Source organism: Lactiplantibacillus sp. B652 (genome assembly GCF_023806745.1).
In the GTDB taxonomy this organism is placed as follows: domain Bacteria; phylum Bacillota; class Bacilli; order Lactobacillales; family Lactobacillaceae; genus Lactiplantibacillus; species Lactiplantibacillus pentosus.
The window spans coordinates 519045-576715 of the sequence record NZ_JAMSKY010000001.1 but is presented as its reverse complement, the minus strand read 5'-3'; the positions used below and the strand labels follow the sequence as shown (position 1 = coordinate 576715).

Annotated in this window: 43 protein-coding genes, 1 tRNA gene and 1 pseudogene (1 of these 45 only partly in view); 29 read left to right on the top strand and 16 right to left on the bottom strand. The window is 48.4% G+C overall.

What is annotated here, in order from left to right; genetic code table 11:
- Window positions 1–94: 94 nt before the first annotated feature.
- Window positions 95–562, bottom strand: coding sequence for a GNAT family N-acetyltransferase (locus MZO40_RS02465; protein WP_050338070.1), 468 nt, complete (start codon window positions 560–562; stop codon window positions 95–97).
- A 147-nt stretch (window positions 563–709) separates the two neighbouring features.
- On the opposite strand from MZO40_RS02465, the gene MZO40_RS02460 reads away from it, so the two are divergent.
- On the top strand, window positions 710–1582 hold the full coding sequence (locus MZO40_RS02460; RefSeq protein WP_050338069.1) for a DegV family protein: 873 nt from the start codon (window positions 710–712) through the stop codon (window positions 1580–1582).
- A 374-nt stretch (window positions 1583–1956) separates the two neighbouring features.
- Here the strand turns inward: MZO40_RS02460 and MZO40_RS02455 are convergent, their stop codons facing one another.
- From MZO40_RS02455 to rpmH, 11 genes are all read right to left on the bottom strand, one after another.
- Window positions 1957–2391: a helix-turn-helix domain-containing protein gene (locus MZO40_RS02455; protein ID WP_050338068.1), complete on the bottom strand. Its 435-nt coding sequence runs from the start codon at window positions 2389–2391 to the stop codon at window positions 1957–1959.
- A gap of 12 nt (window positions 2392–2403) precedes the next feature.
- Window positions 2404–3720, bottom strand: coding sequence for a C1 family peptidase (locus tag MZO40_RS02450; RefSeq protein WP_252133076.1), 1317 nt, complete (start codon window positions 3718–3720; stop codon window positions 2404–2406).
- 239 nt (window positions 3721–3959) lie between these two features.
- Window positions 3960–4547 (bottom strand): signal peptidase I, encoded by a 588-nt coding sequence (lepB, locus tag MZO40_RS02445; protein WP_003640217.1) that lies wholly within the window; start codon window positions 4545–4547, stop codon window positions 3960–3962.
- Between the two features lie 514 nt (window positions 4548–5061).
- Window positions 5062–6975: a tRNA uridine-5-carboxymethylaminomethyl(34) synthesis enzyme MnmG gene (mnmG, locus tag MZO40_RS02440; RefSeq protein WP_003640218.1), complete on the bottom strand. Its 1914-nt coding sequence runs from the start codon at window positions 6973–6975 to the stop codon at window positions 5062–5064.
- A gap of 18 nt (window positions 6976–6993) precedes the next feature.
- Window positions 6994–8385, bottom strand: coding sequence for a tRNA uridine-5-carboxymethylaminomethyl(34) synthesis GTPase MnmE (mnmE, locus tag MZO40_RS02435; protein ID WP_003640219.1), 1392 nt, complete (start codon window positions 8383–8385; stop codon window positions 6994–6996).
- A gap of 231 nt (window positions 8386–8616) precedes the next feature.
- Complete coding sequence (gene jag / locus MZO40_RS02430) at window positions 8617–9732, bottom strand: RNA-binding cell elongation regulator Jag/EloR (RefSeq protein ID WP_105961091.1); 1116 nt, start codon at window positions 9730–9732, stop codon at window positions 8617–8619.
- A 544-nt stretch (window positions 9733–10276) separates the two neighbouring features.
- Window positions 10277–11530: an amidohydrolase family protein gene (locus MZO40_RS02425; RefSeq protein WP_252133075.1), complete on the bottom strand. Its 1254-nt coding sequence runs from the start codon at window positions 11528–11530 to the stop codon at window positions 10277–10279.
- Between the two features lie 132 nt (window positions 11531–11662).
- On the bottom strand, window positions 11663–13300 hold the full coding sequence (locus MZO40_RS02420) for a peptide ABC transporter substrate-binding protein (protein WP_252133074.1): 1638 nt from the start codon (window positions 13298–13300) through the stop codon (window positions 11663–11665).
- Window positions 13301–14135: 835 nt separating this feature from the next.
- A complete protein-coding gene (gene yidC / locus MZO40_RS02415) occupies window positions 14136–14969 on the bottom strand; it encodes a membrane protein insertase YidC (RefSeq protein ID WP_088770334.1) in 834 nt (277 codons plus the stop codon).
- Between the two features lie 15 nt (window positions 14970–14984).
- Window positions 14985–15329 (bottom strand): ribonuclease P protein component, encoded by a 345-nt coding sequence (gene rnpA / locus MZO40_RS02410; RefSeq protein ID WP_003640224.1) that lies wholly within the window; start codon window positions 15327–15329, stop codon window positions 14985–14987.
- A 112-nt stretch (window positions 15330–15441) separates the two neighbouring features.
- Window positions 15442–15576 carry a 50S ribosomal protein L34 gene (rpmH, locus tag MZO40_RS02405; RefSeq protein ID WP_003640225.1) on the bottom strand — a complete coding sequence of 45 codons (135 nt, stop codon included), beginning with the start codon at window positions 15574–15576 and terminating at the stop codon, window positions 15442–15444.
- Window positions 15577–16083: 507 nt separating this feature from the next.
- On the opposite strand from rpmH, the gene dnaA reads away from it, so the two are divergent.
- The 24 genes and pseudogenes from dnaA (at window position 16084) to MZO40_RS02290 (ending at window position 49271) form a co-directional block, all read left to right on the top strand.
- Window positions 16084–17451, top strand: coding sequence for a chromosomal replication initiator protein DnaA (gene dnaA / locus MZO40_RS02400; RefSeq protein WP_303635065.1), 1368 nt, complete (start codon window positions 16084–16086; stop codon window positions 17449–17451).
- A gap of 175 nt (window positions 17452–17626) precedes the next feature.
- On the top strand, window positions 17627–18766 hold the full coding sequence (gene dnaN, locus MZO40_RS02395) for a DNA polymerase III subunit beta (RefSeq protein ID WP_003637266.1): 1140 nt from the start codon (window positions 17627–17629) through the stop codon (window positions 18764–18766).
- A 523-nt stretch (window positions 18767–19289) separates the two neighbouring features.
- Window positions 19290–19523, top strand: coding sequence for a S4 domain-containing protein YaaA (yaaA, locus tag MZO40_RS02390; protein ID WP_003637267.1), 234 nt, complete (start codon window positions 19290–19292; stop codon window positions 19521–19523).
- On the top strand, window positions 19524–20648 hold the full coding sequence (recF, locus tag MZO40_RS02385) for a DNA replication/repair protein RecF (protein WP_050338060.1): 1125 nt from the start codon (window positions 19524–19526) through the stop codon (window positions 20646–20648).
- Window positions 20645–22591, top strand: coding sequence for a DNA topoisomerase (ATP-hydrolyzing) subunit B (gyrB, locus tag MZO40_RS02380; protein WP_003637269.1), 1947 nt, complete (start codon window positions 20645–20647; stop codon window positions 22589–22591). The genes recF and gyrB overlap by 4 nt, the downstream gene beginning before the upstream one ends.
- Window positions 22592–22820: 229 nt before the next feature.
- On the top strand, window positions 22821–25373 hold the full coding sequence (gyrA, locus tag MZO40_RS02375) for a DNA gyrase subunit A (RefSeq protein ID WP_245117462.1): 2553 nt from the start codon (window positions 22821–22823) through the stop codon (window positions 25371–25373).
- Window positions 25374–26011: 638 nt separating this feature from the next.
- On the top strand, window positions 26012–26311 hold the full coding sequence (gene rpsF / locus MZO40_RS02370; RefSeq protein ID WP_003637271.1) for a 30S ribosomal protein S6: 300 nt from the start codon (window positions 26012–26014) through the stop codon (window positions 26309–26311).
- A gap of 36 nt (window positions 26312–26347) precedes the next feature.
- Complete coding sequence (gene ssb, locus MZO40_RS02365) at window positions 26348–26941, top strand: single-stranded DNA-binding protein (RefSeq protein ID WP_050338058.1); 594 nt, start codon at window positions 26348–26350, stop codon at window positions 26939–26941.
- 38 nt (window positions 26942–26979) lie between these two features.
- Window positions 26980–27216 carry a 30S ribosomal protein S18 gene (rpsR, locus tag MZO40_RS02360; protein ID WP_003637273.1) on the top strand — a complete coding sequence of 79 codons (237 nt, stop codon included), beginning with the start codon at window positions 26980–26982 and terminating at the stop codon, window positions 27214–27216.
- A gap of 176 nt (window positions 27217–27392) precedes the next feature.
- Entirely contained in the window at window positions 27393–29405 is a 2013-nt protein-coding gene (locus MZO40_RS02355; RefSeq protein ID WP_050338057.1) for a DHH family phosphoesterase, read from the top strand.
- Between the two features lie 13 nt (window positions 29406–29418).
- Window positions 29419–29871, top strand: coding sequence for a 50S ribosomal protein L9 (gene rplI, locus MZO40_RS02350; RefSeq protein WP_050338056.1), 453 nt, complete (start codon window positions 29419–29421; stop codon window positions 29869–29871).
- Between the two features lie 15 nt (window positions 29872–29886).
- Window positions 29887–31317, top strand: a complete 1431-nt coding sequence (gene dnaB, locus MZO40_RS02345; RefSeq protein WP_088770332.1) for a replicative DNA helicase — start codon at window positions 29887–29889, stop codon at window positions 31315–31317.
- A gap of 231 nt (window positions 31318–31548) precedes the next feature.
- Window positions 31549–32772: an MFS transporter gene (locus tag MZO40_RS02340; RefSeq protein WP_050338054.1), complete on the top strand. Its 1224-nt coding sequence runs from the start codon at window positions 31549–31551 to the stop codon at window positions 32770–32772.
- 20 nt (window positions 32773–32792) lie between these two features.
- Entirely contained in the window at window positions 32793–33590 is a 798-nt protein-coding gene (gene proB, locus MZO40_RS02335) for a glutamate 5-kinase (protein WP_003637278.1), read from the top strand.
- A 23-nt stretch (window positions 33591–33613) separates the two neighbouring features.
- Complete coding sequence (locus tag MZO40_RS02330; RefSeq protein ID WP_050338053.1) at window positions 33614–34852, top strand: glutamate-5-semialdehyde dehydrogenase; 1239 nt, start codon at window positions 33614–33616, stop codon at window positions 34850–34852.
- Between the two features lie 1300 nt (window positions 34853–36152).
- Window positions 36153–36278, top strand: coding sequence for a hypothetical protein (locus MZO40_RS17360; RefSeq protein WP_260197975.1), 126 nt, complete (start codon window positions 36153–36155; stop codon window positions 36276–36278).
- A gap of 31 nt (window positions 36279–36309) precedes the next feature.
- Window positions 36310–37926 (top strand): peptide ABC transporter substrate-binding protein, encoded by a 1617-nt coding sequence (locus tag MZO40_RS02325; protein WP_105960904.1) that lies wholly within the window; start codon window positions 36310–36312, stop codon window positions 37924–37926.
- A 427-nt stretch (window positions 37927–38353) separates the two neighbouring features.
- Window positions 38354–40181 (top strand): annotated as a pseudogene (gene glgB / locus MZO40_RS02320) (1,4-alpha-glucan branching protein GlgB).
- The gene (locus tag MZO40_RS02315; protein ID WP_003637282.1) at window positions 40171–41310 is read left to right on the top strand and encodes a glucose-1-phosphate adenylyltransferase; all 1140 of its coding nucleotides are present in this window, start codon (window positions 40171–40173) and stop codon (window positions 41308–41310) included. The pseudogene glgB and the gene MZO40_RS02315 overlap by 11 nt, the downstream one beginning before the upstream one ends.
- Window positions 41307–42479: a glucose-1-phosphate adenylyltransferase subunit GlgD gene (gene glgD / locus MZO40_RS02310; RefSeq protein ID WP_105960906.1), complete on the top strand. Its 1173-nt coding sequence runs from the start codon at window positions 41307–41309 to the stop codon at window positions 42477–42479. The genes MZO40_RS02315 and glgD overlap by 4 nt, the downstream gene beginning before the upstream one ends.
- On the top strand, window positions 42472–43911 hold the full coding sequence (gene glgA / locus MZO40_RS02305; protein WP_105960907.1) for a glycogen synthase GlgA: 1440 nt from the start codon (window positions 42472–42474) through the stop codon (window positions 43909–43911). The genes glgD and glgA overlap by 8 nt, the downstream gene beginning before the upstream one ends.
- Before the next feature lie 19 nt (window positions 43912–43930).
- On the top strand, window positions 43931–46333 hold the full coding sequence (locus MZO40_RS02300) for a glycogen/starch/alpha-glucan phosphorylase (protein ID WP_105920139.1): 2403 nt from the start codon (window positions 43931–43933) through the stop codon (window positions 46331–46333).
- Between the two features lie 144 nt (window positions 46334–46477).
- Window positions 46478–48166, top strand: a complete 1689-nt coding sequence (locus MZO40_RS02295; RefSeq protein WP_252133073.1) for a glycoside hydrolase family 13 protein — start codon at window positions 46478–46480, stop codon at window positions 48164–48166.
- Window positions 48167–48503: 337 nt separating this feature from the next.
- On the top strand, window positions 48504–49271 hold the full coding sequence (locus tag MZO40_RS02290) for a Cof-type HAD-IIB family hydrolase (protein WP_105960909.1): 768 nt from the start codon (window positions 48504–48506) through the stop codon (window positions 49269–49271).
- A 1030-nt stretch (window positions 49272–50301) separates the two neighbouring features.
- On the opposite strand, the gene pgmB is transcribed toward MZO40_RS02290, so the two are convergent.
- The 3 genes from pgmB to MZO40_RS02275 form a co-directional block, all read right to left on the bottom strand.
- Window positions 50302–50979, bottom strand: a complete 678-nt coding sequence (gene pgmB, locus MZO40_RS02285; RefSeq protein ID WP_050338047.1) for a beta-phosphoglucomutase — start codon at window positions 50977–50979, stop codon at window positions 50302–50304.
- A 17-nt stretch (window positions 50980–50996) separates the two neighbouring features.
- The gene (locus MZO40_RS02280) at window positions 50997–53717 is read right to left on the bottom strand and encodes a glycoside hydrolase family 65 protein (protein ID WP_252133072.1); all 2721 of its coding nucleotides are present in this window, start codon (window positions 53715–53717) and stop codon (window positions 50997–50999) included.
- A gap of 381 nt (window positions 53718–54098) precedes the next feature.
- Entirely contained in the window at window positions 54099–54542 is a 444-nt protein-coding gene (locus tag MZO40_RS02275) for a pyridoxamine 5'-phosphate oxidase family protein (protein ID WP_003637291.1), read from the bottom strand.
- A 199-nt stretch (window positions 54543–54741) separates the two neighbouring features.
- Between MZO40_RS02275 and MZO40_RS02270 the strand changes: the two genes are divergently transcribed.
- Together MZO40_RS02270 and MZO40_RS02265 are read left to right on the top strand one after the other, a co-directional pair.
- A complete protein-coding gene (locus MZO40_RS02270; RefSeq protein ID WP_003637292.1) occupies window positions 54742–54942 on the top strand; it encodes a cold-shock protein in 201 nt (66 codons plus the stop codon).
- An 88-nt stretch (window positions 54943–55030) separates the two neighbouring features.
- Window positions 55031–55252 carry a hypothetical protein gene (locus MZO40_RS02265; RefSeq protein WP_003637293.1) on the top strand — a complete coding sequence of 74 codons (222 nt, stop codon included), beginning with the start codon at window positions 55031–55033 and terminating at the stop codon, window positions 55250–55252.
- A 150-nt stretch (window positions 55253–55402) separates the two neighbouring features.
- On the opposite strand, the gene MZO40_RS02260 is transcribed toward MZO40_RS02265, so the two are convergent.
- Window positions 55403–55475 (bottom strand) — tRNA-Lys (locus MZO40_RS02260).
- A 321-nt stretch (window positions 55476–55796) separates the two neighbouring features.
- Here MZO40_RS02260 and yycF point away from each other — a divergent pair.
- Window positions 55797–56504: a response regulator YycF gene (gene yycF, locus MZO40_RS02255; RefSeq protein ID WP_003637294.1), complete on the top strand. Its 708-nt coding sequence runs from the start codon at window positions 55797–55799 to the stop codon at window positions 56502–56504.
- A 13-nt stretch (window positions 56505–56517) separates the two neighbouring features.
- Window positions 56518–57671: the 5' portion of a cell wall metabolism sensor histidine kinase WalK gene (walK, locus tag MZO40_RS02250; RefSeq protein ID WP_050338045.1), read on the top strand. It continues 721 nt past the right edge of the window; 1154 of the gene's 1875 nt are visible here — the first part of the coding sequence; the start codon lies at window positions 56518–56520; its stop codon lies beyond the right edge, outside the window.

Genomic DNA, 57671 nt, shown 5'->3' with positions numbered 1-57671 from the left:
TAAAATCAGAATGTCAACCCCAAAATTAAAAATAAATTAGATTTCACATTGGACTAACATTCAAACGCCAATCGGCAGGTGTCACTAGCACCAGCTAGTTGTTTTCCAAATCGACCAACGCAATATATTGCTCCGTATGCGTGTCCCGTAGCGTGTAGTTTGGCGGTAACGCGTCCGCGTCTGCCTTGACGATTTGAAAGCCGACCTTGGCATAAAATCGTAGCGCATTTTCGTTAGCCATGACGCATTTCAACGTCAGTGGTTCCGTGGCGTACTGACGCATTTCGGTCAACAAACGCTCGCCGACTTTGAGATGGCGAAAATCCGGTGCGACGAACAGTAAATGAATGAAGTTAGCCAGTCGGTACAATGAGCAGAAGCCAGCGCGCTGGCCATCGACCCACGCCACCAAGACAAATTCGCCGCGACTGTCATAGTCAAAATCCTGTAACTTAGGATCTGTGACCCACGGAAACTCTTGCTGGCGGTCGACTAAGTAAATTTCAGCTAACGCCGCCCGGTCAGCGTCTGTCGCCGGTTTGATCTCAATTCGTTTCCTCATCTTGTGCCTCCCCCATTTGATTATTTTCATTATGACGGTAGTCGCTAGCAATTACAACCGTTTACTTAGCCAACAATGCTAGCTTTCCCCCACCAATAAGCGGTATAATGTTAGGCAATACTTTCACCAAATGAAAGCGGGGAAAAAATGAAAACCGCAATTGTTACGGATAGTGCCAGTTACCTATCAGCGGCCGACGTTGAAAAGTATGATATTCACGTCGTTCCAATTACTGTTATTTTTGGCCAACAGACTTATTTAGAAAACGTCGAAATCACTTCCAAAGAATTTTACGAACGCATGCGAACGGCACCAGAACTGCCAACGACCACTCAGATCACACTGGGACAAATGCAAACGATGTACGACCAACTCGCAGCAGCGGGCTACGACGCCGTCATCAGTATTCATTTATCATCTGGTATCACTAGCTTCATCACCAATCTCGAGAGTTATCTCCCGAACGTGACGAACATCAAAGTCTATCCCTTCGACTCCCTGATTACCGCCGCCGGTGAAGCCGACATGGTGCTCTTAGCTGCCAAACTGGTGGCTGCGGGTTACACACCCGAACAAGTCATCGAACAGCTTAAGAAAATTCGTGAAACGACGGATGTTTACTTCGTTGTCGATAACTTAAGCCATTTGGTTCGCACGGGTCGCCTCTCGAACGCTTCCGGGCTCGTCGGCAATTTATTGCGCATCAAACCCGTCTTGACGTTCCAAGATGGCAAAATCGTCGCCATCCAGAAAGAGCGGACGATGCGTCGTGCTTACACCGCCATTAAGGCCAAGTTAGCCGCAGCCATTGACGCTGCCGACTACCCACTGCGCGTGACGATTGAAAATGGGAACAATCCGAAGCTGCAAGCCGAATGGACGGCTGATTTAAAAGCCAGCTTCCCAGACCTCACGATCGACGAAGGTGAAATCGGTCCGGTCGTCGGCGTCCACGTTGGCGAAGGCGTCATGGGCCTCATCTGGGCACGTGATTGGGAAAAATGGCCGCTGGATAATTAAACGACATGCCGTCTAATTCGCGTTCGCTGTCACCAAGCTTGAACACGGCGGACTAGCACGTCCAGCGGAACCAGCAATGCCGTCAAAAATCGAACGGCTTGAAAATGTAGCCGCGCCAGGTGCCCGGCTCACGCCTGGTTTACAGCACTCATCCGGAGCTGTACTGGTCTTTTCAGCCAGCACCAGCAATCAACTAAATCAATTAAGTATGACAAAACGGCGCTTCAAGAATTTGATTTCTTGAAGCGTCGTTTTTAGCGTCTAGTCTCTGGTCATAAACGATCAGTCAAACGGTTAATCGCTAGTCGACCCAGCCATGCGCGGTGATCTAAAATCACCATGCCACCTGGCCGCATTCGGCTAGCGATTCCGCCTTACTTCCGCTTTTTACCCTTTTTCTTTTTCTTCTTTTTACTCGTCTTCTTCGGTGCTGGGTCTTGCGCTTTAGCCTGAGATTTGGCTAACAACTTATGTGCCTTTTTGACCAACTTGGCGCGTTGCGTCTGATCTAGCTGCTCCCACAAGGTGACTAACTCGGGGTCCACGGCGGGCGTCGGTGTCACCGCGACTGGAATTGGCGCCGCTTCTGGCGTCGGTTGCGTGGCCACATCGCTCGTCCCCAACAACCAGTCTGGCGACACGTTGAGAACACCCGCTAACGTCACGACCTTATCGTGTTTCGCGACATACTTGTTGCTCAACCACTGACTGATTGAAGAGCGCCCGATTCCCGTTTGTTTGGACAACTGGGCTGACGTCAGGTTTGCTTGTTGCATGGCTTGTTTTAATCGGTCTGCAAAAATTCCCATAATTTCGTCCTCCTAGTGCAACGGGTCCCATGCCGGCAGCCGTTGCGCGCGTTCGTTGACTAACACTTGAAATTCTGGTGCTAAGAACTGTTTGTGGACCACCACTTCATAGACGTAGGCGTCAAACCAATCTTGGCTCATCACGAAGTAGCCCTGTTTACCGACCTTTTCGCCCCAACTATTCTCGACTTTCCACTTGGTTGGCGTATCTGCCACCAAATCAACACCGATGAGCGTCATCGCATGACTGACCTCACCGTCGCCAGTCAATAGCCGTTGGGCCTTGGTCAAATGGTCGTTGACCCAGAATAACTGCCCCGTTTCAAACAAGTGGGCATCCAGATACCCGGTCTGGCGATCCATCTGCCGCAAGACATCGTTGCCGAACCAGACCGTCTCGCCGGCCTTCAATTGCTGTACCGCAACATCCGTCAGGACCCCCATATCGACGTTCAAGAATTCGATTGGTTTGCCACCGATGACGTTATCTTCGTCAGGCAGGCTGTATAAGCGATTGAACGGCTTATCAGGCGAGTTCGTCACGACAACGTAATCATCCAGGTCAGTGTCAAAATAATCTTGATAGAATTGTTGCGGCGTCAGATCCGTCAGCCGATGATACTGCTGATCATCGTCGCGATACGTCAAGTCAAAGCTAGTCGGCGGTTCACCGAAAGAATACGCCGTCATCCGGTAGACGGCCTGTAACATCGACTTTTCGAGTGATTGCAGCTCTGCCTCGTTAGCGCCGTCCATGACCAACTGCCGTAATTTCAAGCCGTCTTTGCGTAATTGCCGCGATAGCACAGCTTGAAAAGCAGCGGTATTTTCAGTGTTGAACGTTTCCGGCATCGCACTCGTTGGCACAACGCCGTACTTCTGAACTAAGCTCGCAGCCATCGCCCACTGACCACCATCTTCTCCAGGATTGTCGAACAAGAATTGGACTAAACGGTCGCTAATTGGCTGCCGCGCCGTTTGTTCAACGTTGCGATAAAACGTGTTGGCCCGTTCGATCTTATCCCAGAAAAATAAATAACTTTGTGACAATTCGAAATCCTTCACGTGATACTTCGTCGCGAATTTGTGTCGCAGGGTATTCAGTAACGAGAACTCCCAGCAGCGACCACTACTCTTTTGATTACTAACCTTACCTGTCGGAACTTCGATTGAAAACGTCCGGTCTAAGCGACTGGCCGCCTGATTATCAAAACTTGCGGCTTTGATGCCATTTTTGGTGATGGCGCGCGTTAGTACCGGCGCCATCCGATCATCTGCGTGCGTTGTCCGTAATGCGGCAAGCGCGGCGGGTGTTAATTCAGTTGCCATATTTACCAGCCTCCATTGTAGCCCTATTACCAGTTTAGCCTTCATTCTAGGCCTATTAGATAGCGATTTCAATTTAGATGCAAGTTTTTGTTTACTTTTCTGAATTTTATTAGTTATTTTATACAGGCACCATTTTTCAAATTAGTAATAATCACCAATAGACGCGTTCTGCTCGTGGTTATTACGCATGAATGCCAATAAAAAAGGCGCTGCCCACCGTGAGCAACACCTGTTGATAATTAATAGCTGATTGAATTGACGTTGTGGCGCTTCGTACTACTGGAGTCCCAAAATGGCACCTTGACCACGCCGAGCACTTTGCTAGCGGGAACGAAGCCCCAGTAGCGACTGTCGTTGGAGACCGAGCGATGATCACCGAGCACAAAGTACGTGTTTTTCGGGACCTTGGTCGTCTTTAACCGCCAACTATAGCGCGTCGACAAGGTATTCAAAGTCCAGTTGGTCGTGCCCTGTGTCCGCTCATATTGACTGATGAACTGTTGCGGGACTAGCTTACCGTTCACATATAGCTTGCCGTTCTGAGACTTGACAGTATCGCCAGGCATCCCGACCACTCGTTTGACATACTTGACCGATTTCGACCGCGCATCTGGATCGACATGGTACGCATTAAATACGATCACGCTCAAATGCCGAATCTTAGCGGTCTTAACCACGGCGACCCGTTCATTATTGTCCAGATTAGGTTCCATCGATGGGCCGTCCACCCGCACCATCGTAAATATATAATGGCGAATCACCATGGCGACTAGTAAGCCGACCACGATCGGTAACACCCAACTCATAATACTTTTAACAGTTTTCATCCAACGTTCTCCCTTACCCCACGCTTAACCTTCAATTATTATAGTCCAATCGACCCGGCTTGTCTGGAATCGATGACCCCTTTAAAAAGATTTTATAAGTTCACTAATGAGGGCCGTCAATTAATTCCGATGTATGGAAGTCGTTTGGCTGCAATCCAGCAGACCGGACGATCATCTTGATTCGACTGAAAACATGGATTGGCAATCACCACACCACGAGCTTCTGGTTGGCATCCGTAACACCTGCTGCCCCGTTTAAATGAGAAACTAGCAGGTCGGTTCAATTCTAGTGCTTCGTCCGACAAACAGCCCTTTAGGCGAACGACAAAAAAGCCGTTCCAAGAATCACGCGGCACCCACGTACCAGTCATAATTCTTGAAACGACTCATTTTAGTTTTACATTAATTCTTGGCCTTTCGCACTAACTTTTGATTTTCGCACTGATTCCTAACGCAAGCACCACTGATTCAACACGACCCAGAATTCAGGTCACCAGCGCTTATCGGCTTAAGCCTAGTCCTTAACCTTCGCAATCCGGCCCTGTTGAATGTAAACACTCAAGATTGCAATATCAGCGGGGTTAACACCGCTGATTCGAGACGCTTGTGCAATCGTGGTTGGTTGGATCTTCTTCAGCTTTTGATGAGCTTCAGTTGCGAGACCGTCAATGGCGTCATAGTCGATCCGGTCCGGAATCTTCTTAGCTTCCATCTTCTTCAAACGTTCAACGCGTTCTTCCGCTTTTTCGATGTAACCTGCGTATTTGATTTGAATTTCAACTTGTTCAATGATGTGGCGTTCCAATGGTTCTGGCGCCGCTGGGATGAATTTCATCAAATCAGCGTACCGCACTTCTGGCCGCTTTAAGAAATCGGCAGCGAGAACCCCATCTTTCAGCTCACCAGAATTGTGGGCCCGTAAGAAGGCATTGACGTCATCGTTAGGTTTGATACGGATTTTGCCCAAACGGTCAAGTTCGTCTTTGATTGCTTGCCGCTTGGCCTCAAAAGCCGCATACCGGTCGTCGTCAATCAAGCCTAATTCATGACCCTTGTCCGTCAATCGCAAGTCCGCGTTATCGTGACGCAAGATCAACCGATATTCGGCCCGACTCGTTAACAGCCGGTAAGGTTCGTTGGTCCCCTTCGTTACCAGATCATCAATCATGACCCCGATGTAGGCATCGCTACGCTTCAAGGTGAATTGACCCCGGTCGAGTGCCCGCAAACCGGCGTTGATACCGGCCATCAAGCCTTGACCAGCGGCTTCTTCATAACCAGACGTCCCGTTCGTTTGACCAGCGGTATACAAGTTCTTGATGAGCTTCGTCTCCAGCGTGGCCTTTAATTGATAAGGGGCGACGACATCGTATTCGATTGCATAACCCGGCCGCATCATTTCAGCATCTTCCAACCCCTTGATGGAGTGTAAGATTCGTTGTTGAACTTCTTCTGGCATCGACGTTGACAACCCTTGAACGTACCATTCGTCCGTATTCCGGCCTTCTGGTTCCAAGAAGAGTTGGTGGCGCTTCTTATCCGCGAACCGCACGATTTTATCTTCGATCGATGGGCAGTAACGCGGACCGACACCTTCAATGACACCCGTAAACATCGGTGCCCGGTCTAAGTTTTCCCGAATGATCTTGTGCGTCGTCTCGTTGGTATACGTTAACCAGCAAGATAACTGGTGCTTTAAATCAAGGTAGTCTTCATCCTTCGTTTCAAAACTAAAGTGATGGGGTTCTGGATCACCGGGTTGTTCTTCGGTGACACTGTAATCGATCGTATTGCCATCGACCCGTGGTGGCGTCCCGGTCTTAAACCGTTCCAGCTTGAAGCCTAAGCGTTCCAAGTCACCGGATAGCTTCATTGCCGGTTGTGAGTTGTTTGGACCAGATGAATACATTAATTCACCAATGATGATTTTCCCACGCGCAGCCGTTCCAGTCGTCAACACGACACTCTTGGCACGATAATGGGCCCCCGTATTCGTGATGACCCCTTTGCAGACGCCATCTTCGACGATCAAACCATCAACGATGCCTTGGCGTAACGTCAGGTTAGGTTCACGTTCGATCGTATGCTTCATTTCTGAGTGGTACGCATGCTTATCAGCTTGGGCCCGCAATGCACGGACAGCGGGACCCTTACCCGTATTGAGCATCCGCATCTGAACGTAAGTCTTATCGATGTTGCGGCCCATCTCGCCACCTAACGCATCGATTTCACGAACAACGATTCCCTTCGCCGGGCCACCGACGGACGGGTTACATGGCATGAATGCCACCATATCCAGGTTAATGGTCATTAAAAGTGTCCGGTTTCCCATCCGGGCAGCGGCTAGTGCAGCTTCTGAACCGGCATGACCAGCACCAACGACGATCACATCATAGTCGCGGCCCTGATACTGCTTTACTTCTGTCATTACAATTTCCTCCTACCACTACTTACCCAGACAGAACTGGCTAAATAGCTGGTCTAATAATTCATCTTCATAGCTGTCCCCGGTAATTTGACCGAGAAATTCCCAGCAACGGGTCATGTCGATTTGGACCAAGTCCACTGGCATGCCAGCGGCCAAGCCCGTCTGAACGTCTTGTAGCGCCTGTTTGGCTTGGTTAAGCAAACCAATGTGGCGGGCGTTCGTGACCATAACACTGTTTTGATTACTTTCAATGCCTTCACTGAAGAACATCTTGGCAATCCGTTGTTCCAATTGCGTCACGCCGCTCTGTTCGAGGACGGACATGCTCAACACGTCTTTGGGGTCCACGAATTTTGCAAGTTCAGCTTGGTCCAGCTGGGCGGGCAGATCCGTCTTGTTTAAAATCACGATCCGCTTCGACTGCGCTGTTTCTTGCAACAATTCCTGGTCTTCCGTGGTCAACGGCCGACTGCTGTCTAGGACTAATAGCACTAAATCGGCAGCGCCAATTGCTTTACGACTGCGTTCGACCCCAATTTTTTCGACTTTATCTTCAGTGTCGCGAATTCCGGCCGTATCGACCAGTTTGAGCGGCACCCCGCGAACATTGACGTATTCTTCGATAACATCACGTGTCGTCCCGGCAACATCCGTCACGATTGCTTTATCTTCGTGTAGCAGATGATTGAGCAGACTCGATTTTCCGACGTTTGGCCGGCCAATAATGGCGGTCGCTAGTCCTTCACGTAGGACTTTCCCTTGCTTCGCCGTCGCCAACAATTGGTCGATGCTCTGCGCAACTTCAGTGGCCTTTTCCTTCAGCATCTTGGTCGTCATCGTCTCGACCGCGTCGTATTCTGGATAATCGATATTAACTTCGACTTGAGCTAAAACGTCCAAAATATCCTGGCGTAAATGCCGGATCAGCTTCGACAAATCACCATCTAATTGGTTTAGGGCGACCTTCATGGATTTATCCGTCTTAGCGCGAATCAGATCCATAACGGCTTCCGCTTGTGACAAGTCCAACCGACCATTTAAGAAGGCCCGTTTGGTAAATTCACCGGGTTCCGCCATCCGCGCACCGTGACTCAAAATCAATTGTAAAATTTCGTTAGTCGCAACCAGGCCCCCGTGACAGTTGATTTCGACCACGTCTTCGCGGGTATAGGTCTTAGGTGCGCGCATCACAGACGCCATCACTTCATCGACTTCTTGATGCGTGTCCGGGTCAACAATGTGCCCATAGTTGATCGTATGGGATTTGACCTGACTCAGGTCCTTGCCCTTGAAAATCTGGGTGACCACGTTAAACGTCTGGTCCCCGCTAATCCGAATAATTGAAATACCACCTTCACCAGGCGGCGTTGAAATTGCCGCGATCGTATCAAATTCTGTGGTCGTTGGCATACCATCATGTCCTTTCTTGTCAGCGTTTCATCGCCTAATACCATACCAAATTTACTTACAATTAGTTAATAATATGTCCTAAAATGCAGAAAAAAAGCGCCTAGTCCACGCCACCTTAAAGCGTGGATAAAGCACTTTGACTACTTTATCTAAAAGATAAGAATGATTAACACCTACTATAATAGCTCACCCGGAGTTTGTCAAACGCCTGTTTGCGTTCACCGTTATGAACTATTTCCGAATCGCAACAACCACGGCGCGATGCGGCTCCCGTCCCTCTGAAAAAGTTGTGACGTGATGGTTATTGGCCAATTCAGCGTGGATCAATTTGCGTTCAAACGACGGCATCGGGTCTAGGAAGACTTGCTTGCCAGTCGCAATTACTTCCCGCGCCGTACTTTCAGCTAAACGCTTCAAGGTCGCCACGCGCCGATCGCGATAATCATCGACATCCAAGACGACGTTGACGTGGGAAGCGCCGTGGTGATTCATATAGACTTGCGCGAGATCTTGCAACGCATTGATGGTGCGCCCATGCTTCCCAATCAGCAAGCCCTGTTTGGCGGTGTTGAAGTTCAACGTCGCGTACCGGTTGCCAAAATCAACATCGAGGTCCGCGGCAATGCCCAGTTGCTTGACGACTTCCAATAAGTAGGCACTCAAATCCCGAATCGCCGTTTCGTTAGCAGCTTGGCGGGCGGCAATTTCTGCCGGCGTCCGTGGCGTTGGGGTGGTTGCTGCGTCATGCGCTGCTTTCGCTTTAGCCGGTTTGGCATTGGGCGCTGCCGATTTAGCCGCCTTGCCATTGGTTTGGTGGTCGGCGTCCTGCGTATTCACCGCTTTAGTGGCTGCCACTTTAGTCGTCGTTTCGGTTTCAACGCCAGCTTGAGGCTTGCCAGCAGCACTCACTTTAGTTTCAACGTCCTGCACTTCAGTAGGCTGAGCGTTGGCTGAATGCCGTGTTGCGTCTGCCGGGGCAACCGTCTCATCCGCTAACCCAGCATCACCAGGAACGACGGGACCCGTGCTGACATCCGGGGTCACAATGGACTTAGCTGGCGACGTTTCAGCGGATGCGGGTGCTGATGACGTTGCTGGACGCTGAAGCGCCGCCGACTGGTCAGTCGTTTCAGCGGTCTGTGGCTGTTTAGCTGCAGTCGTGGTTTCCGCTGCTGTGGAGGCCGGCACCGCCGTTATTTTAACTTGAGCCGGCTGTTTTCCCAGCCCTAAAAAGCCCTTCTTCGCTTCAGCAATGACTTCCACAGTCACCTGATTGCGTGTTCGGTGCAGTTGTTTTAAACCGGCCGCAATTGCGGCCGCGACGGTATTACCTTCAAATACTGTCATGACTTAAATCCTCCTCGTTAACAATCCTGTTCTCATTATAGCATTACCATTCCCCTTGCGAACAGCTGACTAGCAACACTTAATGAACCCTTACAACGATTCGGCGGGCGTAACGACCTGCATTTGTCGTGCAGCCGTGATCCACATTCACTAGATTACACCGTTATCTATGGCGACCGTGCTAGAACTAGGCGCTAGTTGGAATCCTACTAAACTAGCACCTGGGCAATAGAAATCGACGCCTAGCCTCCCAACATCGACAGTGCACTCGTTTTGGTCTGATCCAGATTCATGGCCATTAACCATTCAGTCGTTCATCCATCTCCAGCGAAAAACCGATTTTCTAGCAGTACTATCCTAGAAAATCGGTTCGTCATTAACCTAAGTATTCAGTTGATTAGCCATCATTGCGTGCCGACTGGTTGATCGGTTTCAAAGTAAACTGTCGCCTTCAAAATGGCTTTTGTTCAGACTACTGACCATCTCGTTCAGATTATTGTTCAGCACTGCCCGTTGCCCACACCCAGCAGGCATCCGACCAATCTTAGCCCACTTGCCGCACTGGTTCATTTTCTTCAACATCTGCCACCTGGGCCGCCTGATGGACTTGGATACCGTGTTGGAAGACGTCTTTGTCATGCTGAATCACGCGAATATCTTCGATTGGGTTGGCCGTCATTGCAATAAAGTCCGCGAATTTGCCGGCCGCAATCGTCCCGTATTCGGCATCCACATGCATCGCCCGCGCGCAGTTGATCGTCGCTGTATCGATGGCTTGAGCCGGTGTCATCCCCGCTTTATCGACATAGAGCTGCATTTCATAAGCGGATTCATCCTCGAACCCGTTGTACGGCGTCCCGGCATCCGTCCCCATCGCAATTGGGATTCCCGCTGCAGCGGTCTTCGTGATACTTGCGAAGTGTTTCTTGATGTTCACGATAACTTTTTCGCGCGCCCAGGCTGGCACAGTCTTTTCACCATATTTATAAATGGCATACATCGCATTCATCGTCGGCACAATGACCGTGCCGTGTTTACGCATCATTTCAATGGTTTCATCATCAATATCAAAGGCATGTTCAACCGTATCGACGCCGGCTTGAACGGCTTCTTTGACACCCGCATTACCTTGGGCATGGGCCGCAACTGTCTTGCCTTTATGATGGGCTTCTTCAACCGCTGCCTGGACCTCTTCGAAGTTAAATTGAATGTCATCCGGCGTTTCACCATTGCGAAGCACGCCGCCCGTGACCATCATCTTGATATTGTCAACGCCCATCTTGAGCGCTTGCCGAACGCCGTGAATCACCGCGTCAACACCATCAACTTCATGACCGCCATCCGCACCGTGACCACCTGTGATCGAGAAGGCTTGCCCAGACGTCATTACGCGGGGTCCGGCAATCTTACCTTCGCGTTGCATTTTTGCAATGGCGACGTCAATATCATATTGGGCCCCCACATTGCGGATGTAGGTGACGCCATGATTGATCATATCCTGCATATTGCGAATGGCGTACATCGTATTGTATTCACGAGACGCTGGATGGCGGTCTTCTTGCCCATCATGCCACCAATACGTTGGAATACTGGTGATATGCGTATGCGCGTTCATGATCCCCGGCATCACGTACTTACCTTGCATGTCGGTCGTCTGTTCAGCAATCGTATCGGGTGTCCCGGTACCAATCGCGATGATTTTACCAGTTGTATCGTCAACGGTCATAAACTGATTGTCGATAAACGTTTGCTTTTCTGAACTGTAGATTGAGGCGTTGATATAGTTGGTTTTGGTCATAATAATGACTTCCTTTCATTTTGGCAGGTCGCATCCCGTCCAATAACGGTAACGGACCATCGTTTTCATCACAACATTGTTGGTTCTTTAACTGACTGGCCACCACGCCTCACCACCTTTCAGGGTTATCTATTATTTCCAATAAGCATATTGAAGTTGACTGGCCGTTCCAGAAAACTCATCCCACTTCAATCCACCGACATCCTTGCTGACCAAGAACGCGGATGAGGCTTGATAAGTTGGAATGACCGCGGCTAGCTTCATCAACCGGCGATCAGCTTGTTTCTCATAGGCCCACCGTTGTGCGGCGGTGTATTTGGCCGTGTCGGAGACTTTCGCCATCAACGCATCATACTTGGCATCCTTCCACTGGGTGAAGTTGATGCTGTTAGAACTCTGCATGCCATCCAAGAAGTTCTGCGCATCCGGATAATCCGGGCCCCAGCCAACCGTGACTAGGTCGAAGTTCCCCGTGAAATCTCGTGAAACGTGGGTCACGTGTGGCACCGCCACGATTTTGATCGTTACACCTTTCAAATACTTCTCAGCAACGCCTTGAACGTATTCTGCCAGCTTCTTCTCGGTATCCGTGTCATCACACAAGAAGTTCAACGTGACTTTCTGCTTGCCTAGCTCTTGTTGGGCCTTTTGCCAATATTGCTTGGCCTTCTTAATATTCGTTGGCGATAGATTGCCGACTTCCTTGACGAAATCTTCACCGGTCGTTGGATCACTCGCATAGTTTTTCGGGACGATGTTCGTTGCCGCTTGCGAGCCATCCTGCAGCACATCCTTGGCCAACGTCTTCTGATTAACGACGAGGCTCAGTGCGTGCCGGAAATTCTCATTAGCCGTGACCGACTTCTTACTATTGAAGTAAATGTAATTATTCCGCCCAGTTTTGGTGACCGTCATCTCCTTATTGTTCGCATTATTCTTGACGTATTGTCCCGAAATATTAGTCACTTGCACGGTCCCAGCGTTAAATAGGTTCTGCGCGGTATTATCGTCCTTGGTCACCGTGACTTTGATGCGCTTGATTTTGACATTTTTGGCATTCCAGTAATACTTGTTCTTGACGTAATACCAACTATCATTGGATCCTTTCCAGCCCTTGATGACATAGGCCCCGTTCGCAACCGTTGTCGCAGAATTGCTACCGAGCTTGGACCCGTACTTGCTAACGGCGGCCGTATTGAGTGGGTAAAAACTCGTGAACTCGTAATTCATATACGGCACGGGTTTGCTCAATTTAATTGAAAACGTGCGCTTGTTGATCGCTGTGACACCTAGCTTATTGACCGCCATCTTCCCTTTATTGACCGCATCGAAATTCTTGATGTAACTGATTGCATCTAGATTTTGTGACTTCGTTTTCGGATTAGCCTGCCGCCGTAATGCCGTGACAAAGTCTTGTGACGTGATCTTCGTCCCATTCTGCCAGCGCGCATTCTTCCGAATCGTAAACGTGTAACGGGTCTTGTTCTCAGTCGGTTTGACCTTCTTTTCAACGACCCCCGCGACGATCTTATTATTCGCATTTTTGCGATAAATGCCTTCGCCGGTTTGTGTAATGACGGCACCACCATTGGTTTCAATCGACGTGGTTGGATCACTGGTCATTGGCTCCCCAGGAATCGTGATGCCCAACGTCTTATTCTGATTAGCCGCACTGGTCGTCTTTGAAGAATTAGAGACCGTTCCTAAGCAGCCGGTTAATAATAAGGCACTCACAACCCCAATAATGCTATATGTATACTTTGCCTGCATCCCTAATCCCTCCATATGTATGATCTTAATCAGCTTAAACTGGCGTCCGATAAACACAAAAAGACGTCCCACTAAGCTATTGCTTAAAAGGACGTCTTCACGCGGTACCACCTCATTTGCGAGTCAGGACAACTCGCCACTTACATACGGCCAAATGAATTGACGATATGTTGGTACGCTATCGGGTACAACCGGCAGCCGCTTCACACGACTGCTCACTAGCTATCGACTTTGAGTGATCAGTGCAGGTCGCTTTGCAGCTGCCGCGACTCTCTGTGACTGACTGATAACCGACTCCTCGATGGCCGTTCGTTTAATCTAATTATTTTTTAATGTGATTCACATCTTAGCGGTGATTTTTGAATTTGTCAAATCTTTTTTCGAATTTTTTAAGTGCGCGCGCAAATGTGGATAGCAGATTGCTATCGTATCAGGCCTATTCATGGATGGTTAAAAAATGCACGTTCTTAAGACAGCCAGCTTAGGCCCGTTGGAAACAGTGCAAATCGGCGTAAACCTACAGTGATAGATTCATTTTACGCCAGCTTCCAGAAATTTCTGACAATGCCGGAACGCGACACAGCTTTAAGTCGACCACCCACTTCTTAAATACTGGTCTTCCAATAGCCAAGCACACAACGCTTACTAAGTAGCATTTCATCACTGAGGATTGTCAGGGTTGAAGTATCTTGTTCCAGCACTGTCAGACAGCCTCGCAGTTCAGACTAGAATACATCCCCGGCTGACAAATACCCGGACGGCGAATTTTGACCGTTCAGTAAAAATAAACTTGGGGCACAAAAAAAGACCCACCACACGGCAGGTCCATTTGTATTTAACGTTTATGATTGCGAATCGCACGCTTTCTAGCTTTTTCCAAAGCCCGCTTGCGTTCTCGTTCTGCTTTTTGCTTGGCTTCCCGTTCGCGATTGATCTTGAATGGGTTTTGAAGGAGCAAGGTTTGTCCAACTTGGAATGCGTTAGAGATCACCCAGTACAAGGACAAGGCTGATGGCACGTTGATGGCCGTAATCAAGATAATCACGGGCATCAGGTACGTCATCGAAGTCGTCATCCCATTTTGCTCTGGTTGCGACTTCATCGCTAACCAGGAACTGGCGAACGTGAAGATCGCCGCCAGAATCGGCAAGACGTAGTACGGGTCCTTACTACCTAATTGAAGCCATAAGAACGAACCGGTCTTCAGGACTTGGGTCCGCCAGATTGCTTGGTACAATGCAATCAAGATTGGCAACTGAACTAGCAATGGCAACATGCTGGCCATTGGATGCACACCATGCTTGGCGTACAACTTCTTCATTTCCGCTTGGAGCTTTTGCTGAGTTTCCATGTCCCGTGATGAATATTGCTTTTGTAAAGCCTTCATCTGCGGTTGGACCTCTTGCATGGCTACCATGTTGCGGGTTTGGAAGATCATCAATGGTAAGATGATGACCCGGATGATCAACGTAAAGACGATGATCCCGAGACCATAACTATGACCGAACAAGTTTGATAACCAAATAATCGCCCGTGAGAAGTTCAAGATGATCAAGCCATCCCAAAATCCGGTACTCTTATCCGTGATGGGGGTATTGCTACACCCACTCAAAACTAGTACAAGTGCTAGTACGGCCAGCATTGCCAGTATTTTTCTGTACTTTTTCAAACGAATGTCCTCACTTTAATCATTGTCCAGCAGGTGCGCTAGCTTTAGCGCATGGCTTAGATAAGCTTTGGTTTCGGCTTGCGACTTACCGGCAACGGTTGGTCGGGCAATGACGAGGAAGTCCGCATCTTGCTTAAGCTGCGGCTTTAGCTCGGTGATTGATTGCCGAATCCGGCGTTTGACCCAGTTACGCGCAACGGCATTCCCAATCTTTTTACCGACTGAAATACCCACGCGGAAATGAGGTTGCCCCGGTTTTTCCAAAACGTAAATGACAAATTGACGATTGGCATACGAGTTGCGGGTCTCAAAAACTTGTTGGAACTCAGTTTCCTTTTTTACCCGATATGATTTTCGCATAATCCATCTCCATGTGTGCGCTCAAGCTCACCTGAGCGAATTGCTACACGACTTTACAGCCCTAAACACTCGGTCCAGGACTGTAAAGAAAAAGCCACTGATAATCAGTGGCCTATGCAGACAATACTTTTCTGCCTCGTTGGCGGCGACGGGCTAACACTTTGCGGCCATTACTGGTGCTCATCCGTTTGCGGAAGCCATGTACACGTTGACGATGGCGCTTCTTTGGTTGGTAAGTTCTCTTCATCATGACACCTCCTTCTCCATAATGACATGAATCAATTCGATTAAGTCGTTATTTTCAAAACGCAGTTTACATCCTAAATGCATTTCCTGACTACTATAGCATATTTTACTTTATTTGAAAACCAGTAAATTTAATTTTCGTTCACCTGATTGCTGGACTAACGACCGGTTAGTTGCGAATGACATTGTGGACGACCCAAACACAACTTTCCGTTATTCGCAGGTTGCCCACAGACTTTTCGACAAAATCACGGGGTGTTATTTAGTTATCCACAGGACGTATTTCTTGTGTGCATAACCATTTTAAAGGCTGCTAGATCAAGGCTAGTTTTAAACTCGTTTTTGTGGATAACTGTTAATTTTACTCAAAACAGTTTATTTTTCGACAGCCTGTGGATTGTCAATCACCACCCTGTGAATTCTCTTAACTTTAACTTGTCCACCTGTGGAAAACTCGATATGTTCATGCTAAAATAGAATTACGTTTTTTAAGAAAAGGGGTATCCACGTGCTGGAACGTAATGACTTATGGAATCTCATTAAGTTCTCTATGGAACAAGATCTATCCAAGATCACGTTTCAAACGTTTGTCGAACCGGCAAAACCGCTCCAACTCGATAAGGCCCAGATGACGATCGAAGTCCCAACACAACTTCATCGTGATTACTGGGAGAAAAACTTGGCCGCAAAGTTCACGGACATTGCGATGCAAGCGACTAACGAGCAGATCCGGCCGGTGATGATAACGGAAGAAGAACGTCAGCAGCTTACGCGTGATAACGACGCGCAGGCGACTACCGGTAACGTTGCGGGACAACAACCAACAACCGCAACTACCCCCACATTTATGCGGGAAACGAAACTCAACCCGAAATATACATTTGATACTTTCGTCATCGGCAAGGGGAACCAAATGGCCCATGCCGCAGCGTTAGTTGTGTCGGAAGAGCCCGGGACAATGTATAATCCGTTGTTTTTCTACGGGGGCGTTGGTCTGGGCAAAACCCACCTAATGCACGCTATCGGTAACAAATTGTTAGAAACCGATCCGACTAGTAACATCAAATACGTCACTAGCGAATCCTTCACCAATGAATTGATCAATGCCATCCAAACGAAAAAACAGGAAGCGTTTCGGGAAAAATACCGCAACGTCGACCTGTTATTAGTCGATGATATTCAATTCTTTGCCAATAAGGAAGCAACGCAAGAAGAGTTCTTCCATACATTTAATGCTTTATATGAAGATGATAAGCAAATCGTGCTCACTTCAGACCGGTTGCCAAACGAAATTCCGCAACTGCAAGATCGGTTAGTGTCGCGATTCAAATGGGGCTTATCCGTTGATATTACGCCTCCAGACCTCGAGACACGGATCGCCATTTTGCGGAATAAAGCTGATTTAGAAGGCATCGAGATTCCCGACGATACGCTCAGTTATATTGCCGGGCAAATCGATTCTAATGTCCGTGAACTAGAAGGGGCACTGGCCCGCGTTCAAGCTTATTCGCGACTCAATAATTCGCCAATTACCACTAGTTTAGTGGCCGATGCGTTGAAGAGTTTGCACCTTAGCAGTAAACTATCAGAGGTCTCAATTCCCGTCATTCAGGAAAAGGTCGCCAAGTATTTCCACGTTTCAATGGCTGACCTTAAAGGGAAGAAACGCAACAAACAAATCGTGATTCCGCGCCAAATCGCCATGTATCTCTCACGCGAACTGACAGAAAGTTCACTCCCACGGATCGGGAACGAATTTGGTGGCAAGGATCATACGACCGTCATTCACGCCCATGACAAAATAACGAAGGCCCTCAAAACCGACCCCGAGTTACAAAAAGCCGTGGGTGATCTGACTGGTCAGCTTAAATCGTAGTGTGGATAAAAAAGAATAACTAAAAAAGTTTTCCACAACTTATGCACATGTGGAAAACTCAATAGCCGTTAGCTTTTACTTAGTTTTCCACAGTACCCACTGCTCTACTATTACTACGAACTTTTATTACTAATCTATATCTAGTGCCCGTCGCTAGAAAGAGGGGATTTAACTTATGAAATTCACGATCAATCGATCAGCGTTCATCAAAGAATTAAATAATGTCCAACGCGCAATTTCTTCAAAGACGACGATTCCAATTTTGACTGGCTTAAAATTAGACGTTAGTACCGATGCCATTACCTTAACTGGTAGTGACGCCGATATTTCAATCGAAACGACGATTCCGGCCAGTGATGACAACAATACGTTAGTCGTTGAAGATGCTGGTTCCATCGTATTACCTGCACGGTTCTTCAGTGAAATCGTTAAGAAATTACCAGAAGATACCATGACCGTTAACGTTACGGATGGTTTCCAGACCCAGATCACTTCTGGTGCAGCTTCCTTTACCATCAATGGTTTGGACCCTGAAAATTATCCGCACTTACCTGAAATCGACACGACGAATACCATTACGTTAGCCGGTGACGTGCTCAAAGAATTGATCGGACAGACCGTTATTGCCGTTTCTAATCAAGAAAGTCGGCCAATCTTGACCGGGGTTCATTTTATTTTGGCCAATGGTGAATTCCTAGCCGTCGCAACCGACTCACACCGGTTAAGTCAACGCCGCATCAAGTTACCAGAAGCCAATAATGCCAACTATGACGTGATTATCCCTGGGAAGAGTCTCACGGAACTATCCCGGATGATCGGCGATGATAACCCAGATGTTCAAATGCGCTTATCTGAAAATCAAGTGCTCTTCGTGCTTGGTAACACGGCGTTTTATTCCCGGTTACTGGAAGGCAATTATCCAGACACGTCCCGCTTGATTCCTAAAGAATCCAATACGACGGTCGAAATTTCAGCACCCGCATTATCCGCAGCTATCGAACGGGCATCCTTGCTCTCACACGAAAGCCGCAATAACGTGGTTCGTTTCTCCGTTAACCCAACGGACAAAACCATCACGATTTTTGGGAACTCACCAGATGTCGGTGAAGTAACCGAACAGTTGCAACCGACCGACTTAGCTGGTGATGAACTTGAAATTTCGTTCAACCCTGATTACATGAAAGAAGCTTTACGTTCATTCGGCCAAGCGATGATCAAGATTTCATTCACGATGGCATTACGCCCATTCACGTTGGTTCCAACTGAAGAAGGCGAAAACTTCATCCAACTGATCACGCCAGTTCGGACTTTCTAATTAGCTGAATAAATATACAATTACAAGTAAAAGGCGCCCAATCGCATGCAGATTGGGCGCCTTTTTAGCTGCAGTTAAAACTGCCAGAATGCTGGTACAGCCGCTAGTTTGTTGTGGTGTAACTTTTGAAGTTCTAAATCGTGCATATTCAAAAATAAGTGGTGGTGCTCGCTGATGACCGACGTGTCGTTAAGGCCCATAGCAAGTGCTGACTGAGGAGACTGACTGATCAATTTCAGACGATTACTGACTAATCCGAGAATCAACAGTTGCGTTTTCAGCTAATTTGTGTGCGAAAAAACAAGATATTTTATGAATATCCGCCATTTTTGCGAATTTCAGCAAATTTACCCCGGGGTTAGTATCCCGATATTTAAATGGCTTAAATCGGCTTAAAATGGCTCTGAGCGCGGTTATAAATTGAATTTTCATTAAAAAACAAGTATAATATAACCTGTTAGGAGTGTGCGTCACACTTCAGACGATCGTTTAATAGCTTGTAATCAGATAGGCAGGTGACATTGTGAAACAGCCAATAGATATCAATACCCCATATATGACACTGGGGCAGCTCTTAAAAGAAACGGCCATCATCGGGTCAGGTGGTCAAGCCAAGTGGTTTTTAAAAGAAATGACCGTATTAGTGAATGGTGAACCAGATGATCGGCGGGGTCGGAAACTTTATCCAGGCGATACGATTGAAGTTGAAGACAACGGGTCATTTTTTATTCGCTCAAATCAAGAAACGACTGATTAGATGTACTTAGAAAATTTAGTCTTGCATGATTTTCGAAACTACGCGGATCTGACCATTGATTTTAGTCGGGGTGTCAATGTATTACTCGGTGAGAACGCCCAGGGCAAGACCAACCTGCTAGAGGCCATTTACGTGTTAGCGTTAACGCGTAGTCACCGAACTGCTAATGACAAAGAACTGATTCGTTGGCAGGCCACTACGGCGACGTTGCAAGGCCGGTTACATAAAAGTACCGGTACCGTCCCACTGGAGCTTGAGCTCGGTCGACGGGGCAAACGGGCCAAGGTGAACCACCTCGAACAGGCCAAGTTATCCCAATACGTGGGTAATTTGAACGTCATTGTATTTGCGCCCGAAGATTTATCAATCGTCAAAGGCGCGCCTTCAGTTCGGCGGCGCTTTATGGATATGGAATTTGGTCAGATGAGTCCGAAATACCTCTATAACTTGAGCCAGTACCGCACGATTTTAAAACAGCGTAATCAGTATTTACGGCAGTTGAATCGGCAACAAGCCAAGGATAAGGTCTATTTGGGCGTTTTATCAGACCAGTTAGCGGCATTTGGCGCGGAGATCATCCATAAACGACTGGAATTATTGCAACAACTCGAACAGTGGGCCCAGGCCGTTCACAGCGAAATCACGCAGCAGCAAGAACAACTGACCTTTCACTATGTCACACAAGTCCCAGATGCCGACCAGACATCGGTCGACCATATTTATCAAACGCTACAAGCTTTGTATGAGCAGCAGCAAGCCAAAGAAATCTTTCAAGGCACGACCCTCTTAGGGCCCCACCGCGACGATTTGCAGTTTGGTGTCAATGGGAAAAATGTCCAAACATATGGCTCCCAAGGCCAACAGCGGACGACCGCCTTGTCGGTTAAGCTTGCTGAAATTGATCTGATGAAAGCGGAGACCGGGGAATACCCAGTCCTATTATTAGACGATGTCTTATCAGAATTAGATGCTGCGCGGCAGACCCATCTGCTGACAGCGATACAAGATAAAGTGCAGACCTTTTTAACCACGCCGAGTCTCGACGGGGTGGCCCGCAAATTAATTAATGCGCCAAAAGTATTTGAAGTTAGTCACGGCACTTTACAAGAGGAGGAACCGCATTGACCGAAAACGAAAAAGAAACCAAACTTGAACAGGCTCGTGAATACGATGCCAGTCAGATTCAAGTTTTGGAAGGATTAGAAGCTGTCCGGAAACGTCCCGGAATGTATATCGGTACCACCAGTAGCCAAGGTCTCCATCATTTGGTCTGGGAAATCGTGGACAACGGGATCGATGAAGCGTTGGCAGGATTTGCAAACGTCATTCACGTGACCGTTGAAAAGGATAACAGTATCACGGTAACCGATAATGGGCGGGGGATTCCAGTCGATATCCAAGAAAAGACTGGTAAACCAGCCCTCGAAACGGTTTATACGATTCTACATGCCGGTGGTAAGTTTGGCGGTGGCGGTTATAAAGTCTCCGGTGGTCTGCACGGGGTTGGGGCCTCAGTCGTTAACGCACTGTCCTCAAGCCTGGATGTTAAAGTCACGCGGAACGGCCACATTTATTACATGGACTTTGAACGTGGGAAAGTGAAGACACCGATGAAGATTATCGGTGACGCGCCGGACGATGCGCATGGAACGGCCGTTCATTTTGTGCCGGATCCAGATATTTTCCGTGAAACGACGACCTATGATATTAATATTTTAACGACACGAATTCGTGAACTGGCCTTCTTGAACAAGGGCCTGCGTATCACGATTCGCGACAATCGACCAGACGAACCGACTGAAGACGACTTTCTCTATGAAGGTGGGATTCGGCACTACGTTGAATACCTCGATAAGAACAAGACGGTCTTGTTCCCAGAACCAATCTACGTGGAAGGGGAACAAAACGGTATCACTGTGGAAGTCGCACTCCAATATACGGATGACTACCACAGCAATCTGATGACGTTTACCAACAATATTCATACCTACGAAGGTGGGACCCATGAAGAAGGGTTCAAACGCGCCTTAACGCGGGTCATCAACGACTATGCGCGTAAAAATAACCTGTTGAAGGAAAGCGACGCGAACCTATCTGGTGAAGACGTGCGTGAAGGAATGACGGCCGTTGTCAGTGTCAAGCACCCGGATCCACAATTTGAAGGTCAAACGAAGACCAAGTTGGGAAACTCCGATGCGCGGGCTGCAGTGGATCGCTTGTTCTCAGAACACTTCAGTAAGTACTTGATGGAAAACCCAAGTGTTGCGCGCAAAGTGGTTGATAAAGGGATGCTTGCTTCCAAGGCCCGGGTCGCTGCCAAGCGTGCGCGGGAAGTGACGCGGAAGAAGAGCGGACTTGAAATCAGTAATCTGCCCGGTAAATTAGCCGATAACACCAGTAAAGACCCTGAAATCAGTGAATTATTCATCGTCGAAGGGGATTCCGCCGGTGGGTCAGCTAAGCAGGGGCGTTCGCGGTTAACGCAAGCAATCCTACCAATCCGGGGGAAAATTTTAAACGTCGAAAAGGCCAGCATCGATAAGATTCTAGCTAACGAAGAAATTCGGTCACTATTTACAGCGATGGGCACTGGTTTCGGTGGTGACTTCGACTTGAGCAAGGCCAACTACCACAAGTTGATCATCATGACCGATGCCGATGTCGATGGTGCGCATATTCGGACGTTACTCTTAACGTTGTTCTACCGGTATATGCGGCCGTTAGTGGACGCTGGGTTCGTGTATATTGCCCAGCCACCGTTGTATCAAGTGCGCCAAGGTAAATTCGTGAAGTATATCGATTCCGATGAAGAATTGAGCGAGGTCTTGGGACAATTGGCCCCATCACCAAAGCCAGTTGTGCAACGGTACAAGGGGCTTGGTGAAATGGACGCGGAACAATTATGGGAAACGACCATGGATCCAGACAAGCGGCGGCTTTTGCGCGTTCGTGATGAAGATGCAGCCGATGCTGACGGCGTCTTCTCGATGTTAATGGGCGACCAAGTCAAACCGCGCCGGGAATTTATTGAAGATAATGCCAAGTTCGTCCAGGATCTGGATGTTTAGTGTGTCAGCTTAGTGGTTCAACGCTGAGTGGCTGGGAGACATTGGCATGGTTAGTTAATGACCTGGTCAATCCGTCAGTTCTGCTCAACCGATTAGGCGGTAGGACTGCCCAGTAGACATATTATTAAACGAGCTTTAATCGCGGCAAAATGGATGAAGGAGGACGAATATTTTGGCTGATTCAGATTTATCAAACAATCGCATTTCGGATGTGAACCTCTCCAAAACCATGCGGACGTCATTCTTAAGTTACGCCATGAGTGTTATCGTGGCGCGGGCGTTACCGGATGTGCGAGATGGATTAAAACCAGTGCACCGGCGGATCCTTTACGGGATGAGTGAACTGGGTGTGACGCCGGACAAACCTTATAAGAAATCGGCCCGGATCGTCGGGGACGTCATGGGGAAATATCATCCCCACGGTGACTCCGCAATTTACGAGTCAATGGTGCGGATGGCCCAAGACTTTAGTTATCGCTACATGCTAGTCGATGGTCACGGGAACTTTGGCTCCGTCGATGGTGATGGTGCCGCTGCCATGCGGTATACCGAAGCCCGGATGAGTAAAATCGCGGTTGAAATGCTGCGCGATATTAATAAAGACACGGTTGATTGGCAACCTAACTATGACGATACGGAACGGGAACCAGCAGTTTTACCTGCCCGTTTCCCTAACCTATTAGTCAACGGGGCGACCGGGATCGCCGTTGGGATGACGACCAACATTCCACCGCATAACTTGGCTGAAGTTATTTCTGCCATTCACTTGTTGATGGACAATCCGGATGCAACGACTGCGGACTTGATGGAAGTCTTACCAGGACCAGATTTCCCAACTGGCGGGATTGTCATGGGTAAATCTGGTATTCGGAAAGCTTACCAGACCGGACGCGGTAACATTATCGTGCGGGCCAAGGTCGATATTCAAGACCAGAAGAACGGCAAGCAACGGATCATCGTGACCGAATTACCATATATGGTCAATAAGGCCAAGTTGATTGAACGAATCGCGGGCCTGGCTCGGGACAAAGAAATCGAAGGCATTACCGACATCAATGATGAAAGTGACCGTGAAGGGATGCGGATCGTGATTGATGTTCGCCGGGATGCCAGTGCCTCCGTTATCTTGAATAATTTATACAAGATGACGTTGATGCAGACGAACTTTGGTTTCAACATGTTGGCCATCGTCAAGGGTGCGCCGAAAGTCTTAAGTCTCAAGCAGATCTTGATCTATTACTTGGAACACCAAGAAGACGTTATTCGGCGGCGGACGGAATTCGACTTGAAGAAGGCCCAAGCACGGGCCCACATTCTAGAAGGGTTACGAATCGCGCTTGACCATATCGACGAAATCATTCGGATCATTCGTCAGTCTGAAACGAGTGAAATCGCTAAGAACCAATTGATGGATAACTTCGGTTTGTCAGACAAACAGGCCCAAGCCATCTTGGATATGCGGTTAGTTCGCCTGACCGGCTTGGAACGTGAAAAGATTGAGAGTGAGTATCAAGACTTACTGAAGTCGATCGCGGACTACAAAGAAATTCTAGGCAGCAAGGAACGCATCAACCAAATCATCTACGAAGAATTAATGGAAATTCAACGGAAATTTGGTGACAAGCGCCGGACTGAACTCATGGTCGGTGAAGTCTTAAGTATCGAAGACGAAGACTTGATTGAAGAAGAAGAAGTTGCCGTGACCTTGACGCACAATGGCTACATCAAACGCTTGCCAACGACTGAATTTAAGTCGCAACATCGTGGTGGCCGTGGGATTCAAGGGATGGACGTGCACGATGATGACTTTATCGAGCACCTCTTAACGACATCGACGCACGATGTCTTACTCTTCTTTACGAATGCTGGTAAGGTCTATCGGATGAAGGCCTACGAAATTCCTGAATACGGCCGGACCGCTAAGGGGATTCCAGTCATCAACCTATTGGGCGTTAATTCCGGTGAGAAGATTCAGGCGGTCGTTAACGTTACGGGCGATGCCAGTGCGTCAGACAACTACCTGTTCTTCACCACGGTCAACGGGGTCGTTAAACGGACACCGGTTCAAGAATTTGCCAATATCCGGAGTAACGGCTTAAAGGCGATTACGTTGAAGGATGACGACGAATTGATTGGCGTCACGATTACTGACGGTCACCAGAACGTGATCATCGGGACCCATGACGGTTATGCGGTCAGTTTCGATGAAACTACGGTACGTTCGATGGGTCGGACGGCTTCTGGGGTTCGTGGGATTCGCCTCCGCGACGATGACTTTGTCATTGGCTTTGACGTTTTGAAACCTGACAGCAACGTCTTTATCATCACTGAAAAAGGCTATGGGAAACAAACGCCAGCCGCTGATTACCCAATCAAGGGTCGTGGTGGTAAAGGAATCAAGACGGCGAACGTGACTGACAAGAACGGTCATTTAGCTGGCTTGACGACAGTTGACGGTCAAGAAGACATCATGGTCATGACCAACCAAGGGGTGATGATTCGTTTCAACATTGCGACGGTCTCACAAACTGGCCGGGCCACGTTAGGTGTTCGCTTGATTCGCTTAGACGATGACGGCAAAGTTGCCACGATGGCCAAGGTCGATCCAGAGCCTGAAGGTGACGAACCAACGGATACTAACGCAACTGAAGGCACCACTGATGACACAGCCGCAAGCGAGACTGCGTCAGTTGAAGAAACCCCAGCCGCTACGCCAAACGACGGCACGACTGGTTCAGACGGTTCAGATAGTACGGATAGTTCAGACGATTCATCTGAATAGTGAATTAATGATTTTAAAGCTTCGCGGCAGTGTTCGCGAAGCTTTTTTTGAACTTAAATCGGGAAGGCCCCAAGGTCAAAAGCCGCCAGCTTAGAACCGCTGGAAAAGGGGCGAGCTTTGCAGAGACCTGCTGTTGTAGGGACGTCCTACACTGGCTTCCAGGCAGGGATGGCATTCGAAAGGCAGACATGTGCGGACTTAATTTGGATTGAAATGGTTGTTGATTTCTAGCAGACAGCAAGTTTGTCATTAAACTGTCAGACAAATCTTGATTAAAAGATTCTGCGCTAATGTTAAATAACAACTAGCTGACAATAACGAGGTTGAGCGAGTTCGGCAATCTATGCAATGTGTGGTGGTACATTCAACCCCGAGTTGGGGCGCCACGTGCAAAATTGGCCTTAACTTTCAGAAAATAAAAATATTTCCCGGGAAATAAAACGGAAATTACCCCACTTCTGCGTAACTAACTGATGTAACGGATTCAGGATCTTTTTGTAACAGTCGGCCGCTTCAACCCTTGCAACAAACTGATTTAGATGATATACTTTAAATTCGTGAGTATCTGGCGTTTGCTAGATTACTTTCCTTGCTCTTCGCAGAGAAGGGCCTGAAGTCCATAAGGAGGTGCAAATTTCATGAGTGAATCAAAGAAATATGAAATTACTTACATCGTACGTCCCGACATCGACGATGCTGCTAAGACAGCTTTAGTTGATCGTTTTGACAAAATCTTAACTGATAACGGTGCGCAAGTAATTGATTCAAAAGACTGGTCAAAGCGTCGTTTCGCATACGAAATCGGTGGCTTTAACGAAGGTACTTACCATATCGTTAACTTAACAGCTACTGACGATGCTGCTTTGAACGAATTCGACCGTCTTTCAAAGATCAATGATGACATCTTACGTCACATGATCGTTAAACGCGAAGACTAATAGACAAAATTAATTTCAAGAGAGGAGCGCTTCTGCATGATTAACCGTACAATTCTTGTTGGCCGACTAACAAGAGATCCGGAATTACGTTACACGAATGGTGGTGCCGCCGTCGCGACATTCACAATTGCCGTGAACCGTCAATTCACGAATCAAAATGGGGAACGTGAAGCAGATTTTATCAGCTGCGTCATCTGGCGTAAAGCTGCTGAAAACTTTGCTAACTTCACCCATAAAGGCTCGCTTGTTGGAATCGATGGCCGGATTCAAACCCGGAACTACGAAAACCAACAAGGGGTACGAGTTTACGTTACAGAAGTTGTCGTTGAAAACTTCTCACTACTAGAATCACGTGCAGAGTCTGAACGTCATCAGGCTGCTAATGGTGGTAGTAATAACAATTACAACAATGGTAATTCGAATTACAACAATAATAGTGGGTATAGTAATCAAGGCCAAAATGCGGCTCCTCAACAATCATCAGCGAATAACAACAACCCATTTGGAAATGGTAACGCCGGTAATGCGAACAGTGCCGCACCATCAAGCAGTGCGAACAATAACCAAGCCGATCCATTTGCGAATAATGGCGATCAGATTGATATCTCGGATGATGATTTACCATTCTAGTCTAATTGCTTAGACAGACATCGAGGAGGGAACTATCAATGGCACAACAAAGAAGAGGTGGCCGTCGTCGTCGTAAAGTCGACTTCATCGCCGCTAACCATATCGAATACATCGATTATAAAGATACTGACTTATTACGTCGTTTCATTTCAGAACGTGGAAAGATTTTGCCACGTCGTGTAACTGGGACTAGTGCTAAGAACCAACGTGCTTTAACGATCGCTATCAAGCGTGCACGGATCATGGGCTTATTAGCATTCGTATCCGAAGACTAATCAGTCATTTAAAACCACAGACTTCAGTGCTGTGGTTTTTATTTACCCTGAAAATGGCGAAGACTAGCTAGCTACGGCAAATAAAGCGTTTACGTTGTTCAACACCAATCGCTGAAGCAAATGGTGGTTTGTGATAAAATATAGACATTACTGAGAAGGCTTGAGGGATTTTTAAAATGAAAAAGATCTTTTCGCGCGAAAAAATTCCATTTTTCTTACAAAACCAACAGTTACGGCTCTTAGCGCTGGTTATTTTTGGCTTGTCGCTAATTATGCTCGTGACCGGTTATTTGATGAATTGGATTTTTGGGACAGTTGTCCTCATCTTAATTGTGATGGCAGGCGTGATGTCCTACAATACGCTAATTGAGCTGAGCTCGAGTGCTAACGAATATATTTCGGATTTGTCTTATCGTATCAAACGCGGTGAGCAGGAAGCCTTGATTCAGATGCCAATTGGTGTGATGATTTTTAACGCTGATCAGACCATCGAATGGGTCAATCCTTATCTGCAACGGTATTTTGGTGATAAGGACGTCTTAGGTTATCGCTTGGAAGATATCGATCCAGCCTTGGCAGAGACGCTGAGCGCGCATATGGACGAACCAGCCACGATTCGCTGGCAAGACTATCAATTTGATTTACGCGTCCAACAGAGCACCAATACCGTCTATATGATGGACGTCACCAAGTACGCTGAACTGACCGACCAGTTTGAAGACGAAAAGTTAGTGATTGGTCAGATTTTCCTCGATAACTACGATGAGATCACCCAGTCGATGACGGATACGGACATTTCCAATTTGAATAATTACGTGACCAACGAATTGTCCAAGTGGACGCAGATGTTTGGCATGTACTTGAAGCGGCTCGATGATGACCACTTTTTCTTACTCGGCTACGCAAGCAGTTTGCGCCGGGTCGAAGAAAATAAGTTCCGCATCTTGGACCGCATTCGAGAATCGACTTCGAAGCAAAACTTCCCATTAACGTTGAGTATTGGGATTGCTTACGGCGAACGGAACATGAATAATTTAGCCGACTTAGCGCAAAGTAACATGGACCTGGCGTTAGGGCGGGGTGGTGACCAAGTTGTCGTGAAGGCTGAAGATGAACCAGCACGCTTCTATGGTGGTAAGACCAACCCGATGGAAAAACGGACGCGGGTCCGGGCACGGATGATTAGTCAGACCCTACAGGAATTGATGAATCAGTCCGACCAGGTCTTTGTCCAAGGGCATCGCCAACCAGATATGGATGCGGTGGGGGCCTGCTTGGGTATTCGGCGGATCGCCAAAATGAATGACAAACAATGTTGGATCGTTTTGGATGAACAAAATGTCCATTCAGATATTCAACGGTTACTAGATCAATTGAAGTCTGATGAAGATATCGAAGCTTCGATTATTTCACCAGAGGAGGCCCTCGAAAAGGCCACTGACCAAAGTTTATTGATTATGGCCGACCATTCTAAGCCAAGTATTTCAATGTCGCAAGCGCTTTATGAACGGCTTGAAAATCGCGTCATGATTATTGACCACCATCGTCGGGGCGAAGAATTTCCAGAAAACCCAGTTTTGGTTTATATTGAACCATATGCCTCATCGACGTGTGAGCTGATTACTGAGATGTTCGAATATCAGTCTCATGATGCGGAACCAATTAATAAGATCGAAGCCACTGCAATGTTGACGGGGATCGTAATTGATACCAAGTCGTTCTCATTGCGGTCTGGTTCACGGACCTTCGATGCGGCTAGTTACTTACGTTCAGCGGGTGCTGATTCGCTGCTCGTACAACAGTTTATGAAGGAAAATGTCGATAGTTATCTCCAACGCAATCACCTCATTGAGACGGTTGAGTTTGTTAACCAGGACATGGCGCTCTGTGTTGGTGAAAACGACCAAGTATATGATCCGGTGACGGCGGCCCAAGCTGCGGATTCACTGTTGTCCATGTCAGGCGTCGACGCGTCATTTGTGATTACGCGCCGTGAAGACGGTCGAGTCGGCATCTCCGCACGGTCGCTAGGCGAGATCAACGTCCAAGTTTATATGGAAAAACTGGGTGGTGGCGGTCACTTATCTAATGCCGCAACTCAGATTGAAGGCCAGTCGGTTGATGAGGTCAAACAATCATTGATTGATTTGTTAACGGCCACTGATACGACCGATTCAGAATCTAATTAGGAGTGAAGACAAGATGCAAGTTATTTTTTTGAGTGATGTTCGTGGAAAAGGAAAACGTGGTCAAATCAAGAACGTGCCGGATGGGTACGCCACTAACTTTTTAATCAAAAAAGGATTGGCGAAGGAAGCCACCAAAGCAGCCATCAATACGTTGAAGGCTGAACAGAAGTCCGAAGCAGCCCGGGCTGCCGAAGAGTTAGCGGAAGCTAAGCAAGTCAAAACGGTGCTTGAAGCTGACGAAACAGTCGTTGAATTGAAGGCTAAGGCTGGTACTGATGGCCGTTTGTTCGGCTCAATTCCTAGCAAACAAATTGCCACGGCTTTAGCTGACCAATACCAAGTCAAGTTAGATAAACGTAAAATCGAATTGCCAGAACCAATTCGGGTATTAGGTTACACCAACGTGCCCGTTAAGTTACACCCAGAAGTAACGGCGAAAATTCGCGTGCACGTTGTCGAAAAGTAAAAGGACGGATCATAAATGAACAACGATGTGCTGGATCAAACCCCACCACAAAATATTGAAGCTGAAAAAGCGGTCTTAGGGGCCATTTTCCTGAATAGTGACGCCCTCGTGGAAGCCATGGAGTTTGTCGAAGCGCAAGATTTCTATCGCCGCGCACATCAAATCATTTTTGCTAGCATGGTGACCTTGAACGACCGGGACGAAGCGATTGATGCGGTGACGGTCAGCGATTTATTGACGGCCCAAAATCAATTGGAAGACGTCGGTGGGATGAGCTACATTGCTGAACTGGCTGGTTCAGTACCAACTGCCGCTAATGCGGGCTACTATGCTAAAATCGTGGCGCAAAAAGCCACAGTGCGGCGGTTGATCAAGACCGCGACGGAAATCACGCAAAAAGCCTATACTGAAAATGACGACGTGACGACGTTGTTGGATGATGCCGAACGCGACATCATGAACGTGTCGGAACAGCGTAATCAGAGTGGGTTCAAGTCGATTTCGGATGTGTTGAATGCGTCCATCGAAGAAATCGACCGGTTATACCAAAATGACGATGATATTACCGGATTACCGACTGGTTTTGCCGAACTCGACAAAATGACGGCGGGACTGCAACCGGATAACTTGATTATCTTGGCAGCCCGGCCGGCCGTTGGTAAGACGGCCTTTGTCTTAAACATTGCGCAAAACGTGGCGACTAAAACCGATACGACAGTGGCAATTTTCAGTCTTGAAATGGGGGCCGAATCGTTAGTTAACCGGATGCTGTGTGCTGAAGGTAGTATCGATGCCGGCCACTTGCGAACGGGGCAGTTGAATGAAGAAGAGTGGGAACACTTGGTGGTCGCGATGGGGAGTCTCTCCAAGGCCAGCATCTTCATTGACGACACGCCTGGGATCAAGATGTCTGAAATTCGTGCCAAGAGTCGGCGGTTGGCGAAGGAACAAGGTAACCTGGGCCTGATCGTTGTCGATTACTTGCAGCTGATCGAAGGTAGTAATACCGAAAGCCGGCAACAAGAAGTTTCTGAAATTTCACGGCAAATGAAGAAGCTGGCAAAGGAACTCGGCGTGCCCGTCATTGCGCTATCTCAATTGTCACGTGGCGTTGAACAACGTCAAGATAAGCGCCCAGTGCTGTCTGATATTCGTGAATCTGGATCAATTGAACAAGATGCGGATATCGTTGCCTTCCTATACCGGGAAGATTATTACGAACGTGAAGGCGGCGACGATGAAGATGGCGGCGGTAACTTTGGCGGTGGTGGCGGCGACTTTAACGGTGGTGATCCTCGTGAGCAGGACGCTTCCGAAGACGTTGGTGAAGTGGAAGTCATCATTGAAAAGAACCGTGCCGGTGCGCGGGGAACAGTCAAATTATTATTCGTCAAACCATTCAATAAATTCTCGTCGGTATCCTATGCACAGGATCCGCAAGCTTAAACCAAGCCTCCTTAATTGTCCTTAAGGGGGCTTTTTTAGCTGGCTTTTTTGGGGGACCGGATGAGAGCCAGGTAATCAAAATATAAATGCCCCTGTTATTTTGAATAAATTTTGCTATGATGAAAAGTAGACGGATTAAAATCTCAAGTGAACGCTTTTCAATAAATCCTGGATGGCGTTCGCTCAAAGTAAGTATTAATCAATATTTAGGTAGAATATGGTGGTGATGGTGTGGCACAAAAACAGTTAATTAAGACCCCCTGGCTGATTGCCGGGCAGTTCATGAATAACATCGGTATGAGCTTTATTTGGCCGTTAACCACGATTTACATGCATAACGTCTTAGGAAAGTCGTTAACGGAGACAGGTGTGGTCTTAATGCTTAATTCGGTCGCCAACGTGTTAGCAAGCACCATCGGCGGGCGAATCTTTGACCGCGGCAATCCGTACCACTTATTATTAATGGGAATTGGCCTGAACGGACTCGCTAACTTTGCGCTGATCTTCTTTCATGGTTGGCCGTGGTATCCGCTACTATTAGTGGTGACCGGGTTTGCCAGTGGCTGGTTGAATACGATGTTTAACGCGCTGGCGGCCAGTGTGCCCCGCGACAAAGTTCGGCGAACCTTTACGTTAATGTACTTAGCCGCCAATCTTGGCGTGGTGTTCGGTACGATGCTGGTGGGAATCGTTTACAGCATGGGCATGCAGCTATTGTTTTCACTGACGACCAGTTTATTCGTGATTTTCTTGATTATCGCGCTGTTTGAATACAACGTGGATTCATCGAATGTCACGGGCGTTGATCCGCGGCAGGGTCAAAATGTCCAATTGCCCCGTGCTAATTTCCATATCGTGTGGACCTTCTTTATTAGTTTATTTATTATTTGGCTGTTATATGAGCAATGGGTCAGCAATCTCTCGGTCTACATGACCAACCTGGGAATGCCACTGCGCAACTACAGCTTTTTGTGGACGATCAACGCGGGCTTGCTGGTGCTGATTCAAAGTATTTTGAGCTTGTTGGGTGACCGGATCAAGAACCTCTATTATCAATTCTTCTTTGGCATGTTATTTGTCGGGCTATCGTTTTTATCGTTAGTGATTGCTCACGACTACCCGCACTTTATCTTTGCGATGGTCCTCTTAACGATTGGCGAGGCGACTTGGTCACCGGCAATGCCAACGCTAGTCAGCCAGTTGTCGCCAATTAGTGCCAAGGGCCGCTACCAAGGATTAGTCCAGGCCTTTTGTGCGCTGGGACGTTCACTCGGACCGCTGTTCGGTGGGGTGATCATTGACAACTGGTCGTATAAAGCGCTGTTTCTCCTGGCGTTCGTGGTCCTACTAATCGTGTTAGCAGTCAATGTTGGGGTGGTCCACCTGAATCACCCACGCGCGGTTAATTATATGAAAACAGATTTAAAAACCAATGTTTCACGTGAAACAAAATAATCAGAAAAGATGGTGTCGTCATGAAAGTGATGCGAAAATTGCACGCCAAACGCGTCGTAATCAAGGTTGGGACGAGTACGTTGGTCTATCCCGATGGGTCGATCAATTTACGTGCAATCGATCAATTAGCCTTTGTGATTAGTGCAATGCGGCATCGGGGACGCGAGGTCGTACTCGTCTCCTCGGGGGCCATTGGTGTCGGTTTGAATTATATGGGCTTAAAGCAACGGCCCAAAGCGATTCCAGAACAACAGGCAATTGCAGCAATCGGTCAAACTGAATTGATTTCGATTTATAAAGAACGGTTTGCCATTTATGAGCAAAAAATCGGCCAGTTACTATTAACGCGCGATATTTTTGTTTACCCCAAGAGTCATCACAATGTGTTGAATACCTTTGAAGCGTTGCTCAAACAAAACGTGGTGCCAATTGTGAATGAAAATGATACGGTCGCCGTGGATGAATTGGACCATGAGACTAAGTTTGGTGATAACGACCAACTCTCGGCCATCGTGGCGACCAATATTGGGGCGGATCTACTGATTATGCTATCCGATATCGATGGCTTTTATGATGGGAATCCGAATGCTGATGCGCAAGCGCAGTTACTGGCCCATATCGAGAAAGTCGATCAGCACACGTACGAACTCGCTGGTGGTAGCGGCAGTCGTTTCGGCACTGGTGGGATGGTCACGAAGCTCAAAGCCGCAGAACGGATGATTGACGCGCACGGCCAGATGATTTTGGCGAATGGAGCGGACCCTAGCGTGATTTTTCAAATTTTAGCAGGTGAACCCGTCGGCACGCTCTTTGGTTAGACAAGAATAGGAGGACAAATCGCATGGAAGACTTAGCACAATTAGGGCAGCGCGCACAGCAGGCCAGCTATTCGCTGGGATTACTGTCCACGATGCAAAAGAACCAAGTATTGTTAGCGATGGCAACGGCCTTAACGACCCAGCAGGATGAAATTCTAGCAGCCAATGCGAAGGACTTAGAAAACCCACAAGTTCCTGAAAAATTCGTGGACCGACTCAGATTGACTGCTGACCGGATCGAAGCGATGGCTACTGGTCTCAAACAAGTGGTCGCTTTACCCGATCCAATCGGCAATGTCGACCGCGCTTGGCGCAATGAAGCCGGGCTGATGATTGCTAAGGAGCGGGTACCACTTGGGGTTATCGGAATGATTTTTGAAGCACGTCCGAACGTGACGGTCGACGCCTCCGCGCTCTGTTTTAAGACGGGCAACGCCGTCATTTTACGGGGTGGCAAGGAAGCAATTCACTCTAACCAAGCGTTAGTTCAAGTCCTCCGCGGCGCCTTACGTGCTAACGATGTGGATGAAAACGCGATCCAATTAATTACGGATACCTCGCACGCCACGGCCGAGAAGTTCATGCAACTGACGGACTACGTGGATGTCTTGATTCCGCGGGGCAGTGCGCGTTTGATTCAGACGGTCCTCGCCAAAGCCACGGTGCCCGTCATCGAAACGGGTGCTGGCAATTGCCACGTTTACGTTGATAAGGATGCGCAGTTGCAAATGGCCACAGACATTGTCATTAACGGTAAGGTTCAGCGGCCGTCCGTCTGCAACGCCACCGAAAAACTCTTGATCCATCAAGACGTTGCGGCAGCGTACTTACCAAGCATGATTCAAGCGCTGCGTGACCAGGGTGTCGAAGTCCGTGGTGACCAAGCGACCCAAGCAATCGTACCGGACGTCGTACCAGCGACGGATGCTGACTGGGGAACCGAATACAATGATTTGATCATTGCGGTGAAAGTCGTGGATTCAGAAGCAGCGGCCATTGCACACATCAACCGCTACAATACGCAGCATTCAGAAGCGATTGTGACGGATAACTACCAAGCAGGTAAGATCTTCCAGCAACGGGTCAATGCGGCTTGCGTTTATATCAATGCCTCAACTCGGTTTACCGACGGCTTTGAATTTGGCTTCGGGGCTGAAATCGGCATTTCAACGCAGAAATTACATGCCCGTGGTCCAATGGGCTTAGCCGAACTCACGTCATATAAGTATGTGATCGACGGTAATGGCCAAGTTCGCCATTAGGCGGATGTTAACTTAAGCTAATATAAGTGCCACAGTGCACAGTTATTCCTGATGGATGACTGTGTGCTGTGGCACTTTTTTAGTATTTTAGTACTTTGGTAACTCAGTACTTTAATGTCTTAGTACTTCAGTATTTTAGTACTAAAGATGATCAAAAAATGCCAAATATTTGTTTTGCTGTTCGTCAGCCGATGTGCGCCCTAGTCCGACTTCCGGGGCCGGCTGACAATTGCTGGAACGTAAGCCGACATCGATTTGAACTCACGCAGAAAATCACTGCGCAATTTCAAATACGAGTCTTATTCTAAGTCGGAAGCAGCCCACTTCCGACTAAGAATAATTTGGCTACTGAGCATTGTCAGCCAGCCCCTACAGTCGGGAAGCCGCTCGAATGGCTGATGAACGTCCACCTATCTGGGCACAACTGACCACTGAATATTAGTCATTTATCTTAATGATACCAATTTCAATGGCACCTAGTCTTGAACTTAGTCGACAAAATTACCTTCGTTTAGAATTCAAGATTTTGTTATCTCAGACGACTAGAGTAATTTCTGATAAGTTCAGTGAACTGCTTGTCTGACAGCATTAAATCATGGCAAAGGAATCTTAGCTATTTCTAAAAAACAGACTGACAGATGAATGTCAAAGTCATTATGTAACAAGGAACCAACGACTAATTCAACAAAAAGTTGAGTCCACACATGTCTGCCTTTCGAATACCATCCCGGCTGGAAGGTATTCTGGGCAAGGCCAAGTGGTGAAATTCCACTTAGCAAGCGTTTTTGGCTTGGTTAGTGGAAGACCAGTATTTAAGACGTGGGTTGTCGGCTTAAATCTGTGTCCACCACGTCACGGCCATTGCCCAGAATGCCTGGAAGCCGCCTTAGGACGATACTACAACAGCAAGTTTACGCTAGCTCGCACTGTTTCCAGCGGGTCTCAGCTGACTACTTTTGAACTTGAAAACTGCACGCTTTAGTCATAGTCAATCATCTAGCACAGCACCACTTCTCATTTACCCTGCTGACAAAGCTAATTTTAGCTCGTCAGCAATATTGTCGAAACGTGTTCGGGTCAGACTGGGACTGAGGATTAGCCTAGCTAGAACGCCAAGCGGAAATTCACCGCTTAACGCTCTAGCTAGGCTAATCCTCAGTCCCAACCCGTCTGAACCTCACACTCTGAAACCCTTAATCAGCGACAGTTACACGCGCCTATGAAAACTTTTAGTTGACAGATGTAAACTCTAGCACTAATCTTATCTTAACTAGTTTTTAATTATTTGGGAGGAATCACGATGACTAACTTAGGATCACAAAACGGTCAATTAGTTGTGAAGACCAGCAGTATGCGGCTCACGACGGATAATGGCGGCTTACCGTTGATGTGTTGTTGTTGCCAAGCAATTGACAGTCGGCAATAACACAGGATTACTAGGTGAGGGGTTATGAGTGATGAAAATTAAATTATGGGTCAGCGGTGTCAGTATTGCGTTACTAGGGTTAGTCTTAGCAGGGTGTGGCAGTCAGAAGTCTAGTCAGCAGAAGACTCTGAACGTCACTGCCAGCCAAGCGATGGCAACGGCCGACCCCGATAAAGCTGATGATATCGTCAGCCAGGCCGCTATTGCACAGTTCATGGAAGGGCTATACACCACCAACCAAAAGGGTAAAGTGGTACCCGCGATTGCCAAGAAGGTCGTCAAGCCAACTAATGATGGGAAGACGTACACCTTTAATTTGCGGCACAATGCGAAGTGGTCGAATGGTAAAAAAGTCACGGCGGCCGACTTCGTTTATTCTTTACAACGGCAAGTTGATCCGAATACGAAGTCCCAAGAAGTCGGGCACGTAGCTGAAATCAAGAATGCTACGGCCATCACGGCGGGTAAAAAAGCTGTTAAGACGTTAGGCGTTAAGGCGCTGGGCAAGTACAAGTTGCAAATCACGCTGAAGCAGCGGGTGCCGTACTTCAATTACCGGCTGGCTACAGAAATTTATCCGTTGAATAAGACCTTTACGGAAAAATATGGCAATAAGTACGGCACTTCAGCCACGAAGACCTTGTCGAATGGCCCATACGTCCTCAAGGGCTGGATGGGAACTAATGACACGTGGAAATACGTGAAGAACCCATACTACTATGGGCATAAACAGGTTAAAATCAAGAACGTCAAGGTTCAGACGGTCAAGAATAATAGTACCGCTGAAAACTTGTTCCAAAGCGATCAGGTTCAAGTGACCCAGATTACCGGGACTCAAGTCTCCGAGGCAGAACGCGGGTCGCTTAAGAGTCAGTTGAAGATTACGAAGCTAAACCAACTCTACTTCATGCTCTGGAATCAGAAACGGTCTGCACTACAGAACACCGATTTACGGCGGGCGGTTAGCTACGCGCTCAACCGGCAATCGCTGGTCAAGAACATTCTGAAGGATGGTTCCGTTGCGGCGACGTCGTTAGTCCCATCAGGCAATACGACGAATCCAACGACCGGCAAGGACTTCAATACGGATACGGGTAATTTGTATCCATACAGTCCCGCGAAGGCCAAGCAATACTGGAAGAAAGCCCAGGCTAGTCTTGGTAATCAGAAGTTGACGCTGCAATTATTAACGAATGACAATGATATTAATAAGTCTGTCGCTGAATATATTCAAGCGGCCATCCAGAAGAATCTCAAAGGGGTGACCGTCAACGTGAAGTCAGTCCCACTGACCAACGAAATTTCAACTCTCAGCAAGGGTGACTTTGACTTTGCGACCTTGTCCTGGTCCAGTGACTTCCAAGACCCGATTGATTTCTTGAACAAGGCGTCAATGACCAACTCCGTTAACTTCGGGAAGTTCAACAACGCCAAGTACGAGAAGCTGATTTCAACGATCACCGCTGATAAGCAGTCCACCAAGGCGCGTTACCAGACGATGCAACAAGCTGCTAAGTTAGTTGCTCAAGAACAAGGGGTGACCCCAATCTATCAAACGTCGGCCGCACACCTGATCAGTAAAAAAGTCGGCGGCGTACACTTCACCCTGTTGCGGGATACGCTTTATCGGTACGCTTATTGGAAATAGTACTTTATGTGGGGCAAACGCTACTTTAAGAAGTGCCAGCCCTCAACCACAACGCCATTCAGGTCTACGCGCCTGAATGGCGTTTTTAAGTCCAACCACCGCCAGAAATATTAATAATTTGATAGAAATGTAATTGAATAAATCAACTAAGCCGAAAAAACCACGTTTTTTCGGCTTTTTTTGATCAATTGTGAGACTAGACAAGTTAACGTTAGTCACCACGGGCTTCACTGCGAATAGTTGTCATGACTCAGTTTGCAGAGAATTGACGACCAACCAATAATAATCCTTATATTTTCGGCGTTTGTACCGGTTGAAGGGGTTATGTAAGGCCACCTTATCAAGGATAGGCAAACGACAATCAACTACTTATAATAAGATTAATTTTATGGAACTGCTCAGTTAATCACATAGGGGGTGTGAGGTGTTGGTCAAACAAGTTACTGAAATAAACGATGCAAGTTACTTATTTAATACCGGCACGGGTTTTAACAGTCAGGATTACCTCGGGTGCCACTTAGCAGCGACAGGTCGCGCGGTCTTTCGCGTCTGGGCGCCACATGCAAAAGCGGTCGCCGTTGTCGGTGATTTTAACGATTGGCAGCCGAATCGCCTGAAGTTATTAGGGGCGACCGGCATTTGGCAGGGACAACTCGCGGGCGTCCATGCGGGGGACTTATACAAGTTTCAAATTACGACCGCGACTGGTCAGGTGACGCTCAAAATTGATCCGTTTGCCCAACAGTTTGAACGTAAACCCGGCGATGCGAGCGTCGTCGTCGAACCCGTCTCAATGGTGTGGCACGACAGTTTATGGCTCGCACGGCGGAAAAAATCACACGCGGTCAACCGACCAATCAATATTTATGAAGTCCACTTAGGCTCGTGGCGCCGGCACGCGGATGATAGTTATGAGACCTATGCTGAGTTGGCGACGGAATTGATTCCCTACGTCAAACAATTGGGGTATGCGCACATTGAACTGATGCCCGTGATGGAACATTTATTAGATGCTTCGTGGGGCTATCAGCAGCTCGGTTACTTTGCCCCGACGAGTCGGTTTGGCAGTCGCGATGACTTCCTGAATTTTGTCGACCAATGCCATCAAGCTAACATTGGCGTGTTAGTCGACTGGGTGCCCGGCCACTTCATCCGCAATTACGATGCTCTGTATCAGTACGACGGGACGCCGACCTTTGAATATGCGGATGCGAAACGAGCGGATAATCGGCGCTGGGGGGCTTGGAACTTTGATCTTGGTAAGACGCAGGTCCAAAGCTTTTTGATTTCAAGTGCGCTGTTCTGGCTCGATCAGTGCCACCTCGATGGGCTTCGTGTTGACGCCGTTTCGAACATGCTGTACCTCGACTATGACGAAGGACGTGAGGGCCAGGTCAACCAGTATGGTGATAATCGCAATCTCGAAGGTATCGCCTTTCTGCAAAAGCTCAATACGACGATTCTAGCGCGTCATCCAGACGTTTTGATGATTGCCGAAGAATCATCCGCTTACCCCCAAGTTACCGGGGCGGTCGCTGACGGTGGGCTGGGGTTTAACTATAAGTGGAATATGGGCTGGATGCACGATACGCTCGACTTCTTCATGATGGATCCGCTCTATCGCCACGACCACTTTAACCTGCTGACCTTTGCCTTTGTTTACATGTTCGATGAGCACTTCATTTTGCCGTTTTCTCACGATGAAGTCGTGCATGCTGGCATTTCCAGGCAAACAGCTGAATTTTATGGGGGCCGAATGGGGCCAGTTCCTGGAATGGCGGGATTGGAGTGCCTTGGAATGGGTCGACTTGAAGGACAAGTTAAATAAGCGGATGCAGCACTTTACCGCGACCTTGAACCAAGTTTATCGGCAAAATCGGCCACTATGGGAACTCGACCATGCGCCTGAAGGGATTATTTATACCCATACCGATGATCCAGAAAGCTCGACGATGAGTTTTATTCGCCAAGCCAAACGTAAGTACAGCTTTGTCGTAGCGGCCTTTAACTTTGTGCCCGTCGAACGGCGCGAATATCGCATCGGCGTCCCATATCGGGGGCATTACGAATTATTACTCAATACAGAAGACCAAGCCTTTGGCGGCACGTGGACCAAGCTCGAAACGGACTTTACGGCCGACGCGATTCCGTATCGCGGCCAACCAGCCAGCTTTACAGTAACGTTACCCGCGATGGGCGCGCTGTTAATTCGACCAGTCAAAATAATGCGAGGGGGAGTTAAGCATGCAAGATGACATGTTAGGAATCATTTTAGCGGGCGGTCAAGGGACCCGTCTAGGTAAGTTAACGAAGGATACGGCCAAACCAGCCGTGCCGTTTGGTGGCCGTTATCGGATCATTGATTTTACACTCAGTAACTGTGCGAACTCCGGCGTGAACACGGTCGGCGTCATTACGCAGTATCAACCCTTAGAGTTGAATGCGCACATCGGCAGTGGTGCTAGTTGGGGCTTTGACAGCTTGAATGGTGGCGTGACTGTTCTGCAGCCGTATTCGTCAAGTGAAGGCGAGAAGTTCTTCCAAGGAACCGCGCACGCCATTTATCAAAATATCGAATATATCGACCAACAGGACCCGAAGTATTTGCTCGTCCTGTCTGGCGACCATATTTATAAAATGGATTATGACGCGATGTTGAAATATCATCAGGAGAAGAAAGCGTCGCTGACGGTCGGCGTGATTCCGGTGTCGAAGGAAGAAGCGAAGCGCTTCGGCATGATGAATACGGATGCCACTGACCGAATCATCGAATTTGAAGAAAAACCCGAACATCCCAAGAGCGACAAAGCCTCGATGGGTATCTACATTTTCAATTGGCCGACGCTTCGGGACTATCTGGTTAAGAGTTATGCGACCGATAAGTCGTTAGAGGATTTCGGGAAAAACGTCATCCCATCTTACCTGGCCAATAATGAATCCGTTTACGCATACGCGTTTAAGGGTTATTGGCGCGATGTCGGGACCATCAAGAGTCTGTGGAAAGCCAACATGGAGTTCTTGTCGCCACATAATCGGTTGAATATCGGCGACCGCTACTGGCGCATCTATTCTAAAGCGGAGGTCCTACCACCGATGTTCTTGACTGAGACGAGTCAGGTCAATAACGCGATGGTCGTCGATAGTTGTTACGTCGCGGGTGAGATCGACCATTCGATCTTGTCACAGCGGGTCTCCGTTGGGATGGGCAGTCGCATCGTCGACAGTATGGTCATGCCGGGCGCAACGATTGGCAAAAACGTGGTGATCGACCACGCACTAATTGGGGAAGATGCAGTGATTGGTGATGATGCCCAAATCATCGGAACGGATGATGAAATTGCAGTGGTTGGGTATCACGAAACGATGGGGGTGGAACAGCCATGAGACGTGAACAAGTTAGTGCCATTATCAACCTACTAGAACCAAGTGATAAGTTACAGCCCTTAACGGCCGTGCGACCCGTCGGTATGCTACCATTTGGCGGGCGGTACCGCTTAGTCGATTTTCAACTTTCAAGCGTGATTAATGCCGGGATTCAAAATGTGATGGTGACGGTGCCCCGTTCTGGTCGCTCCGTTGCTGACCATCTCAGAAGCGGCCGTGATTGGAGCCTGAACACGATTCGCGGGGGGCTGTTCCTATCGCCCTATAACGATTTGAAGTTAGTCGCTCCGGAGAAGAAAGCGGCGCTGTTGCATCACTACTACGACAATTCGATTCAGTTCCTCAAATGCAGTCAGAGTGAGTACTCGGTCGTCATGAGTACCCGCAACGTCGGTAACATTGATTTGAAGGCGCTATTACGCTACCACGAGGAACGCAATAGTCCCGTAACGGCCGTTTACAAACGAGTCGACCCAGCCAGTCTGATTCCTGAAAACACCATTTTACAATTGACTGCCAAGGGTGAAGCAACGGCGGTGGTGCCAATGAGTAAGGCGAAAATCGGGCCGCGGACTAAAAAAGTGGCCAAAAGTATGGCGATTTATCTGATGAGTACGGTCGACTTGATTGAACTATTACAGTCTGCAAACCAGCGCGGCGACATGATCAGTTTGGAAGAATTGATGCGCCAAGCCGTGATTCAGCACAACGCGAACGCCTTTGAATACACTGGATTTGAAGCCAATATTCATGATATAAAGAGTTATTTCGCCGCCAACATGGCCGTGCTGGATGAAGCCAACTTCCGGGCGCTGTTCTACAGTTCACGGCGAATCTATACCAAGGTCAAAAACGAGATTCCAACCTTCTTTGCGACGGGCTCACTGTGTCGTGACAGCCTCTGCGGAACGGGTGGTTACATCGAGGGTCAAATCACGCATTCCGTTATTTTCAGAGATGTTCTGGTCAATCGCGATACCCAAGTCAAGAATGCCATCATCATGCAAGGGGCTCGTATCGGGGCCGGCTGTAAGCTCGAAAATGTCATTATTGATAAGGATGCCGTGATTGGGCCTAACCTGGTACTCAAAGGCACGCCAACGGCACCGTTAATTATCAGCAAGGGCCAGCGCGTCTTCCAGCAAGCGGAGGTGGCGGTCAATGACTAGGGTGTTATTTGCAGCGGCAGAATCGGCCCCCTTTTATAAAACGGGGGGACTGGGTGACGTCAGCATGGCCCTGCCGCGTGCGTTACAAGCAGAAGGCGTCGAGATACGAGTCGTGATTCCCTACTATCCCCGGCAGATGCCAGCCGAGTATCAGCAGCAGCTAAAACCGGTGACGCACTTTACCGTTCAGGTGGGTGCCCGCGCGATGTATTGTGGTGTTAAGACGGTGACGGTCGCGCACGTTCAATATTATTTAATTGATAATTTAGACTACTTTGGACGCGACGGTCTATATGGTTACTGGGATGACGGCGAACGCTTCGCTTTTTTCCAGATGGCGATTTGTGAAATGATGGAACGCATCGATTACATTCCAGACATTTTGCAACTCAACGACTGGCACACCGCGTTTATCCCGGTCTTACTTGCCGAGAAGTACTACTGGATCGAAGCCTATCGCGATATCAAGACGCTGCTGACGATTCACAATTTACAATTTCAGGGCATTTATGACCCAATCATCTTAGATAGCCTCTTTCACATCGGGACCGAGACGTATACCGAGTCGGGGGTCGCCTTCTATGACCGTGTGAACTGGCTGAAGGGTGGCATTAACTTTGCGGATGCCGTCAATACCGTCTCACCGACCTATGCGCAGGAGATTCAGACCCCGGCGTTTGGCGAGCACCTGGACGGGGTCTTGCGGGCCAATCGGCATAAGCTGAGCGGCATCTTGAATGGCATCGACACCCAGGTCTATGATCCAGCGACTGACCCGGCGTTAAAGGTCAATTATACGGTCAAGGACTTAAAGTCGAAGCGATTGGACAAACGGGCGTTGCAACGGCGTCTCGGCTTGCCTGAAAAAAATGTCCCACTATTGGCCGTCATCTCACGGCTGACACGGCAAAAGGGGATTGATCTGTTGCTCGATTCATTGAATCCCTTCTTGCAGCGCCAGGATGTGCAGTTGGTTGTGTTGGGAACCGGTGAGCCGGCGCTCGAACAAGCCTGGCGGACCTATCAACAGGCGTACCCGCAAAAAGTGGTGGCCGCGATTCAGTTTGATACGCAGCTAGCTCAGCAAATCTACGCGGCTAGTGACCTCTTCTTGATGCCGTCCGCCTTCGAACCCTGTGGCTTATCGCAAATGATGGCGATGCATTATGGGAGTCTGCCAGTCGTGCACGCGGTCGGTGGGTTGCGCGATACGGTGCTGCCATATAATCAATATACCGGTCAGGGCACGGGGTTTAGCTTCGATGATTACCGACCAGAAGTGTTCCGCAAGATGCTGACAGTCGCCGTGAACTTATACCGGCACGAACCACAAATCTGGCGGCAGTTACAACATCAAGCGATGACCTGTGATTTTGGCTGGGAACGGTCGGCGCAACAGTACCGAACGACCTATTTGAAGTTAATGCGTTAGGTTTAGTGGGGGTGTGAGTTTGAAATTAACGTGCGCACAGTTTAAGAAAGATTTTTTAAGTGAAATTGAGACGCTGTATTCGACAGCGCTGAATGACACGTCAACGATCGGCCAGTTTATTGCGCTCGGGCAGTTAGTCCGGCGCTACAACAGTCAAAGCTGGACGCGGACGGCGAAACTGTATCGCGACCAGCATCAAAAACAAGTCTATTACTTCTCTATCGAATTTTTGCCAGGTCGACTCCTGGCTTCTAACCTGCTGAACTTGAATTTACTGGATACGGTCAAAAAAGGGTTAAAAGAGTTGGGCTTAGATTTCGAGACCATCAGTCGAGCGGAACCCGACCCGGCACTGGGTAACGGCGGTTTAGGGCGATTAGCAGCCTGTTACATGGATGCGATGGCTAGTTTGAAAATCGCGGGCAATGGTAACGGCATCCGCTATCGCTATGGCTTATTCAAACAAGTCTTTATGGACGGCTACCAAGTCGAATTGCCCGATGATTGGTTACATCACGGTAATGTCTGGGAGACGCGCCGTGATAATAAGAGCTGTCTCGTCCAATTTGGCGGCAACGTCTGGCTCCAGCCGCAACCTGATGGCAGTTTGCAGCCGCAGTATGAAAATACGGATGATGTCTTAGCCGTTCCTTACGATGTCGGCATCGTTGGCTACCATAATGACATCACGAACACCTTGCGTTTATGGTCGGCAGAACTGCCACCTAGCGCGTCGGAAAGTTATTCATCGCAGGAACAACGCGACCGTATCAGCGATATTACCAAGGTGCTCTATCCGGATGACTCCAATTCAGCCGGACAACAGCTGCGACTGCGCCAAGAATACTTTTTCTCATCCGCTGGCGTGCAAAGTATCGTCCGGGACTTTTGTGCGAGTCATCATGGCTTACGCAATCTGGGCAAAAAGGTCGCGATTCACATCAATGATACCCATCCGACGCTCGTCATTCCGGAGATGATGCGGCTACTCATGGATGAGCATCACTGCACCTGGGATGTGGCATGGACGTTGACGACCCAAGTGATGAGTTATACCAATCATACGATTTTACAAGAGGCTTTGGAGACGTGGCCAATCGACATGTTTAAGGGCCTGTTACCACGAATCTACCAGATTATCGTGGAAATCGACCGGCGTTATCGGGAACAACAGACGCCCATTTTTGGCAAGGCACTGGTCGATCAGACGGCGCCTTTGGGCAATGGCCAGGTGCGGATGGCCTACTTGGCAGTGATTGGTAGCCACAGCGTTAACGGGGTCGCACCGTTGCATACCGAGCTACTGAAGACGGACGTGTTACGGGGACTGTATCAAGTTTATCCCGAACGTTTTAATAACAAGACGAACGGGATTGCGACTCGGCGCTGGGTCCAACTTGCCAACCAACCCTTAGCACACCTGATCGATCAGACGATCGGCACGGATTGGCGCCGACAGCCTGATTTGTTGCAGACGTTACTGCCGTATCAACAAGACGATCACTTTTTGCACCAATTAGGACAAGTCAAACAGATTAATAAACAGGCTTTGGCAGCGTATGTACAGCGGACGATGGGCATCAAAATCAGGACCGATGCCATCTATGACGTCCAAATCAAACGGCTGCACGCCTATAAAAGGCAACTACTGCACGTGTTTGAGATTCTCCGGGAGTATTTTCAACTCAAGGACCATCCGCAAGCACCGTTTGTCCCGCGGGTGCACGTTTTCGGCGCTAAGGCCGCCCCGAGTTACCACTATGCCAAGGCAATTATCAAGCTGATCAACGTGGTGGCGGACTTGGTCAATCAGGATCCGGCCATCGGGGACCGGTTGAAAGTGGTCTTCATTCCGAATTATGGCGTGTCCATCGCTGAGTTGATTATTCCCGCCGCAGATGTGAGTGAGCAGATCTCGACCGCCTCTAAGGAAGCGTCAGGGACCAGCAATATGAAGTTGATGGCGAATGGCGCGCTGTCGTTAGCGACTTATGATGGTGCTAACATCGACATTATCCAAGCGGCCGGGGCGGAGAACGAGTACCCGTTCGGTCTGAAAGTGGACGAGGTCTATGACTACTACCATCGCGGCAATTATCACGCAGCGGACTTTTACCAGGCTGATCCAGAATTAAAACGCATTTTGGATAGCTTAGTCGATGGGACGATTCCGGGGATACCAACGGTCGGCCGCGAGATTTACGATTCGCTACTGCGGTACAACGATGAATTCTTTGTCTTGGCAGATTACCGCGCGTATGTCACGCAACAACAACAAATCAGTCGTGATTTTCAAGACCAGCCGACCTGGCAACAACGGTCACTAGCCAACATCGCGGCTTCCGGGCACTTTGCCGCTGATTTGGCCGTCGCCCGGTATGCGGACGATATTTGGCAAGTGCCGCACGAGCGGCTGAATTAAGAAAGGAAGGGTGACAATGCAGGTCACGTATAACTCGTTTTTACCGACATACAAGACACCCTTTGGGCGGTCACCCAACAGACGCCCGTCCAATTCACCATCGGCATTCAAAGTGTCACGCCGGTCAAACAGGTCGACTTGTGTGTGGCGCATGATGGCCAGTGGGATGACGAGGCCACGCTACCGCTGCGACCCGTGAGCCCAACGACCTACACGACGACGTTTATCCCAACTCAGGTGGGGCTCTACTTCTATTACTTCCGTATCGAAACGGCCACCACGACCGTGTTCTACGGCTGTGTCGATGGCGGCTATGGCGGTCCCGGTGTGCAATACGTTTTGCGAGAACACGTTCAGATGTACCAATTGACGATTTTAAAGGCGATTGAGACCTTGCCCCAGTGGTACCGGGAGGGTGTCGCCTATCAGATTTTTGTGGACCGTTTTAATAATGGCAATGCGGATGGACACGTCAATGCACCGAAAGCGAATAACTTTATCTATGGTCGTTTGACCGACCGGCCGCTGTACGTTCGCGATGAACACCGGGCGATTTTACGCTGGGACTTTTATGGGGGCAATCTGCGGGGCATTCGCGCGAAGATTCCCTATTTACAACAGCTCGGCGTGACGATCGTCTACCTGACGCCGATTTTTGAAGCCAGTAGCAATCACCGCTACGATACGGGTGATTTTCTGAAAATCGATCCGGTCTTGGGCACGCTAGCGGACTTCGATGACCTGGTCACCGCGCTGCACCAAGCCGGGATGCGCTTGATTTTGGACGGCGTCTTCAACCATGTGGGCGTGGATTCTAAGTATTTTAATCAGGCTGAAAAGTATCCCACCGTGGGGGCGACGCAATCTAAGGATAGCCCGTACTATCGGTGGTTTACCTTCATCCACTATCCGCAAGACTATGACAGTTGGTGGGGAATTCGGGACTTGCCGACGGTCGACAAGGAAGACCCGACCTACCGGGATTTTATCTTTGGCAAACCCGATTCGGTGATCGACTATTGGACGCAGCGGGGCGTTGATGGCTGGCGATTGGATGTGGCCGATGAACTGCCAGATGATTTTATCGCGGGGATTCGGCGGACTTTGGACCGGTATCCAGACAAAGTTCTGATTGGCGAAGTCTGGGAAGATGCCTCGCACAAGCTCGCGTACGGGCTACGACGGCACTATCTGGAAGGTGGTGGACTACACGCCGTGATGAATTATCCACTCCGGCGCTTGATTATTCACGTGTTGAACGGCATACTCAGCCCCGCAGAATGGTGGCGGGAGCTGATGACGTTGAAGGAAAACTATCCGGCGTCGACCTTCCAGTATAATTTTAATAATATTGGGACGCACGATACGCCGAGAATCCTGACGATGCTAGAAGAGAACCAGCAACGGCTGCGTTTAGCAGTCCAGTTACTATTGACGCTTCCGGGAGTGCCGTGCCTCTACTACGGTGATGAAGCCCTGATGCTGGGCGGCAAGGATCCGGACAATCGGGCCTTTTATCCGTGGGCTGACGCTGATCAAGCGCAGGTGCAGTTTGTGACCGAGTGGCTGCACTGGCGCCGGCAACATCCTTGGTTGAATGCGGCCCACTTTGCGCCGTTTTACTTAGCGGACTACGGAATCGGCTACAGTTACTGGCAAGGCGACCAAACTGTCTTAGTCGTGATTAATGTGACGACTGAGCCGCGGACGGTCACCAGCCATGACTTGAAGTTAAGCGGCTTGCCGCTGGACTTAGAACGGGCGATTCAACATTGCTTGGTGACCCGGACGATTGGTGGCGAACAGTGTCGTGTTATTGAAAACTTTACTTGAACTTTACAGAAAATTGATAGTTGAATAACTTAGTCTGCAGTACATTAAGGATGTACTTTTTAATAGCACCCCGCTAATAACATGGAGACCAGACATGTTAAAAAGTATCCTAGCAATCCTTGCGTTGCGGTATTAGATTGCACGCAGCTTTTCTTGAAAAGCTGCGTGTTTTGTTATGCCTTGATAATTGCCCAAGTGGGACGTGTGCATGGCCAGCTGGAATGAAAGTTCAAGCACAATTCCAGCTCAATTTGCACGACCCGCCTATAATAGACCTGTACACAGCTTCGTGTGAGCTGAGATTGTCACACGTTGAATTATTATAGGGGGTAATTGTGTGTATCAAGCAGTTGTATTTTTTGATTTGGATGGCACCCTGATGCGCGACGACAAGACGGTGGCGCCAAGTAGCATTCAGGCCATTCAACAATTAAAAGCCAATCACATCTTGCCAGTCATTGCGACGGGCCGCAACGTCTTTGAAGTGCGCGACATCATGCAACAGACTGGGATTGATTCGATCGTGAGCGCCAACGGTAGTTATGTGGCTTATCAGGGCCACTTTTTGAGCGCGCACGAACTCGATAAGGATCTCTTGGCGGATGTGACCCACTTCGCCAATCGTCAGCAGCATGCCTTGGCTTACTATAATAACGCCGGTTTTGCGTTGAGCCATCGGGATGCCCTCACCGTTGATAATTATCAAACGCTCCATCAGACGGCAACGGTCGACCCGCAGTTCTACCAACACCGCCACATTAATTTCTTACTGACTTTTGACCCACTGAATGCTTCTCAGTATGCACGTCGCTACCGCGGCCGGCTCCATTTCGTCCGCAATAATCCGCGGGCCTTGGACACGATGCAGTGGGGTGTTTCCAAAGCAGTCGGCATCCGCGATATTTTGACCAAAGCGCACCTGACGACCGTCCCAACCTATGCATTCGGCGACCAATTAAACGACATTGAGATGTTCCGCATGGTCCAGACCCCAATCGCAATGGGCAACGGTCATCCACGCGTCAAACGGCTCGCTGCCTACGTTACCGCGGATAACATGCACGATGGCATCGCACAGGGGCTAAAGCACTTTGACTTGATTTGAAGCAGTGAGACAAAATTTGTTTGAAGACAATAACGACAAGGCGTTTTGGCGCTTTGTCGTTTTTTTTAATGGATATAGTGTTAGGGATTAAAGTCAAGACCGCCAGCTGTGACCCGCCGGAAGTAGGGCGAGTTGGGCGTAAACATACATTGGTAGATGCGTCCTAAGACGGCTTACAGGTGTTTCTGACAATTGCCGGAACGCAATGGACACAGATTTAAGCCGAAAAACACGTCTTAAATACTGGTCTTCCACTAACCAAGCACAAAACGCTTGCTAAGTGGAATTTCATTGCTGGGCATTGTCAGAAACACCCTCCAGCCTGGACAGTATTCGAAAGGCAGACATTTGCGGACTCAACTTTTGATGGACTGGTCGTTGATTCCTAGTAAACAGTTATCTTGGCTTTCAACTGTAAGGCTGATTCCCAGTAATAGATAAGTTATCTCGCCAACATTTTTGAGTCATCTAAGAGAGTAAAACTCTGAATTCTGTACTAATAACAACTCTAGCGTCTAACCTCAGGACTGGTTTCCGTTGACGCTAGCCAGTAATCTTCAAGTCTTTTTGTCAGCATTTAAATACCGTAAACCATCATAAATACTGATTTAAAATTTTTTCTGAAGGATCATCCACCGAATGTTCAGTGGTCAATTGCACCAAGTTAGGTGGTCGTTCATCTGCCATTCGAGAGGTTCCCCGACTGGCCGGCCCGCCGGACAATGCTCAGTAGCCAAATTATTCTTAGCTGGAAGTGGGGTTCTTCCGGCTTAGAATAAGACTCGTATTTGAAATTGCGCAGTGGGTTTCTGCGTGAGTTCAAATCGACGTCGGCTGCGTTCCAGCGTTGTCAGCCGGCCCCGGAAGTCGGACTAAGGCGCGCATCGACTAACGAGCAGGAATCCCACTAAGCACCAAGTCGATACCAAAATCCTGCAAGATAATGTGGGCAACAAAAAACGCCCGCATCAAGCTACTTTGATGCGAACGTTGAAAACAGAGACTAATTAAATTGGCATTCAGGCAGTAATCAGGCCGTAACCAGTTGTGACTGAATGTTGGCTAAGGTCAATTGGGTGGTGTCGGTGAAGTTGATGTCAGCGGCAGCTAACACGGTGGGGTCACCGATACCAATCGATGTTTCACCGGCGCCGTTGATGGATTGGACGCCGGCAGCCGCATCTTCGACTCCGATACATTCAGCGGGGCTCAGATTCAAAATTTCAGCGCCACGCCGGAAGATTTCTGGATCTGGTTTACCATGCGTTAGCGTGGCAGGATCAACGGCCTTGGTGAAGTAGTGCCCCAGGCCTAATTTGCTCAACACTAGTGGCGCATTCTTAGAGGCCGAAGCCAGCGACATGGCATAACCATGGGCTTGCAATTCTGCTAAGAAATCAGTGATGCCTGGCAAAATGTTAGCGGGCGTCATTTGATTGACCAGTGCGAGATAATTAGTATTCTTTTCGGCAGCTAACGCGGCTTTTTGGTCAGGGGTGAAGTCATTTTCTCGATGCCCACGGGCTAAAATCAAATTCAGTGAATCCATCCGGCTGATACCTTTGAGCGCGTCGGCCAACTGGTCATCCCAACTTACGCCGACCTTGTCCGCAATTTGATGCCAAGCCTGACTATGAAAGACCGACGTATCCGTGATGACGCCATCGAGATCGAAGACAAATCCTTTGATTGCTGCAAATTCAACCATCGTTTTTTCCTCCTAATTTAACTGGCATAAGTGACTGACAGTGGTTTCTTAGCTTGTAATTGGTACGATTGCTTGCCGATAATGATCGTGCTTGGTTGATCAGCGGTGACGGTGACGCGCTGATGGTCAATGACGAAGACGTAGTGGATACCCCGGAACAGATGCTTGAATTTCAAAGTCTGCCAGTGGTCTGGCAACTGCGGATTGACTTGCAGGTGCTCACCGAGGGGACTGACACCACCAAAATTGCGGGTGGTCAGATTTAAAGTGGCACACATCACGCCTAGGTGAATGCCTTCTGCCGTGGTCCCACCTTGAATATCATAGTAATCGGAGGCGAGGGCTTCTGAGAACAGCTTCCAAGCGTCATCATCGTTGTCATCAAGCTGGTTCAAGACCGCGTAAACGATGCGTGACAGGGTCGAACCATGGGTCGTGCGGGCCAGGTAGTACTGAATGTTGTGGGTCAAATACTCTTTAGGGAGTTGATACCCCATTTGTTCGATCAGACCCTGGACTGTTGGCACGTCAAAGTTGTAAAAGGCCATCAGGGCGTCCGCTTGTTTGGCGACTTGGTAGGCATCCGGCGTCTTATCTTCCGCCTTCAAGATGCGGTCTATCCGGGCAATATCACCGTATTTTTGATGATAAGCCTGAAAATCAAGCTTCGGCAGATTGAAGTACCCTTCAAATTGGGCAATGACCCCGCGACGGTTGATTTCTAAGGCCAGATGATGACTAATATCCGTCAACTTTTGACTAGTGGCCGTATCGAAACTGGCCGCTTCAGCCGCTTGTTGGAAGGCCGACTGTGGCATTTGTGCTTTGAACTTCGTAATGATATCGAAGAGCCAGGCGACCATGATATTGGTATAGGCGTTATTCTTCAATCCCGGCTTAGTACTGTTCGGGTAATTTTCGTGGAATTCGTCGGGACCCATCACGCCACTAATATCGTATCGTCCAGTTTCTTCATTATAGGTCGCTTTACTGATCCAAAATGCGGCAATTGAGAGCAATAATTCCATCCCATAATGATTGAGAAAGTCGCGGTCTTGCGTGACGTGGTAGTAGAACCAGACGTTGTAGGCAATATCTAACGAGACGTGGCGTTGTAGGCGGCTGTTGTCTGGATCCCAGGTCTTTGTGATGGGATTCAGATGGGTGAATTGCGACTGCTCGTCACCCTTTGAAGCGGATTGCCACGGGAACATAGCGCCGCGATAGCCTTCCGCCTGAGCATTTTTACGAGCCGCTGGTAATCGCCGGTAACGGTAGTACAGGAGTTGTTTGGCTAATTCTGGTCGGTGCAAGGTGTAGAACGGCAAAATGAACATTTCATCCCAGAAGACGTGACCACGGTAAGCCTCGCCGTGTAATCCACGGGCCCCCACGGAAGCGTCTAGTTGGCCACTTTCAATGGCGGCAGCGGAAACGAAACTGTGGTAGATGTTCACCCGCAACAGGCGCTGACTAGTGATGTCGCCGCGAACTTTGATATCGGTCGTCCGCCAAGTTGCGTCCCAATAGTCCTTGCTGGCACTTGCCGTTTTGTCAAAACTGGACTGGTCGAGTTCGGCTTGGACCTGGGGCAACTGTGCGTCATCAGCGACGTTGCTCGTTGTGATCACGACGTCTTTATCAAACGTATAAGTCTTACCAGCTTCGACGGCTAGCGAGACGGTTTGTTGAACGCCCTGGGATTGTTGCGTGCTGTGGAAATTCTTGATGGCAGGTACGTCGGGACTGGTTAGTTGGGCACCAATCGTATAGTTGATGTGCGATGATTTAGTTTGTCCCGAGAGAAAAACGGTATTGGCCGCAGTCTCGATGCCCATCGTCTGTAAGTGATGCTGGTCAAAAACGTTGTAACGACTGACATTACTGTTGACGACGCTGCCATCGATTTCGGAATAAATCTGTAAACTCCCGGCAAAGTTGAGCGGTGTCACTTGATAGCGGATGCTGTAACGGTGCCAGTCCTGCATGTTAGCGACCTTTTGTGAGCGAATCTTGAGCTGATGGCCGGAAGCCAGCTGAATGAGTTTGGTCGTTGTCAGAATCCCAGTTTTTAGATCGAGGCTCCGATAAACGTCTTGTAAATCGTGTTCATTGAGTCGAAATGGGGTTTGGTGATCGATGCCAAACGTGATGAATTGTGCGTTCGGTAGGTTGACTAAGTCTTCGTTGGTGACTTGGTGGTCATTGATGGTCGTCGTTTCTTGGTCGAAGACGCCGGCAACGTAGGTTCCTGGATAATTATCCTTGTCCGCGTGACTTTCCAAAAAGGCGCCACGTAGCCCGAAGTAGCCGTTACCAATCGTCAGCATGGCTTCTTGACCGTTATTGCGGACGCCGTGATACTGGCCGTAGTAGTCGAGATGCCACTTTAAGTAGGCACTCTTGGCTTTTACGGCGGCTGCCAGTCCGAGTTGCTCAACGGCGGCTTGACTGACGACCGGAATGTTCAGCAAGTTCGTTAACGCCAAGCCGACATCGATGCGGTCGTAGTTCACGCCGACGATCGTATCAGAGAAGGGGTACGATAAGCCGTTTTCAAGAATTGCCGCGTCAAATTTCAATCCTGCTAAGCGCACCTTGATGTTTTCCAGGTTTTCACCGATTGATTGGTCAGGATTATAAGCAATTAGGTAGTGAACGGTCGCTTCTTGCCCCGATACCGGGTGATAGGCGATGTCCATCGCATCATTTTCAATTCGCAATCTAATAAGTTTCATTAGTTCACACTCCTTAGTTCGGTCATTAAAAATTGCATTCATTTAATTATAACTATGAAAATATTAGGTACACTTATAGCCTAGTCTCTTTTTAGCGGCCTCGCAAATATTGCGGCTGAAAGCACGTCGTTACGGGGATGAAAGCGGCATTACTTATGAAGGTGAATGAACGAATCAAGGGGGGCTTGTGGCCTTGTCGGGGCGAACTTGGTGCACGGTCAAGTTAGAGGCCAGTGCTAATTCGGGGATGATTTTACATAAAAAGCCGCCATTAAACGACGGTCTAATGACGGCTTTCAGAATATAATAATGGCAATATCTTGAGGTGCGCACACGCGGCCGGACGCCCGAAACGACGCTGTACATGCGCGCGGGTCAGATTTAATGCGGTCGCTCATCAGTGGGTGGATCGATGAGTTCCAGGTGGTCGATCGTCATCATCTGACGAATTTTGATCGAATTGGTCTGAAAATGCAGAATGACCGGGTCCTTGTAGTCCAGTTGTTGCTGAAAGTCAGTCAGCGCCGTGCGCCAATCCTGGTCAAACGCGTTGTTGCCGACCAGGGTCAATTTACCGCGTAACATAATGGACGAATAGTCCGAGAGTTGATAGTAAAATAGGCTGGCCTGCCGACAGTTCTGAATATTTTGCGTGGTTGATGTTTGGCGGCTGGTGTAGAAGTAGAGTTCTTCCAGTCGCCGTTTGATTGGTAAAGGACTCAGCGCTACCATGGTCGGATAGCCATCCGCATCAACGGTTGCTAATGTGAAGACGGGGGCTGTCTGAATCATCTGGAGCGCTGCTTGTCGAGTGGTATGTTGCATGATTAGCTTCCCCCTTTGTTACTAATTAGTATGCCTGAACTGCGGGGGAAAGTCATCCGTTATGCATGGCGTTATTTGCCCTTAATTCGGCGAGGTATGATATACTTGAAGCACTTAGCGCGCGGGGCACTCCAGCGATGGGGCGTCCTAAGGGTTAACGTTGTCGCCACTTCAGTCAGTTCTGAGAGGACTTATATTAATGAAAAATGGTACGGTAAAATGGTTCAACGCGGATAAGGGATTTGGTTTTATTACGGGTGAAGACGGTACCGATGTCTTCGTTCATTTCTCAGCGATCCAAACGGATGGTTTCAAGACCTTAGATGAAGGTCAAAAAGTAACCTATGATGAAGAACAAGGTGATCGTGGTCCGCAAGCGACGAACGTTCGACCTCAATAGTTAGCAGTGTGCCGAACCGTTGATGTTAACGGTTCGGTTTTTCAGTTGGTGATGTCCGTCAGACAAACAAGAAAGCTAAGTGGTCAGGATGGATTTTGTAGATGTTTATGGTATTAAGCATGAGAATTGTACGTTGGTCACGCCTGCGCGTGAGTATCAGCGGGTCGTGATTTTTATGGATGCCGTGGGGCGGCGCTTTGTCGCGATGGACCCCGATGCGCAACCGACCAAGTACGGAAGCAGTAACCAACATTGGCACCAGGCTAAGCCGAGCGAGGCACCTGAAGGCTATTTCCACATTGAAAAGTAAACCCAGCATTGGCGGATTGATGCTGATGTCAAAAAAGGACTGGCGCGGCTGTACGGCTGCGGTCAGTCCTTTCACTTTTTGGGCGTATAAAAAAATCAGCTCTCACGGTGGATTATCACAGCGTGAAAACTGATTAGTGTGGTTATATGATGGGCAGTCAGGGGATCGAACCCTGGACCCACGGATTAAGAGTCCGTTGCTCTGCCAGCTGAGCTAACTGCCCATAACTCAACAAAAAATATAATATCATGAATTCTGAGTTCTGACAACACTATTTTGTGTTTTTTTTCAAAAAAGCGCAATTTTTTGCTAAATTACCCATGAAAACGGTTACCGTAATTATCAGATTATTTCCCGGGAAATACTACGGCCACGCGGATTGGCAATCAAAGAAAGCCAACCCTATTTGTGATATACTAAAAACAGTGTTGAATTTTATTTCAACCGACCTGACGCGAGAAAAGTGACCTTTTCTCGTAATTAATCGTGAACCACCTTAAAATTGAAATGTAAACCTGTTTTCCCCTAAGGAGGAAGAATCGTTATGAAAAAAATCTTAGTTGTTGATGATGAAAAACCAATCTCCGATATTATGAAGTTTAATTTAACTAAAGAAGGCTATGAAGTCCACGTCGCCGCTGACGGTGAGGAAGCCTTGCAAAAAGTCGATGAAGTCCATCCTGATTTGATCCTCTTAGACTTAATGTTGCCGAAGATGGACGGCCTGGAAGTCGCCCGGCAAGTCCGGAAGAATTATGACATGCCAATCATCATGGTTACGGCCAAGGACTCTGAATTGGATAAAGTCCTAGGACTGGAACTCGGTGCCGATGATTATGTGACTAAGCCGTTCTCAAACCGCGAATTAGTGGCTCGGGTCAAGGCAAACTTACGGCGGCAAGGTGCGCCAAGTGCGCAGCCAGCCGAAGTCGAAGAGAATTCAGATATCGAAATCGGTGATTTGGTCATCCATCCTGAGGCTTACATGGTCTCCAAACGTGGTGAAAACATTGAATTGACGCATCGTGAATTTGAATTACTACATTACTTAGCCCAACACATTGGTCAAGTGATGACGCGTGAACACTTGTTGCAGACGGTCTGGGGCTACGATTACTTTGGTGATGTCCGGACCGTTGATGTGACCGTACGACGTTTGCGTGAAAAAGTTGAAGATAATCCGAGTCACCCGAAATGGCTGGTGACTCGGCGGGGTGTGGGTTACTACCTCCGCAATCCAGAAAACGAGTAGAGGTTGCTAAACCGTGTTGAGATTTAAACGGAAAAATTTTTTTAAAACGATTAATTTTAAAATCGCGCTAGTCTTTGCCTTACTATTACTAATTACGTTGGAAATCGTTGGGGCGATTTTTGTGAAACAGCTGGAATCGCGGAACATTCAAGATTTCAAACAGTCTGTTCAAATTCCAACTTATATTGACAACTCGCTAGCGGAACAATTGACCGTTAATAATACGAGTAAAGCCAATGGTCAGATTAAGACGATTCTTTCCAACTATAATAATACGAATGTTGACGAGATTCGGGTCGTTGACAGCAAGGGGACGATTCGCGGGACCAGTGACGTTAATGATCAATCGATCGTCGGTCAAAAAACAACGGACCGGAACGTGAAGAACGCGATTTACAACAATCGAACTTACACCAAGAGTACCTATGATACGCAGAATAATGGTCGTTACTATATTTCAATCGTGCCACTGTATAGCTCCAACTCGACTGGGAACAGTAGCCAGTTAGTCGGGGTCTTGTATGTCCGTGCGAATATGAAGTCGGTCTATAGTACGATCAACAATATCATGGGGATCTTTGTGATTGCCTCGTTAGTCGCGATGCTGTTAGGACTAGGGATTGCCATCATTATTGCCCGGGCAATAACGCGACCGATTGAAGAAATGAAGCAACAAACACAGCGAATCGCGCGTGGCGACTATGCGGGCCAAGTGCGTGTCTATAGTGATGACGAACTGGGCCAATTGGCGAAAGCCATCAATAACTTATCGATTCGAGTCGAGGAATCGCAAGAATCGACTGAAGCGGAACGGCGGCGTTTGGACAGTGTGCTCTCCCACATGAGTGATGGCGTTATTGCGACTGACCGCCGCGGTAACATTACGATCATTAATGAAACGGCCTCGGACTTTATGGACGTGACCGCTGAGAAGGCGATTGGGAGTTCGATTTTAGACGTCCTCAAGATTCGTGACGACTATTCGTTACGTGACTTGATTGAGAATCAGGACGAATTAATGTTAGACCTCTCTTCTAATGAGCGTGATTTGATTCTGAATGCTTACTTCTCACTGATTCAGCGGGAATCTGGCTTCATTAGTGGCTTGGTCTGCGTGCTCCACGACGTCACGGAACAACAGAAGATCGATAATGACCGCAAACAGTT

Bases quoted from the DNA above. Each gene is read 5' to 3' on its own strand.
- MZO40_RS17360 (WP_260197975.1), top strand. From the start codon at position 36,153: ATGACTAACTTAGGATCACAAAACGGTCAATTAGTTGTGAAGACCAGC.
- MZO40_RS02330 (WP_050338053.1), top strand. From the start codon at position 33,614: ATGGAAGACTTAGCACAATTAGGGCAGCGCGCACAGCAGGCCAGCTAT.
- MZO40_RS02325 (WP_105960904.1), top strand. From the start codon at position 36,310: ATGAAAATTAAATTATGGGTCAGCGGTGTCAGTATTGCGTTACTAGGG.
- mnmG (WP_003640218.1), bottom strand. From the start codon at position 6,975: ATGACAGAAGTAAAGCAGTATCAGGGCCGCGACTATGATGTGATCGTC.
- mnmE (WP_003640219.1), bottom strand. From the start codon at position 8,385: ATGCCAACGACCACAGAATTTGATACGATCGCGGCAATTTCAACGCCG.
- lepB (WP_003640217.1), bottom strand. From the start codon at position 4,547: ATGAAAACTGTTAAAAGTATTATGAGTTGGGTGTTACCGATCGTGGTC.
- MZO40_RS02265 (WP_003637293.1), top strand. From the start codon at position 55,031: ATGGATTTTGTAGATGTTTATGGTATTAAGCATGAGAATTGTACGTTG.
- MZO40_RS02425 (WP_252133075.1), bottom strand. From the start codon at position 11,530: ATGACCAAAACCAACTATATCAACGCCTCAATCTACAGTTCAGAAAAG.
- MZO40_RS02455 (WP_050338068.1), bottom strand. From the start codon at position 2,391: ATGGGAATTTTTGCAGACCGATTAAAACAAGCCATGCAACAAGCAAAC.
- rnpA (WP_003640224.1), bottom strand. From the start codon at position 15,329: ATGCGAAAATCATATCGGGTAAAAAAGGAAACTGAGTTCCAACAAGTT.
- MZO40_RS02280 (WP_252133072.1), bottom strand. From the start codon at position 53,717: ATGAAACTTATTAGATTGCGAATTGAAAATGATGCGATGGACATCGCC.
- dnaB (WP_088770332.1), top strand. From the start codon at position 29,887: ATGAACAACGATGTGCTGGATCAAACCCCACCACAAAATATTGAAGCT.
- pgmB (WP_050338047.1), bottom strand. From the start codon at position 50,979: ATGGTTGAATTTGCAGCAATCAAAGGATTTGTCTTCGATCTCGATGGC.
- yycF (WP_003637294.1), top strand. From the start codon at position 55,797: ATGAAAAAAATCTTAGTTGTTGATGATGAAAAACCAATCTCCGATATT.
- proB (WP_003637278.1), top strand. From the start codon at position 32,793: ATGAAAGTGATGCGAAAATTGCACGCCAAACGCGTCGTAATCAAGGTT.
- MZO40_RS02315 (WP_003637282.1), top strand. From the start codon at position 40,171: ATGCAAGATGACATGTTAGGAATCATTTTAGCGGGCGGTCAAGGGACC.
- MZO40_RS02460 (WP_050338069.1), top strand. From the start codon at position 710: ATGAAAACCGCAATTGTTACGGATAGTGCCAGTTACCTATCAGCGGCC.
- MZO40_RS02355 (WP_050338057.1), top strand. From the start codon at position 27,393: ATGAAAAAGATCTTTTCGCGCGAAAAAATTCCATTTTTCTTACAAAAC.
- rpsF (WP_003637271.1), top strand. From the start codon at position 26,012: ATGAGTGAATCAAAGAAATATGAAATTACTTACATCGTACGTCCCGAC.
- MZO40_RS02420 (WP_252133074.1), bottom strand. From the start codon at position 13,300: ATGCAGGCAAAGTATACATATAGCATTATTGGGGTTGTGAGTGCCTTA.
- dnaN (WP_003637266.1), top strand. From the start codon at position 17,627: ATGAAATTCACGATCAATCGATCAGCGTTCATCAAAGAATTAAATAAT.
- MZO40_RS02270 (WP_003637292.1), top strand. From the start codon at position 54,742: ATGAAAAATGGTACGGTAAAATGGTTCAACGCGGATAAGGGATTTGGT.
- gyrA (WP_245117462.1), top strand. From the start codon at position 22,821: ATGCGGACGTCATTCTTAAGTTACGCCATGAGTGTTATCGTGGCGCGG.
- rpsR (WP_003637273.1), top strand. From the start codon at position 26,980: ATGGCACAACAAAGAAGAGGTGGCCGTCGTCGTCGTAAAGTCGACTTC.
- ssb (WP_050338058.1), top strand. From the start codon at position 26,348: ATGATTAACCGTACAATTCTTGTTGGCCGACTAACAAGAGATCCGGAA.
- MZO40_RS02275 (WP_003637291.1), bottom strand. From the start codon at position 54,542: ATGCAACATACCACTCGACAAGCAGCGCTCCAGATGATTCAGACAGCC.
- glgA (WP_105960907.1), top strand. From the start codon at position 42,472: ATGACTAGGGTGTTATTTGCAGCGGCAGAATCGGCCCCCTTTTATAAA.
- rplI (WP_050338056.1), top strand. From the start codon at position 29,419: ATGCAAGTTATTTTTTTGAGTGATGTTCGTGGAAAAGGAAAACGTGGT.
- glgD (WP_105960906.1), top strand. From the start codon at position 41,307: ATGAGACGTGAACAAGTTAGTGCCATTATCAACCTACTAGAACCAAGT.
- MZO40_RS02465 (WP_050338070.1), bottom strand. From the start codon at position 562: ATGAGGAAACGAATTGAGATCAAACCGGCGACAGACGCTGACCGGGCG.
- MZO40_RS02450 (WP_252133076.1), bottom strand. From the start codon at position 3,720: ATGGCAACTGAATTAACACCCGCCGCGCTTGCCGCATTACGGACAACG.
- recF (WP_050338060.1), top strand. From the start codon at position 19,524: ATGTACTTAGAAAATTTAGTCTTGCATGATTTTCGAAACTACGCGGAT.
- rpmH (WP_003640225.1), bottom strand. From the start codon at position 15,576: ATGAAGAGAACTTACCAACCAAAGAAGCGCCATCGTCAACGTGTACAT.
- jag (WP_105961091.1), bottom strand. From the start codon at position 9,732: ATGACAGTATTTGAAGGTAATACCGTCGCGGCCGCAATTGCGGCCGGT.